Below are 57671 nucleotides of genomic sequence, written 5' to 3' on the forward strand. Positions count from 1 at the left end.
TGCGACTATATCCTTACAAGTAATGGTACACGTAAGTTAACCAAGGCAGATCAAGACAATATTCTCGCCTTATCGCATAAGATGTCTGATCAAGCATTAAGAGTCTTAGGTTTTGCCAGCAAAAACATGCTAAACCTACCTCAAGAAGATGAAAATATTGAAGAACATTTAGTCTTCTTAGGTGCAGTTGGCATGATTGACCCCGCTCGAGACGAAGTTAAGGCATCAATTAAGATGGCCCGTGAAGCGGGAATTAAGACCATTATGATCACAGGTGACCACAAAAACACAGCAGTTGCAATTGCAAAAAACTTAGGCATTTATACTAATGGAAACACTGTTATTTCAGGTACTGAATTAAACGAAATGACAGATAATGAACTAGATCAAGCAGTTAAATCTGCTACTGTTTTTGCTCGTGTTTCACCTAACGATAAATTAAGAATCATTCAAAGCCTAAAACGAAATGATGAAGTAGTAGCCATGACAGGAGATGGCGTCAATGACTCACCTGCCCTAAAGGCTGCTGATATCGGTGTTGCTATGGGTATTGGAGGTACAGATGTTGCTAAAGATGTTTCAGATATGATTTTACTAAATGACAGCTTTACAACAATTACGGCGGCAATTAGAGAAGGTCGAAAGGTTTACCGTAATATCCAAAAAGTAATTCAGTTTTTACTAGTTGGTAATATTGCCGAAATTACTACTTTGTTTGTAGCTACAATCTTCAACTGGGATGCACCGCTACTTGCTGTACATATTCTCTGGGTTAACTTAGCTACAGCTAGTTTGCCTGCTTTAGCCTTAGGAGTCGATCCAGCAAGTAAAAATATCATGAAACATAAGCCAGTAAAGACTGGAACTTTATTCGAAAAAGACCTTATCTGGCGTGTTATCAGTCAAGGAATTTTCGTAGCTTTAATGACTTTAATTGCTTACTGGATTGGAGAGTCGTTTGATAATCCAATTGCTGGTCAAACAATGGCATTCTGTGTTTTAGCCTTATCTCAAATGCTTCGCGCGTTTAACCAGCATTCTAATACCGATCCAATTTGGGTTAGGGGCAGTAAAATAAATGTCTGGTTGATTATCTCCTTTATTGTTTCAGCAATCTTAATGGGAATTATTCTTTTCACTCCCAATTTACAAACTCTCTTCCATTTGACTAGTCTTACTTCAAGACAATGGTTAGTAGTAATTATTCTTTCGCTTTTCTCTATTCTACAAGTTGAGATCAGCAAGTGGATTAAGAAGTTAATTAAAGCTAAACAAAAAGAAAACAAGTTACAAACAGTCAGTGACTAACACAATATAATAATTTAATTATTGTGAGCATATTTTTCGACTTATGATGATTTAATTTATATAATATAAGTATAAATTTAACACTTACAACTGGCATAAAGACTTAAACAACCTTTATGCCTTCCACTTTTTGGTAATCAAAATAATCGGTATCGTAGATACCAAAACAGCCAAATTACTTAATCAAAGTAGTTTGGCTGTTTTTTTAGTGATTTTTGATGACAACTTTAGTGCCAGCAGGAACAGTTGCGGCAAGCCATTTTGAATCGGGGATGCTTAAGCGAATACATCCATGAGAACCTGGAATCTTACCAAGTTTTTTAGCTTCTTTTTTATCGATAGAACCATCTGACTTAGTTGGAACCGAGTGAAATAGATATACTCCATGATCCTTCCAGCTAACATAATATTTAGCTCCCTCATTTAATTTATGATTATAAAAAGCAGCTCCACGCTCATGCTGGATATGATATGTTCCTGTTGGCGTATCAGACTTATTTTTATGATATACTCCTCCAGTTGAAAGCATAGTATAAATCGGCTTCTTGCCACTCATAATATAAGTCCGATTCTCTTTAAGAGAAACTCTAATCCAAAGGTCTTTAACTTTTGTCAAATCGGGTTGCTCTTTATTTTCACTCTTTTTATTCCAGGTACCAGCTTTCACCAAGTCTTTAGGATCTTGATAAGGTCGAAATTTTTTTACTTTTTGAGCTGTAGTTACACTCGAATTTGCCTTTTCATGTGAATTTTGTTGCTGGTTAAAAAGTCTATTCCATATTCTTACCAAAAAATTAGCTTGTTTAACATCCTGGTGAACTGTCGCTTTAATCGCAACATCTTTATTACTATTAAGTACTGGTGTATTAATTAAATAAAATCTTCCAACTGTTTTACCGCTAATTTGAGGCGCATGAATTGCATTTTTTGAAAATTTAACTTTTAAATTAGATAATTGTTGCTTTTTAGGAAGCCAAACCACAGTGGGTTCTTTTACATAAACTGGAGCAGATTTTTCTTTACCATTAATGACTTTAACCCTTCTTACTGAGGCAAAGCTAAATCCTTGTTTAATCTTCTTACTACTATAATTGTCAAAAATATATTTCAATAATTTTTTAGTTTGGATAAATCTTGATGGATCTTCTCCATTAGCATGCTGCGCTCCCATTACTACAGTAACTAAACGTCTACCATTCTTTTTCATTGTAGACGCAAAACAAGCTCCGGCCGCATCAGTAGTTCCTGTTTTTAATCCATCTACTGGATAATTAGGATCATATTGAGATAATCCTTTTAACATCCAGTTCCAATTTTGCATTGGAGTAATAGTTTTACCATCAACAAAAGAACTTTTGGCAACTTTTGTTGTATTTAATACTTGAGGATATTTTTTTAATAAATGAGAAATTATAATTGCCCTATCAGATGCTGACAAAGTATTTTCTGCATCTTTAGACTTATTCTTAAACCTTTCTTCTCCTAGAGTGTAATTAGGCAATCCACTGTCTGTAAGAAGCTGGGTTGCCCCCCCCCAATATTCCACGAAACTAGTTGATTCCGCATCTTTTTAACAAAGGCTTGCTGCGATCCACTAATTGCTTGTCCTAAAAGCATCGCTGGACCATTCGCAGACTGAATTAAAGTTGCTTCATATAATTGCTTAATTGTATAAGCATGATTTAACTTTAACGGAACCCCAGAATATTCTGGATTATTACTAATTTTTACAATTTGCTTTGTTGGTTTTACTTTTTGATTCCACGATAATTTTTTATTATTAATTGCATCTAATGTTAAATAAATGGTAATTAACTTTGACATTGACGCAACTGGTAATTTTTTATCTGCATTCTTTGCATATAAAACTTGCCCACTCTTTAAATCAATTGCAATTGCAGACTTTGCTTGTAATTCTACTTGCTCTTGATGGTAATTATTAATACTACTTGCTTTAACAGTTATTGGTTTTATCCAAAAAATCAAAATACATACCAGCAACGATATGATTGAAAACCATTTTACTTTATATTTTCTCATTCTTTTCTCTCCTCGTATCAGATAAATATAGTAAAAAACTAGGCACATTATAACATCTTTTTTATTTACCAAGGAGTCAAAAAAACGTCAAATACATTGTATGTATTTGACGACTTTCTACATTTAAATAGACTTTTTTATAACAGCAGCTAAAGCATGCTCTTTAATTTTATCCACATCAACCTTGTTAAGCTTTTCATATTCTCTAGCCAAAACATCGCACAAATATAATTGTGAAACTTGTCCTGCTACACTACCAATATTCATAAACTCACTAACTGACGTTTGTAAACTTACATCCCCTAATTGAGCAATTGGAGAAGCAAGATCATTAGTGATTGCCAAGATTTTTGCTCCATAGTCTTTAGCAACTTTTAATGAATCATATGTATCTTTAGTATGACCTGAAAGAGATAAGCCAACTACTACATCGTCCTTATTCAGCAAAGTTGCAACTTGAACTTGAATATGAGGGTCTGATTCTGCATTAGCAATTAGCCCGATCCTCAACCATGTTCTTTCATAGTCTCTGGCAGACTCGCCAGAATGTCCTAATCCAAAAATATGAATTCGTTGCGCCTTAGCTAATAGACTCACTGCTTTCTTTAGAGCAGTTGGATTAATTAATTCTTCTGTTTTTTCTATTGAAGAAATTAAAACTTTACTACTTCGTTGTGAACTTGTCTGAGCCCCATCATGGTTCTTTGCTGTGGTCATCATTGAATCTTGCGCTAAGGCAATTTTTAAATCGGAAAAACCCGCATAGCCTAATTTTTTACATAATCTAACTATCGTTGCATCTCCCGTATTGGTCGCTTTTCCTAGTGACTTAATAGTATCGTAAATCACATGCTCGGTATGAGCAGCAATATAGTTAGCTAACTTATTTTCTGACTTAGTCAGTTTATCTTTATTTTGATTGTAGAGCTGTATAAATTTCATTTTCTCACATCCTCGTCCTAATAACTATATCATGATTTTACTAGAAAACGCTTGCATAATATTTGAATTCATTATATTATCTTCTTAGGAGGAAAACTCCAAAATGTAATTAATTTGGAGTATATTTACAAATGAACAAGGAAGAATTTATCAACAAAATCCATGGTGGTTTAATTATTTCATGTCAGGCTTTACCTGGCGAACCACTCTATACCGAAGAAGGCGGCATTATGCCACTAATGGCAAAAGCTGCTCAAGAAGCTGGTGCAACAGGTTTAAGAGCAAATTCCGTCAGAGATATTAAACAAATTAAAAAAGTCGTCGATCTACCAATGATCGGAATTATTAAACGAGACTATCCACCAGAAAAGCCATACATTACTCCAACTATGAAAGAAGTAGATGAATTAATGGAAACAGGCGTTGAAGTAATTGCCCTTGACTGTACCTTACGGCCAAGACATGATGGCAAGACAGTAGCTGAATTTATTAAAGAAATTAAAGCTAAATATCCAAACCAACTTTTAATGGCAGATACTTCAAACTTTGAAGAAGCTAAAAATGCCTATGAAGCAGGCGTAGATTTTGTTGGTACTACTCTTTCTGGCTACACCGAAGAAAGTCCTAAGACTGACCATCCAGATTTTGATTTAATTAAAGCTTTAGTCGATGATGGTCTACCTGTGATTGCTGAAGGAAAAATTCATACTCCAGAACAATTAAAGCAAGTAATTGACATCAACCCAGCAGGAATTGTAGTTGGCGGTGCAATTACTCGCCCACTTCAGATTGCTAAAACATTCACTTCTGTTTTTGAAAAATAATAAATCATAACGAAAGAGGCTTAATCATGTCTAAGAAATTTTCACATGTTGGGCAGGCCTTTTCACAACTAGGTCAAGCCTTCATGCTTCCAATCGCCATTTTACCGGTAGCTGGTTTACTGCTAGGTTTAGGTGGTGCTTTAACAAATAAAGCAGCTGTTGGTGCTTATCCTTGGCTTAACCAAGAATGGCTTCAAACTATCTTAAAAGTAATGAACTTCGCTGGTAGCGCAGTTTTTAATAATTTAGCGCTTATCTTCTCAATTGGACTAGCTGTTGGTCTTGCTAAAGGAGATAAGGGTACAGCTGGCCTTGCTGGTGGTGTGGCTTACCTAGTTTATACCGCAACAATTTCAGGCTTGCTACAAATGTTTTCACCTAAAAACACCATTGATACTGGTGTTTTAGGAGCTATCGTTATTGGATGCGTAGTAGCTTATCTTCACAACCACTACCGTAAAGTTGAATTACCACAATTTTTAGGATTCTTTGGCGGATCAAGATTTATCCCGATTATTTCATCCCTCGCAGCTATTGTAATTGGTGCCATCTTCTTTATCATTTGGCCACCAATTCAAAGTGGCTTAACTAGTGCTGGTTATGCAATTGCTAAAATGGGAAGCTTTGGTAGTTTCTTATATGGATTTTTACTCCGTTTAACTGGAGCAGTTGGTCTTCACCACACTATCTATCCAATGTTTTGGTACACAGCTCTAGGTGGAACTGCAGATGTTGCAGGTAAAACTGTTGTTGGTGCACAAAATATTTTCTTTGCTCAATTGGCCGACCCTAACCATCACGGTCTATTTACCTATGGCACAAGATTCTTTGCTGGTCGTTTTGCCACAATGATGTTTGGTCTTCCAGGTGCAGCTTTAGCAATGTATCTTTGCTTGCCTAAGAGAAACCGTAAAACTAGTGGTGGTTTATACCTTTCAGGTGGTTTAACCTCTTTCTTAACTGGTATTACTGAACCTATTGAATATACTTTCCTATTCGTAGCGCCTTGGCTATATGTTATTCACGCCTTTCTTGATGGCTGTTCATTCTATGTAGCTGATATCATGAATATCAGAATTGGTAATTCATTCTCTGGTGGTTTAATTGACTATTTACTCTTTGGTGTTTTACAAGGAAGAGATAAAACCAATTGGCCAAATGTCTTAATTATGGGTGTTATCTGGTTCTTCCTCTACTTCTTCGTCTTTACTTTTTGTATTAAGAAGTTCCATGTGGGCATTCCTGGAATGGTTGTTGAAGACAATCAAGCTGCCGATCAAATTATGGCAGCTGGTCCTAAGACTGATGACAAACTCTACAATGAATCATGCGAAATTATTTCAGCATTAGGTGGTTTAGATAATATCGAAACCGTTTCAGCTTGTGCAACAAGATTAAGAGTCTCATTAAAAGATAATAACTTAGTTAACGATGATGTCTTCAAGATGCTAGGTGCTCCAGGTGTCTTGAAAGTAGCTGGCGGAGTTCAAGCAATCTTTGGTGGAAAAGCCGATCTTTATAGTCAAGAAATTAATGACATTATCACTCACCCTGACATGCAACCAGTAAGTAATCCACAAGTGGATAAAATTAACAAATCTACTTCTACTAAAATAGAAACTGTTCATAAGTCAGAAAAAGTTATTTTCAAAGCTCCCGTAAAAGGTAAGTTTGAAGATATCACTCAAGTCAAAGATGAAGTATTCTCACAAAAGATGATGGGTGAAGGTTTCGCAATTGAACCAGAAAATGGAAAAATCTACAGTCCAGTTGATGCTACTGTCATTTCAATCTTCAAGACCAAGCATGCTATTGGCCTTAAAACAAAATCTGGTCTAGAAGTAATGCTTCACCTTGGAATAGATACAGTTGAACTTCAAGGTAAACCATTCACGATGAAAGTTAATGAAGGTGATCAAGTTACACCTGAAACACAATTAATTGAAATGGACCTTGAACAAGTTAAGGATGCTGGCAAAGATCCAGTTGTGATGACTTTAATTACTAACAGTAATGACAGAGTTTCACAAGTTGAAGATATCGTAACAAGTGGTCAATTAGTTGAAGCTCATGACGATGTCTACTCTGCATTAACTAAATAATGCCGAATCAAAAATGCACTTCGTACAACTACGAAGTGCATTTTTTCTTTATCTATTAAAACTATTTTCTTGTTTCAATGTCTAAATCTAATTCAATTGGGCAATGATCTGATCCCATAATGTTGTTTAAAATCTGGGCATTGATCATCTTGTCTTCTAAGTTATTTGATACTAAGAAGTAATCTAATCTCCAGCCAATATTCTTTGCTCGAGCATCTTCGCGATAGCTCCAGTAAGTATACTTTGCTTCATCTGGGTGGAAGTAGCGGAAAGTATCAATAAAGCCGGCATTCAATAATTCAGAGAATTCTTTTCTTTCAATCCCAGTAAATCCTGCATGGCGGTGATTATCATCAGGTTCTGCTAAATCAATCTTATCGTGAGCCACACTCATATCCCCACCAATGATTACTGGCTTATATTGCATTAGCTTAGTAACATAATTTCTAAAAGTTTGTGCCCATAATTCTCTGAAGTCTAATCTTTGCAATTTTTCCCCAGAAAATGGAACTTGGACATCAATGAAATAGAAGTTTGAAAACTCTAAAGTAATACTTCTACCTTCGCCATCAACTTCTGGAACGCCAAAGCCATTTGCGACAGTAATTGGTTTTTCTTTAGTAAAGACAGCAGTTCCAGCGTAGCCTTTTCTTTTGGCATAATTCCAGTATTGATAATAACCTGGTAAGTCAATTTGTACTTCATTCGGCTCTACGCGAGTATCTTGTATGGCAAAGATATCTGCATCTAAGTCTGTAAAGGTATTAACAAAGCCATGACGTAATGCAGCACGCAGACCATTTACATTCCAAGACATAAATTTCATAATAATTCTTCTTTCTATGAGCTCACTAGTCAGCTCTCTCACCTTTTATTGTACATAGTTGGTTCAAGCAAATGAAATATTCCGATTTCTTTCATCTAATCTTTAAATGCCATACAAAGAAGCCAATTCCAATAATCAAGGCTAGAATTCCAGTCCAAATCAAACCAGCATATGTTCCGCCTAAAAAGCCTAAAATTCCAGCAACAATCATCATAACAAAACCAGCGATATCACCGCCTAAACCGTCACTATTTTCAGTTGAAATATAGACAATTCCGCTTGCCATAAACAAACCACACAGGAGAATGCCCAAAATCCCTGCTAGCATACTTTTGTCAGCAATTATTCCTAAAAATCCACCTAATAAACCTTGAATAAATAACCAAACGGAATATACAATCATCAAAATTCCGATTACTAATTTTGTAACTCTCATAAAAATTTCTCTTCTTTCAACTATTAAGTTAGTCTACTTAGCCTTAATATTCAAAATTTTTGATACAATATTTTTATCACAAGGAAAGATGCGAATCACAATGCGAATATTTGAACTAATTGGCCTACTTATTTATCTAGTTTTAATTGCAATTCTTGTAGCTCAACAAATTAAAGTAAGCAGTGATTTTAGAAATAAAAAAATTACTGAGGAAAAACATCAAAAATTAACTAAAAGAAATACTATTCTTTTAATTATAGTAGGAATTCTGTTGATTTTATTTTTGTATACACCCTTTAAGATTTTGATTTTCTAGGTTTGATATAATCAAAGTAAGTAATTCAAGGAGATTTTTAACATGAAAAGAATCTATATCGTCCGTCATGGTCAAACTTATATCAACCGCTATGACAAAATGCAAGGCTGGTGTGATACCCCTCTAACTGATGAGGGAATAAAAGGTGCCAAAGATGCTGGTAAAGCTTTAAGTAATATTCCTTTTGATATCGCTATTTCAAGCGATTTAAAGAGAGCCAGTGATACTTGTGACTACATTATCAATGAAAACTGTAACCGCGATGAATTACAGCATATTGCAACACCATTTTTTAGAGAGCAATTCTATGGCTTTTTTGAAGGAATGAATTCTGATGAAGCTTGGCGCATGATTGGTGGGCCTCATGGCTATCCAAGAAGAGATGAACTCCTTAAGGAAGTTGATATCAATACTATTAAAGACTACATGAAAGAAGCAGACCCATATCATGAAGCAGAAAATGCGGAGGAATATTGGGACCGAGTTAACAAAGGCTTTGATTTAATCAGTCAATTAGATGGTGCTGAAAATATTTTACTTGTTACTCATGGCTTTACCATTAGAAGTATTGTTTCTCGCTTTGCGCGTGGCGAATACAACTTGGCTCACGGTCCAAGAAACGCATCAATTACAATTATGAATATGACTGATAAAGATATGAAAATTACTTCTTATAATAAAATGTCAGTTTAACGCAAAAAAGACTTCACCAATTTTTGGTGAAGTCTTTTTCTTAATCTTCTTTTTGTAAAACAATGTGTTGGTATAAAGCCACTGTTAATAGGTAGTAAATTGCGTAAAGCACGCCGAAAATTGTAAATGGAATCCAAAGTTTATCGTATGTATTCATTCCTAAGATAGATTTAAATAATTGGAGTCCAAATAAAACATCCACCACACCTAAAACCGCTGGTAAAACAAATAGAATTCCAATTTCTTTAGCAATTGATGCTTTCAATAAGCTCTTTCTTGTACCAACTTTCCAAAGCATTTGGTATCTTGGCTTGTCGCTGTTTGCACCAGATAAAACTTTAAACATCAAGGTTGAAGCAAGCATTGCTAGGAAGGCAAGTCCTAAGAAGAAGCCCATAAATTCAAAACCAGAAGTCATACTTGAAACTAAACGATATTGAGCAGATTTTGAATTAGAAAGGTTTACATTAATTGCTCCCTTTTCAGCTTCTGGTGAACTGATCATTTGATTTACCGATAACTTTTGTAACTTTTCAATATTGTTGAAATTACTTCTAAAGTTATTAACTCTTAAAAGCTCAATCTTATTTACCTTGGCCTTAATTTGATCATATTTAGCTTGCGATACAACCTCAGCTTGAGCGTCAACATACGGAGTAAGAGACACTAATTGATATTCGCCTTCTGCTGCGGCATCTGATTTCTTATTTTTAAAATCATTGACAGTAAGACGTTTAGTATCATAGTGGTTCACGTCATTCTTACGTGAATAGTGCTGATACATAATCTTATTATTCTTGATTTGATTTTCAGAAATATAGAGGACGCGATTCTTTTCTTTTCCCTTACCCTCTACGACCATCTTATAGTCAAAATGAGTCGTAGATTTTACAGAAACTTTCTTTAGTTGATTATCAACCTTGGGATTACGGTTGTATAAAACTACATCATAATACGTACTTTGCATTGCCTGCTCAGTCATATTGTTGAAGTTCAAACCAACAGTAATTGCTCCCAAAGCAAGCGCAAATAGTAATGAAACGGTTGATAAAATTCTAGTATAGTCACTTAATCTAAACTTAAGTTGACCTAAAGTAAAGGAATGAAGTTTTCTGTATTTGAAAGACAAGTTCTTACGAAGCAAATCAATAATTGCTGTAAAGAAGGAATCAAAAGTAAAGTAAGAACCAAAAACGATTGTAAAGAAAGCAATTGGAATAGTTTTAGTGCCTAATTTTGCTGCATGCATCATTGCCCAATAACCTACAGCAAGTAATGCAATACCTAAAAGTGCCTCAACAAACTTCCATAATTTATTTCTATGTAATTTAACTGGTTTTTGATCTTCATGAAGCAAGTTAATTACGTTTGATTTAACTAACTTGTGACGATTCCAAAAAGCAGCTAAGAAGAATAAAATTGCAAAAAATGCGATTGTCCAAAGTAATGCTGGCAAATAGAATCCTACAAACTTATGAATTTGCAAGCCCAATTGTGAGATCAAAATGCTAGAAACACCTTGCGTTAAAGCAACCCCTAGAACTGTTCCTAATAAAGTAGCTAATAAGCCAACAACAAGTGTTTCAGTAAAAATTAATCTTCCTATTTTGCTAGTTCTAGCACCTAGCATCATGTACATTCCATAGTCTTTCTGCCGCATACTTAGCAAAAAGCTATTAGCATATACAATATAAACAAAAGTGATGATTGATAGGAGCGCAATTCCAAAGCCGAAAACAACCTGAGTTATTTGAAAAGCAATACTCAATGAACCCTTTAAGAAAGCAGGATTAGTTGCTAAGGTCATAAACATGTAGAAGATTGCACTAGCAAAAGTTAAGCCAGAAAAAAGAACTAAATAGTCTTTGAACCGGCTTTTTATTCCGGTTAATGATAATTTCCAAAGCATAATTATTTCCTTTCTAGTATTAACGTCTACCTAATTCTGCAATAATGTCCTGATAAAATTCTTCGCGGCTCTTATCATTCTTTTTAATTTCTTTACCAATCTTACCGTCCTTAATGAAAAGAATGCGACTAGCGTATGAAGCGGAATATGGATCGTGAGTTACCATCAGGATTGATACTTTATCTTTTTCGTTTAAGCCCTTCATTGTTTCAAGAAGTTCGGTTGCACTTTTTGAATCAAGTGCTCCAGTTGGCTCATCCCCGTAAAGAATAGCCGGTTCATGAACTAATGCCCGTGCTGCTGCGACACGTTGCTTTTGACCGCCAGAAATTTCTGCTGGGTATTTATTTAAAATATGATCAATTCCTAATCTCTTTGCAATCTTATCAACTTTAGGATTAATGGCACTTGTCTTCACATTTTGAAGTGATAGTGGAAGTGCAATATTTTCACGATTAGTTAAGTTCTCTAGTAAGTTAAAGTCTTGGAAAATAAAACCAATTTCTTGACCACGAAAATCTGCCATTTGATTTCTATTTAAACCGGTAATATCACGACCATTGATATAAACGTTTCCTGTAGTTGGTTGGTCTAAAGTTGACAAAATATTTAATAAAGTGGTCTTACCTGAACCAGATGCACCCATGATTCCAACAAATTCACCACGTGCTACATCAAAGCTAATACCTTTTAAAGCTTGGTATTGTTTCTCACCTTTCTTACCATAAGTCTTGGTAATATCTTGAACTTGAACTACTTCACTCATGATTACTCCTCTTTTCGTTATAGTGTATTACGTACCTGTTACACTATATGATACAGACACAAGCATAAAAAGTAAAGCCTGTTTTTTATTTTTTAAACTTTTCTTCTTGTATAATAGAAAACGGTATTGTAATTAAAACAGGAAAAGAGGTTTAGTATGCAGGGTCGCTACTTCTTCAATCCCCCTCCTAAATTTAAATAAATAAAATAGTATAGGATTTTTAGGAGGAAATATGGACACTTTTGATGAAGCTCAAAAACGTAAAAAACTGACCTGGCCGGTAATTGCACTGATGGACTTTGTTACAGTTATTGGTTTTGATGATATTATTTACAACTTTCAAAACCAAGGACTAGCAGTTGTCAGTGACTGGATTTTATTATTAATTTTATTTGTCGTTCCTTATGAATTAATCGTTGGCCAATTAGGCGCAACTTTTTCCGATGATGGCGGTGGTTTATCATCTTGGCTAAGGCATACCTCCGGAGACAAAATGGGTTATATCACTGCTTGGTGCTACTGGGTAGTGTCTCTGCCTTACTTAGTCGATGTAGCCAACTCAACTGTTGTCTCCTTTGCATGGCTATTTAAAGGACATGCTTTAAGTGACAAAGAAATGAGCAACTGGGCTTTTGCCTTATTTACTGCAATTATTTTCGTCATCTTTATCTTCTTCCAGCACCGATTTGCTAATTCATTGCAATGGTTATCCATTATCGGTGGCGGAGCAATGTTTATCATGACGATTCTTTTCGTAATCATGACTATTGTCTACCTCGGCGAAGGACGCACGATTGCTACGCAGCCGTTCCACTTTAAGAATTTCTTGCCAACCTTTGATATGAAATTCTTAATGTCATTAGGTCTGCTAATCTTTGCTATGAACGGAGCCGAGTTCGTTGCACCATATGTTACTGAAATGAAAGATGGACCTAGAAACTTTCCTAAAGCAATGTACATGCTTGCAATTATGACTGGATTTCTAACAATCTTTGGTTCCTTTGCATTAGGCGTATTCTTTAATGCACACCACTTACCAGATGATTTAAAGATGAATGGTTCTTACTACGCCTTCCAAGCAATGGGTGAGAAATTTGGAATGGGTAAGTTTTTCTTATATACCTTTATTATTACTCAAGCCCTTTATATGCTTGCTCAACTAGCCGTTTTAGTAGATGGCGGGGCTAGAATCTTCTTATCGGATACAGCTAAAAAGTATCTGCCTAAGCAATTAACCAAGACTGATAAGAACGGATTACCGATCAATGGTTACTGGCTAACAACTGGAATTTGCTCAGTTTTACTATTTCTAAGTGCTACTCTTCCGTCAGTTAATGACATTTTTAATCAATTACTGAACTTAAACGGAATCGTTTCGCCTTATGTTACTGGGCTAGTCTTCTGGGCCTTTATTAAAATCAGACTTCACCCAGAAAAATTTCCATCACAATATGTCTTCATTAAAAACAAGACTTTTGCAGTTATTGTTGGTTGGTGGTGCTTGATTATCACAGTTACTGGTGCAACTTTTGGTATCGTTCCAATCGATGCAAAAGCCGGTTCAGCTACTTGGTGGCATATGCTGATCTTAAATATTGTCGAACCACTTTTAATGATTGGACTGGGAATTGTTTTACCATTAATTGCTAAGTGGCAAAGATCAAAGGAAAATTAAATTAGTTCGCTTGCAAAAAGCCAAATCAATTAATGATTTGGCTTTTATTATACTTCAATAACATAACAATTTATGAAAGCTCTTTTATTTGCTATTATTTTCTTCACGTCTTATATTGATAAGTGAAGGCAGTCTTCATAGAGAAGCAATAAATAACGATATATTTATTACTGTTACTTTATATAAATATCTAGTAAATATATTAAGAAGAAATTTTTGATATTCTGAATCATAGTAATAATTCACTATTTTCACTACTTTTTCCCGTCTATAGTTCAATAAAATGAAAATAGCAAAATTAATTGTTAGTAAAATACGTTTAATTAAATTCTTCAGGAAGCTGAAACGTATTTCAATATATGGCTTCAGTTTAAACTATGTATTACAAAGATAATGAATTTGTCACCCTATATACCCTTAAGTCGTGAGCTTTCCTATTCCCCCATAATTATGTATGGCTTAAGTGATTTTCTTAATTAACTACCTTTGATACAGTCAATTTAATTTCATTGATAAGTGTAAAATTTATTATGATGTCAGAATAACAATTATATACTCCACTCATATTTATGTGCACGGTTAATTAAAGTAATTATCTCTATTCGGATATTACCGTGTTCAAATATCCTAAGGTCACTTCGAGATCGAAGTGGCCTTTTTGTCTTTAAAATTGATTTTTATTTAAAAAGAAATTATAATTTTCATACTATAGAATAAAGGAATGGTTATGATGATTTTTTAAGCTATTACTCTAATATATAAACTTAATTTGTGAAAGCAGGTGAATTATTTGATCGACAATCAACCAAAAAAGACTAAAGCCTTTATTGCTGGCGTAAACTTAAACGATCCTAATTTCGACTACTATATGACAGAACTAAGAGAATTAGCTCTTGCTAACAACTTAGACGTTGTCGGACAAGCAGGCCAAAAGGCTGAAAATATTGTTGCAGGTACGTATTTTGGTGTGGGAAAGCTTAACCAGATTAAAAACATGGCCCGTGAGTTGCATGCAAAAATCTTAGTTATCAATGATGAATTGTCCCCAACTCAAATTAGAAATATTGAGGGCATGACAAAACTTAAAGTTTTAGACAGAACAGAATTAATCTTAGAAATTTTCTCTAACCGTGCACGTAGTCGACAAGCCAAATTACAAGTTCAACTTGCAAGATTACAATATGAATTACCTCGACTCCACCCTTCTGAAAATAATCTAGACCAGCAACGTGGTTCTGGTGGAGCAAGCGGCGGTTTCGCCAACCGTGGTTCCGGAGAAACTAAACTTGAATTAAACAGACGTACTATTGGTAAACAAATTAGCGCAATCAAGAAAGAACTAAAAGACATCAGTAAACAAGAAGAAATTAAATCTGCTAGAAGAAATAATTCTCGTTTGCCTCAAGTAGCCTTAGTTGGCTATACTAATGCGGGAAAATCAACAACAATGAATGAATTGTTAAATGTCTTTAGTGACGAAGCAAATAAAAAGCAGGTTTTCGAAAAGAACATGCTTTTTGCGACTTTAGATACTAGCGTCAGACGAATTGATTTAAAAGATGACTTAAGTTTCATTCTTTCAGACACCGTTGGTTTTATCTCTAAGCTACCTCATAATCTAGTTGAGTCATTTAAAGCTACCTTGCAGGAAGCAAAAGACGCCGACTTACTGATTAACGTAGTAGACGCCTCGGATCATAATATGGTTCAAATGATTAAAACCACGCAAAAAGTTCTAAATGAATTAAATATTACTGACGTTCCAATGATTACTGCTTATAACAAGGCTGACTTAACAGAACGTAATTATCCTCAAATTGAAGGAAATGATATCTTATATTCTGCTAAAGATCCCGAATCAATTAAGCAGCTAGCCAATTTAATTGTCAAAAGAGTATTTGATAATTACGAAAAGATAAACTTAGTATTGCCACTTTCAGATGGCAAGAGCTTAGCTTACCTACATGAATATGGTCAAATTTTAAGTGAAGACTTTAAAGATGACGGCGTTCACGTTACCGTAAGGCTATCTCCAAAAGACCTAGAGAAATTCAAAGCAAATGCCGTATAGCAAGCAAAAAGAGTAGATTTTAAATCTACTCTTTTTTCGTATTATTTATAAATGATTACTGCTTCATTCTTTTCTATATTATTCCAAACTTTCGGTGCGTCACTAGGTTTTAAGTTTACACAACCATAAGAACCATCATTTAGGTAAGCCGTCTTAGACCAATTCTTTCGCCAGCTATTATCATGGAAGCCACAACCAGTTAAAGTAAATGGCATCCAATACTTAACATCAACCGAGTATTTAGAACCATCATCATTTATTCCCTTTAAAACGCTTGGAGATTCTTTATACTGGATATACCAAACTCCGGTCGGTGTTTCTAAATTCTTATGAGCAATTTTAGTTTCAACTGTACCAGTAACAATTGTATCCAAAGTAACCACGCACTTGCCATTCTTATATATCCACAGCTTTTGATCAGTTAAAGAAACAACAATGTAGTTATTTCCAATTCCATTATTGCTCAAACCATAACCAGTTCCATACGTACTGAAACCTTCACCGTAAATATAGTTTTTACCATTTAATTCTTGCGTATTATTGACAAAAGCATTTTCAACAGCAGCAACTAGCTTTTTCTCATTGATAGCCCAACCATAACTTTCATTTTTTACTTTTGTAACTTGACCATTTGGCAATTGGAAGTCATAAGATTTATGAAGTGTAGACACTTCTTTATTAATATTGCTAATCTTATTCGCCAAAATCTTTGTATCTGAAAAAACATACTTATCACTTTCATAAGTTACCGTCGGAAAAACTTCTGACCGTTTAAATACAAAGGATTTACCATTAACCGTATATTTTACTTGACGATCTTTAATTTCATTTAACTTTTCTTTTGCCTTCAAGAGCTCAGTATTCTGAAAGTTCCACTTTTTACGACTAGGATAGCGAGTATGTTGCTCTTCAAAGTAAGACTGGACTTTTTTGTTTGTAATTACTTTATCGCTATTCTTCTTTAAAATAACTTCGTCATCGTTTAAAACTGCACTATTTTTAGCTTTTTCATTTATTTTAGCAGTAGCTTTCTTAACAGTTAGTTTTCCAACTGGAACATCATAAATTGCAACATGTGAATTAAAGTGACTGGCATTAAATTTTTCAGCTTCAGCATTTCTTTTTGACTGGATATGTCCAACTACCAACCAAGCTATTAAAACAATTACTAAGCAAATTAAAATACCTATTAGCCACTTACGATAGTTATTTGTGGGATGGGTATTTTTTTCTACATTTTTATTATTCATTAAAAATACCTGTTTCCTAAAAAATTTCTTTTCATTATAACACAAAAAAGAAGGTTAATCTTTTAATTAACCTTCTAAAATAACTATGTTTATTTCATTTAATTATCTTACACGGATTGCGTAATCTGGCATGAAGTAACTTGAGATAGTAGCTTGAGTTACGTTTTGACCTGGTTGTGGTGCGTGTACGTATTGGTTGTTACCTACGTAGATAGCATCGTGGTAGTCACCCCACATTAAGATGTCACCAGCTTGTGCTTGACTTACAGAAACATGTTGGCCAGCACCAGCTTGTTGGTAAGTAGTACGTCCAATGTTCTTGCCTGCTTGGCTGTATGCGTATTGTACTAAACCTGAGCAGTCGTATGCGTTAGGACCAGTTGCGCCCCATACATAAGGCTTACCGATTTGTGATTTTGCTGCATTAACTACAGTTTGAGCAGTGCTACTTGATTGAGTAGAAGCTTGTTGCTTAGCTGGTTGAGCGGCTTGGCTTGAAGCTTGTTGAGTTTGTTGTTGTGCAGGCTTAGCAGCAGTAGTAGTATTTTGTGCAGGTGCACTGTAAGTTGCTGCTTGTTGAGTCTTAACTGTAGTGTTAGCTTGTGCGTAGTAGTTAGTCTTTGCTGGAGCAACATAAGTATTGTTAGTTGAAGCAGTGTATGTGCTTTGTTGTGCAGCAGTTTGTGCTACTGGAGCTTGTGCAGTTGCTGAAGTTTGTTGTGCGTTAGCTGCAGTATTAGTTTGTACAGATGCAGTTGCAACTGATGCTTGTTGTGCGTTGTTAACGCTAGCTACAGCAGTTTGTGCAGTAGCAGTAGTGTTAGCTGCAACGTTAGCTGCAGGAACTTGACTTACAGCTGCCTTAACTGCAGATAAATCAGCAGTAAGTGCGATTGGAGCTTCTTCTTGTACATCATCGCCTGAGATCCATTGGTCTCCACCTAAGTTATACCAAGTTTCACCCTTGACGGTCTTAACCTTCTTGTATGTCTTCCAGCTTGATTCATGTGGTAAGTACTTACCAGTTTGTTGCTTGCCATCTTCGTAGCTGTTCCAAACTGCGACACTTTCACCAGTCTTAGAATTTACTTTTACAACACCAATTTGCTTTGCAGGAGCTTGGACAGTTGAAGCTTGTGCAGTACTGTTAAATGATAATGAGTTTAATTTAGCTGCACTTAAAGTTGCGATACCTGCAACAGCGAATGAAGCAGCAGTGGTAAGTTTGATTACTTTAGATTTGATAGTCAAAGGTATTTCCTCCATAAAATTCTTTTTTCTTAATATTATCAACATAGCCGTCATTAATTAACTTAAAAGTTATGCTATGTGTCTCTTTTTTTAATTGACAATGGTTATTGTAGGGCATTAATATTACAGCCCTGTTACAAAGCTAAATCATTGTCATTACATTTCGCATATTCTCAATCTTTTTGCATTATGCAAAGCCTACTCATTATCAAGTTTTGCGATGATTTCATCTATCTTTTTAGCTGTTTCTTTCCAGTTATCATTATTCAATACATGCGCTTCTTTTGCTAATTCATCTGATAAATGTAAGTCGCGCTTAAATTCATAGCTGTTTAATCGTTTATCAATCTCACTCGCTTGATCTCCACGTGCTAGTAGTCTTTTTTTCAAAACAGAAAAATCAGAAACGGTTAAATAAATAAAATATACCTGCTTTCCTAATTTTTCCAAATATGATTTAACCCCATCTGTTTCTACTATTAAAGAAACTAGATCGTTCTTCTTCCAAGCTTTTTCTAAAGCTTCTTTACTTGAACCATATTGATATTCACCATATTTTACATGTTCAAAAAAATGAAGCTTTTTAAAGCTCTTATCATTTTCAAAATAATATGATTTTCCAGGGATTTCACCTTTTCGGATTGGTCTTGTAGTATGCGTTACTACACGAGGAATATGATATTTTTCTGTTAAGTATTTTGAAACTGTGGTCTTTCCTACCCCACTTGGTCCAGCAATTATGATAATTCTTTGCAAAATATTACTCTCCCGCTTGAAATCGACTATTATATATAATAGTATTTCACTATTGTAAAACATTTCTGTACAGAAAAGGGAGTTTTTTAAATGAAAAAAGCTGACGTAAAGATTGGACAAATTTTAGCTGCTACTTCTGAAGAGGAACTTAAGCATCCTTTTCAAGGAAAAGTAGAAAAAATTTACGAAAATTCTGCTTTGCTAGCTATTACTTCATACGATCCAGAAGATGAATCTTCGGTTAACGAACTAAACAACAAAATGGTTATTAACTTTAAGAACTTAAAGAAAGTTAAATCACCTGCACGTGGAAAAACAGCTGCAACTAATGATGTAAAGATTTCTAAGGTTCAACCAGATAAAACTAAAAAATCAAAATAAAAATTAAGCCTAAACAAGTTTTATTTTATATAAAAAGGTATCGATAATCATATGAAAAAAAGGCTACAAACATTCTTATTTTGGTTTATCTTAATCCAACCATTTCTAGATATTTATTGGTTATCAAGACCACCACTTCTAAAATTCTCAATTCCATCGATTTTGAGAGTTTTAGGAGTTTTTATTGCCATTATTTTATTTTTTAGCATCAAAAATAATTGGCAAAGATTAAAAAAGCAATGGTGGATTATTACTTATATTGCAACTTTAATCCTCTATTCGATTTGCCATTTATTCTCTGTTAAAAACTTTACTGGGGTAGATCCAACAAGCTTTGGCTATTCAGCAAAAGTTGAAATCTTCTACTTAATTCGAGCTTGTCTACCCTTGATAGTTATTTACATCACTTCATACAGTGATTTTAAAACTAAATACTTTTTCAGAGTAATTCAAGCAATTTCGGGTTTATATTCCTTAACGATTGTCATTTCAAATCTCTTCGTTTTTTCGCTAACTTCATATCATACTACAGAAGCTAAACGAATCAGTGCCAATATTTTTTCTTGGTTTACTCAAACGAATTATCCTTTTAACGCTTTAGCATCTAAGGGAATTTTTTTTCAAGCTAATACTTTATCAGCTATTTTATTCATGATTATGCCGATCATGCTCTATATTCTTTACAAAGAGTTTAACCTCTTAAATATAGTGCTAGTTAGTGTACAAGCCTTAGCAATGTTAATGCTAGGAACAAAGGTAGGAAACTTTGGCTTAATTATTAGCTTAGTAATTTTCTTAATCACTTTCTTATTCCATAGTTTGATTTTGAAAAATACCAAATTTTCAGCCAAATTTCTAATTACGTTGATCTGCATCTTAGCTGCCTCCAGTGCTATTTTTCCTTATAGTCCAACACTTAGAAGGTCTTCGCTTGAAAATGGAGTAGCTCAAAAAAGAAGTAATCTTGGCGATAAAAATAGACTCGATCAAGAGCTCGACTCTGGATTAAAAAGATATAAAGGGCAAAAACAAGCAGAATATCTAAAAGATTTTATTAAGAAAAATTATTGGGTTTACTCTTTAAAACATGATTTAGTTTTAGATCATTATTCCTATCAAAATGATCCCTATTATTGGCTGGACGTCATGAAAAGGCCAGCTGCTGAACGATTAAATTATCGACATCTTGAACAAGATATTCTTAGTCGCGTCATGAATAATGATAAAAATAAACTCAATAAACTTTTTGGTATTTCCTTTAGCCGTGAAAATAACATTGCTCCGCTAGAGCGTGACTTTTTAGCGCAGTATTATTCAATGGGATTACTGGGAACAATCTTGTTAACAATAATTTATATATTCGTTCTGGGCTATGGAATCTTTTACTGGCTAGTCAATAAAAATTCAAAAACTTTATTAATCTCTTCCCTACTTTTATCCGGTGGCTTCATTCTATTCGCTGCCTTTTATGCAGGCAATGTTCTTGAATACTTATCAGCAACATTAGTAATGGCATTTATTTTGGGATTTTTATTACAAAATATTCGATATAGCAAAACATCAAAATATCTAGTAAAGAAATAAACAAAAGACCTTACTCCGAATTTTCAATCTTCGGGGTAAGGTCTTTTTCTACATAAATTCTTCTACTTCAGTTCTCTCACAAAAGTACGGTCAGGCACTCTAATCAAGTAATATCGAGCTGCAGTCTTACCGGCATGCATTCTAAGACCGTTATACCAATTCTTCTTGTAAGTAGCAGTGTACGTTGCCACATAGGCACTTTGATATCGTTCATCTGCTTGAACTAATTGTTTAGCAGAATATGGAATAGCAGATGCTTGAACCGACATTGGATTCTTACCATCAGAAATGGTAGCGTAATTGCTTTTAACAGTTACTCTGTTTCCATTGCTATAGAAAGTATATGTTTGAACAGGTGCTTTCTTATTATCAGATCTAGCAGTAACATAGTATGAACGTTTATTACCAGCTGTCAAAATTAAAGGCTGATATTCAATTTTGCTAGATAAAACTTTTTTATTTTTCAAATCAGGGTTGTAAAATAAGGTGATGCTAAACATATAGATCGCACCACATAGAAGAACTAAAACTTCTAAGATGTCTAGCAGAGTTGTCTTCCATTCAAACCGCTTACGATCTTTTACAATCATCATTAAGTGACGTTTACGAATATTTTGTACGATAAAAATCAAATACAAAACAAGTATTAACCAGGCCAAAATACCTAAAATATTCCATCCAAGTGTCATAAAGGATCCTCCATTTTCTTTAAGTTAAGTATACGGTACTTATGGATGTTTTTAAAACTTTTTTTAATTTGACTTTATTAGAAAAAGTCGCGACAATTGAATACGTAGAAGGTAGTTTTGGTGTATAGCGTTAGGCAAAACTATGGTAAAAATAGCTTTTTATACAATTACAGGACAAACGCAACGATTCATAAATAAAACGGGCCTTGATGCACATCGGATTGAGGATGCTCATCCTCAATATCAAATGAATGATAAATATATTTTGATCTTACCGTCGTATCAAGATTTTATGATGGATTCTGTTGTTGATTTTTTAACATATAAAGATAATAAAGAGAACCTTTTAGGTTTAATAGGATGTGGCAATCGTAACTTTAATGATCTCTTTGCCCAAACAGCAAAAAAGATCTCTGTTACACTGCACGTTCCGATTCTCTATTTACTTGAACTAAGTGGCAATTCGACTGATGTCAAAAACGTTCGTCAAATTGTCAAAGAAGCTCGTAAAAAAGAACGGGGTGCTCAAAAAGATTTGCCAGTTCAAAATCCATCTCTTAGCAATATTAGTTTCTTAAGTGACTTCAGGCAGAAAAATGAATAAAAAATCTTATTATAAAACAAGTAACTGGAATGCTGTCGAAGATCAAGTAGATCGTTCTGCTTGGGCAAGATTAAATGATATTGTCTACGAACCTCGTCGTGTTCCAATTCATGAAGATCGAGATGAATTTTCCCATCTCCCTAAAACTGAACAAACTATGCTCTTACATAGTTTTGGTTCTTTAGCTCTTTCATCTACTCTCCAGATGAAAGTTTCACTCTCAAAAATAAAACAAGATGCAGAAAATTCTGAAGAAGCTGCTGTCTATAATGCATTGCAATATTTGGAATCAATTAACAATAAAGCTTATGGTCATGCTCTAACTGAATTTTCTACTTCTAATGAGCAACGAGATGAAGCTTTTAATTGGGCAAATCAAAATCCATATTTGCAAAAGAAGATGAGGCTTTTAAATACAGTCTATCAATCCGATAATGCAATTCAGAAAAAGGCAGCACATGTTTTCATCTCAACCGGCTTGTATCATTCGTCATTCTTTGGACCCTTATATTTATTTGGGCAGCATAAATTACCACGTACAGCGGAATTAATTAAATATGCACTTAGAATAACGACTTTAAATGGCATTTATACAGGAATTAAATTTAGACGTGACTTTTTCAACCTCTCTAAAGAAGAGCAAAAGAATATTCATAAATGGGTATATGATTTATGCGATAGATTATATGCTAATGAACTTAACCACATTCATCTTCTATATGAAGACACTGGTTTAGAAGATAAAGTTGAACATTATATTCATTACACCTTAAACAAGGCACTTATGAACCTAGGACAAGAGCCAAAGTATCCTGAGAATGTTGAAACTTTAGATCCCACTTTAACAACAGGTTTGATGGAAAGTGCAATGATTGAAGATTTCTTCTTCTATACAAATGCCCATCCAATTCTCAAAATGCATGAAATAAAAAAATAAGGAGTTAGCCCTCAAGGTTAACTCCTTATTTTGTCTTTTTAGCTTTCGTTTTTGATTCTGGTTTTTGATAATTACGAATGACTTCAATTTTCTCTTCAATTGCTTTAAATAGTAAGTCGCTATACTTATCTGGATCAGCTGCTATTTCGTCACTTGAACCCAAAATATCGATTCTAAAGTGTGATACATTTACATATTCTGAAATAGTTTCAAAATAAACATTTACTTCATATTCATCTTCGTTATTGCAAAAATTGCTAATCTTTTTGTAATTAGTAAAAGGAAGATTAATGATATTACTCTCTAATGCAAAAGTCATTGGTCTTCTTCCACTAATTGCAAGCTGCGTTTGAATAAGTGAATTATGCTTAAACGCTTGAACCACTTCACTAATCATCTTAGTTGCAATTTTCTTTAACTTAGTTTTTGTTATTTCGCTATACTTGATTGTTTCAAGATCTTGAAGATAATCTTGTTCTTCAATTTTTTTAGTTAATTCTTCTTGTTTAATTTTCACGATAAAAATTCCTTCATGTATCCTTTTTTCATTACTAAGATACTCAATAAATCTTATTCATGCAACCGAAAAAAGTTAGCTTTGTCTAATCAAACTGTAAAGCAAAGCTAAGTAGTTCCATTACCTTAAGCATATCTTCCGGTCTAAGATGATCTGCTGGTTTTTCATCTAATAAACGCATTCTTGAAAAAGTTTGAATTTGTGCTGCATTTACTCGGCCATGAACATGATAGCCTAGCAAGTCTAGATATGTCGGGAAGTGATTACCATGTGAAGTAATGGGACACAACATTAAATAATTAGTTTTCTCATTATATGAATTAGAAGACACTACAACTGCTGGATGTTTTCCTTTCATTTCTTGTCCAACTGAAGGTGAAAAATCTGCCCATACAATATCTCCTTGTTTAAATTTAATCTTCGGCATGACGTAATTCCTCCATCGCCAAATTTTCCCAAGCTTCCCTTTCTGGTCCTGGTACATCTTCAAATTTAGCATCGGAGGTATAAGGATTCGAAATTTTCGGTATTAAGATCAAACTACCATCAGATTTTTGATGAATTGTGTACTCAGTTCCTACCTCTACCTTAAACGAAGCAGGAAGTGAAAAGCCCACTGAGTTACCAACCTTTTGAGTTACAATATGATGAATAGATATTTTCATAAGTTTTTACCTCATTAATTACTTTCAAAAGTATTGTAGTACTAAAAAAGACTAACTTTCAAAAGAAAGTTAGTCTTTTTGGCGAGAAACATACAAAAGTATGTCAGGGTCTTTGTTTCACAGCCAAAGTAGCCCATCATCAGCACTTCCCGTGCTTTGACTTCTAGAGTCCAGATGATCTCTGTCAAAGAACGCATCTCGCGTTTTCCTCGACTCGTCGCAATTATAATTATACTAAATTTTTCTTATTTTTTCTATTATTGCGCGTCTTAAAAAAGATCTCTCCCATTAGTTGAGCTAGCATAAAACCCATCGCAATCGCAATTGTGACAATCGCCACACGTAAAATTAGGTCTTCTGCATCAGACAGCTGTCCTTCTACCATCGCACGTACTGCTTGATAAGCTGGTACACCTGGCACAAGGGGCACAACTCCAGGAATATTAAAGACAGTTACGGGACATTTTTTAATCCGAGCAAATACTAAACCTAAAATTCCAACGCACAGTGCTCCTAAAAGATTAGATCCTAATCGGCCAATCCCAATTCGATTAGCCAACCAATATAAGATCCAACCCGCACTCCCGCTGACACCACATAACACAAGAGCACGGTGAGGGACATTAATAATCAGCCCAAAGCCTACAGAAGCAAGCCAGGCAAACACTAAATTAACAATTATTTCTAACCAAAAAGGCATTACATTACACCCCATAATAACTTAATTGCAATACCGATGCCGCCACCAAGAGCAATAGCAGTTAAAACTGCCTCTGTTGTTCGGGCCATCCCTGATAACAAATCACCGCCAAATAGATCTCGCAGAGCATTAGTTATCGCTACTCCTGGTACCAATGTCATTAAGGATCCGATTAAAATATTATCGACAATAAGCTTCGGAAACAACTTGCAGGCAAAAATGGTAATTACTCCCATAAAAATTGCCGTCACCATTTCAGCTAAAAAACGAATATTAGTATAGCGTTTAATAGCCAAATAAACAGCATATGATACGCCACCAATAACAGCAGCTGCTGGAAAATCAATCCAGTCATAATCATCCATAAATAAGACCATTAAAGTCGGACTCAAAATTGCAGCCCCGATAATTTGAAGCCAGATTGGAAAATCTGGAATTGAAATTGAAATTTGTTGAAGTCTTTCCTGCAATTCCTTCAAAGTGATTTTCTTAGCAGCAAATTCACGTGATAATTCATTAACTCGGTCTACCAGCTCTAAGTTAATGTTTCTTTTCTTAACTTGTGTAACTTGAGTATAAGAATGCTCACCTAAACTCATAAATATTCCAGTCGGAGTTGTAAAACATCTAGCACCCGCAATACCAGCATTGCGGGCTATTCTCATCATCGTATCTTCAACTCGATAAGTTTCACTGCCACCTTCGATCATTAACCTACCCGCTTTTAAGCAGGTATCGAGCACTTCAGCGGCATAGTCTTGACTCACATGCTCTTTATTCATTTTTACCCTCTAAAATGCTTATCTATTCATTATTCATTTTTTCAATATCAATTGTTTTGTCGACCCAGTCTCCTCTAAAGAAGTCTCTTTCGTGACTCACAATGATTACTCCGCCTTTAAATTCAACAATTGCTTTTCTCAAAGAATCTTTAGTAGCAATATCTAAGTGGTTAGTAGGTTCATCTAAAAATAGTAAATTAGCTGGTTCAAATTGCATCTTAGCTAGCTTAACTTTTTCTTGTTCTCCACCAGATAATTCCTTTAAGGGGCTCATTGCTTGCTGAGCAGTCAAACCCATCCTAGCTAAAGCTTGACGTAATTCTCTTGGACGCAAACGTGGAAATTCTTCTTGTAAATATTGCAAAGGCGTCATATTTTTATTGGGCCAAACAAGATCTTGCTGAAAATATGCCAGTTTAGCAGTTGAAGATAATTCAAAATTACCGTAAATTGGTTTCAATTTTCCTAGCAAAGTCTTCAATAAAGTAGTCTTTCCAATTCCATTAAAACCAGTTACCGCTACCTTTTCACCATTTCCAACAGAAAAATTAAAAGCTGACTTAACGAGCGCTTGATCGTACCCAATTACCAAGTCCTGAGTTTGCAGCAACAAATTTGAAGCTGTATCAACGTAAGGGAAAATGACATGTGCTTTTTTATTGTTTTGTGGCGGCGTTAAAATATCCATCTTTGCTAATTGCTTTTCTCGTGATTTAGCACTTTTAGACCTTGAACCAGCTTTATTCTTTCTAATATATGCTTCAGTCTTTTTGATTTTTCGCTGCTGGTTGGCATAAGCTTTTAAATAGCTCTCTCGGTCAGCTTCTTTTTGTCGTAAGGCATGTTTTAAATCCCCGCTATAGCGAGTAATGGTGCCAAAATCAATATCAATAATGCAATTGGTAATTCTCCCTAAGAAATCATAATCATGTGATACTACAATAAAAGCTCCTTCAAAATCATTTAAATAATCAGCTAACCAATCAATATGGTTAACATCTAAATAGTTCGTTGGTTCATCTAAAACTAAAACATCAGGATTTTGTAAAAGAAGTTTAGCCAAAATCAATTTAGACCGCTGTCCACCAGAAAGCTTAGCTACATCTCGCTCATAACCTAAATCAGCTAAGCCCAGTCCTGTTGCTACTCGGTCAATCTTAGTATCAATATCGTAAAATTCCTTTTCTTCAAGGAGAGTTTGAATCTTACCGGCTTTTTCTAAGAGAGAGTCATCCCCATTTTCACCATATTTCACATAAAGGTCATTCAATTCTTTTTCTTTTTGAAAAAGATCGCTAAATGCTGTTTGTAAAAACTCTTTAATTCCTATACCTGCTTTAAGTTTGGCATACTGGTCTAAATAACCGACATGGAGTTTATTTTGCCACTTAACCTCGCCCTCATCTTGGGTAATTTCACCAGTTAAAATCTTAATTAAAGTCGATTTACCAACTCCATTTTGCCCAGTTACACCCATATGGTCTTCTTTATTTAAAACAAAATTTGCATCTTCATATAACGTTTTATCAATAAAAGTTTGGCTTAAATTTTTAACCGTTAATAAACTCATTATTTCCTCTAGTCTAGATTGTTTCCTTAATCTTTTAATTTGTTTTGATGCTTAGCATCATACTCTTGCAGAGCATTTAATACTCTGGGCCATTGTCTTTTAGGAATAATTAATTGAAGTTTATTGTGATAAATTGGAAAATCACTTGCTTTCATTCCTGTTATTCTAGCTAGTTCTTCATCTGTTAAATGATACTTGGCTACAATGGCTTTAATTTCATAAGAGGCATGTCCTCTAAAATATGAAAGAACATAAAAGAATGCCGCAAAAATACCTGCGTTTAAAACAGCCATTGGCAGAGAGAAGTGAAATGTTCGCCGCGCAATAAAAAACACTGCGATAAATGCAATCAGTGCAGAAATTACCCCGTAAATGACTGGAAAATACTTACTTTGCTTCATTTTTTATCATCCTTTTTATTACACTAGTTTTTCAAATATTACATTCAATTTACGCAAGTGACTTTTTTGTAAAAAAATGTAAATTGTGTTTTATTTTACTGCAATAATCCTCTTATATAATACAGTTTGTTAAGTAAATTAAAAATGACTTTTTAAATATCATTAGTGTAACACGATTATCATTCAATTATTATTAAATTTAAACTTAAAAGGAGTAAACGCTTTGACACACAAGAAGGGAATTTCAGTAGTACTTATTGCCCTACTAGGTTGCGGTTTTCTTACAAATTCAGTTACTTCTAAAGCGGCTGACCAAGATACTAATTTTAATATTTCTAAAAGCCTAGTTGAAAACACAATTAAACCAACTCTTCTCAGTAAAAAATTTAAAGAAGAACAACTTAAAGCATTTAAAGAGAATAAACTAGTAGAGATCAAGTTTGAAGAAAAAAGAATCAATCATGAAAATTCTAATTCTCAATTAGATAATTAAAACTTTGCCAACAAGAGTTGCAGTCATTAGCCAAAATTACTAAGATAGAATCATCAACAGATATCTTAAAAAAAGCAGTTAGCATTTTGCTAGCTGCTTTTTTCTTAATTTCCATCCCATGGAATTGTATCAGAATCTTTGTCATAAATAATATAATTTCTAAAGTCTTCTGGATCATTCCAATCTAGTCCTTGCTGTAGACTATTTTGTCTCGTTTCTTGATTACGTAATTTTTCTTTCTTTAAGCCTAAGCTAGACCGAACTAAATCTGAAACGCGCTGTAATTCTTTAGTAGAAGCTACTTGCATTGCAGCAGAACCAATCCAAACGTTATGTCCATGAATATAACCACTCTTGATATCCTGTGTACAACCACGATAGTTCATTGCAATTGAAAGCATATCATCAAAAGTTAGGTTAGTTTTAACATATTTGGCAAAGACTTTGAGAATTTTACGATAATTTGTAATTGAGTTAACCGACATCCCTTTACGTACAATGTCATTAATAACCTGTCTTTGTCGCATTTGCCGGCCGTAATCGCCTTTAGGATCCTCTTTGCGCATTCGAACGTAGTCTAAAGCCTCTTTACCATTCAAATGCTGCTTACCCTTCTTAAAATGCGTGTGATAAGTAAAAGTAAACGGAACATTAACATCTACTCCGCCTAGGGCCTCTACCATGCTCTCTAAGGCCTTCATATTAACTTCCATGTAATAATTAACTGGTGTGTTTAATAGCGCTCTAACCGTTCGTGTGGCTCCTTTACTGCCACCAACTTGATAAGCTGAATTGACTCGGAACATATAGTATCGTCCTTCGCCCTTACCATCTCCCTTAATATCAGCAAGCAAGTCCCTAGGAATTGATGTCATCGTTGCCTCTTTTTTCTGTGGATTCATAGTTGCTAAGATCATCGTATCTGAATTTCCGCGATCGTGCCTACCCTCAATTCCTTGATCAACCCCAAGAATTAAAATAGAGATTGGTTTCTTCTGAGAAATTAACTGTGAAGTTTTTCCAGTCCCGCGATAAGCCTGCTGCACTGAACTCATAGCTGAGAAATAGGCATGAGCAAAATATGCAACACTTCCGCAAACAAGTAGAATTGTTAAGAGCCCCACCAGGCGAGCAAAGTTATTTCCATTCTTAATGTCTTTTTTGTTCGCCGCAAAAACATTATTTCTTTCTAGTTTTTTATTTGGTTTATTAGGTTCATCTGGTCTCATTAATTTTCGGCTCCTCTGGCTATTAGCTTACCCTTTCATATTACAAAAATCACTGGCTAAGCACATTAGTTTCATTATTAAAAAATTTTTATTTTTTAGCAAGCAAAATAATGTTCTATAATGGTGATTAATAAAATTTGTATCACAGAAAGAAGGAAAAAATATGGCTCTTCCAACAAGAAATGAAGTATCTGATGAGCTTAAGTGGGACTTAAGTCGTGTTTTTAAAAACGATCAAGAATGGGAACAAGAATATAAGCAGGTTGCGCAAGAAATCAAGAACTTAAGCAAATTCAAGGGAACACTTGCCAAATCTGGTAAAGAGCTCTACGAAGGAATTACAGAAATTTTAGCTGTAAATCGACGCTTAGAAAAAGTATATGTTTATGCCACGATGTCAAGCGACGTTGACACGAGCAATACTCATTACCTTGGCTTTGTTGCCAAAGCTCAAAGCTTAGCTAATCAAATGAGTGCTGCGATTGCTTTTGTCGATCCAGAAATCTTGTCTATTCCAGCAAAAAAACTTACTAAGTTTATGCAAGATGAACCACGTTTAGAAAATTACCGGCATCGCCTTGAACAAATTACCCAAAAGCGTCCGCATACTCTACCAGCAAATGAAGAAAAAATCATTGCTGACGCTGGAGACGCAATGGGAACGTCTGCTAACACTTTTAATGTCTTAACCAATTCTGATATGGAATATGGCTACGTCCAAGATGAAGACGGTGAAATGGTTCAATTATCTGACGGCTTATATTCGCTTTTAATTCAATCTCAAGACCGCAAGGTTCGCAAAAACGCCTTTGACGTAATGTACGCAAGCTACGGTCAGTTTGAAAATAGTCTTGCTTCAACTTTATCAGGCGAAGTAAAGGCTCACAATTTTAATGCTCGAGTACATAAATATAATTCAGCTAGAGAAGCTGCTTTAAGTGAAAATAGTGTTCCAACAGCTGTTTACGATACCTTAATCAAGGAAGTAAATAGCCACCTCGACTTACTTCACCGCTACGTTTCATTAAGAAAGAAAATTTTAGGCTTAAAAGACCTTCAAATGTACGATATGTACGTGCCATTAACTGGGAAGCCCGTTCTTTCTTATAACTTTAACGAAGCAAAAGAAGAAGCTAGAAAGGCTTTAGCACCATTAGGAGAGGACTATTTAAAGCACGTTGATTACATTTTTAATAACCGTGTAATTGACGTAGTTGAAAGTCAAAATAAAGTAACTGGTGCATATTCAGGTGGGGCTTACGATACTGATCCATACGAACTACTTAACTGGGAAGATAACCTTGATTCACTCTATACTCTAGTTCATGAGACTGGTCACTCTGTCCACTCTTGGTACACAAGAAATACTCAGCCTTACGTCTATGGTGATTATCCAATTTTCGTTGCTGAAATTGCTTCAACTACCAACGAAAATATTTTAACCGAGTATTTCTTAGATAAAATTACTGATCCAAAGACCCGTGCATTTATCTTAAACCATTATCTTGACTCCTTTAAAGGCACACTTTTCCGTCAAACTCAATTTGCGGAATTTGAGCAGTTTATTCATGAAGCTGATGCTAATGGTCAACCGTTAACAGCCGATGTCCTTGATGAATTTTATGGTAATTTGAATCAAAGATATTATGGTAATAGCGTTGAGCCAGGCGGAGAGATTGCTAAAGAATGGGCGCGTATTCCCCACTTCTACTACAACTTCTACGTTTACCAATACGCAACAGGTTTTGCGGCTGCAACTGCTCTTGCCAATAAAGTTGTTCACGGCACTGACAAAGAACGTGAGGCTTATATTAATTTCTTAAAGGCTGGCTCTTCCGATTACCCAACAGAAATTATGAAACATGCTGGCGTTGATATGACTAAGGCTGATTACTTGAGGGATGCTTTTGATACTTTTGAAAAGCGTCTTAATGAATTTGAAAAAATTGTTGATGAATTAAACGCTGAAAAGTAAGATTCACATTTAAATAAAATAAGCTGGTAGATTTTATTTATACCAGCTTTTTTATTAGCTATTTTATTTATACATAGCAACTATTCTTTCTAACTCTTTATCAGAAATCAGTTTCAAATTTCTAACAAATTCCGTAGCTTGTTCCAAAGTTCTGCCATTATTCAATTGATTTTCGAGAATAATTTTAGCAGAATCCACTTTTCCTTCTGCCCTACCTTGTTTTATACCGCGTTGCATTCCTTGTTCATATCCAGCTTTTCCTGCAGCTTGTTCACGTTCTAGCATTCTTGTTTCGTAAAGCATGATCTTTTCCCTCGTTTCTGGATCTTCATTAATTTCTTTGATTCTTCTCTGCGCGTAATCGAAATGTTTATTTAAATTTACATCTGACCCTCAACTGAAACTTGTGAATTAATAATAATCTTTGTCATGCCATCCCGCAATTGTTAAAGTACTATTTTTATATACCTTTTTTATTTCAAAGTGCAACAAAAAAGCCCAATGCTATGCATCAGACTTTATATCCAATCAAATCAATTTTAAATAAGGAGTATTTACTACTCGAAATTAAAAAGATTACTTTTGGCTATCACACCAAAAGTATGGTTAATTATACCTATATTTATAATTACTATCAACAAATACAATTAATAATTTTTATTACACCAACTTAGCCAAGAAACCAACTAAATAAAGAAATACACAAGTAATCAACAAGTATAAGCTTCCCCACTTAACAGTTTCTTTCAAAATTTTTCCTTCTAAGCCTTCTTTATTAATCGCACCAGTAGCTACTGCAATATTCTGCGGTGACAGCATCCCTGCTGTAGCTCCTGTCATGTTCGATGCTACAATCCAGTATTTGCTTACCCCCAAAGATTGAGCAGCCGAGTACTGTAAATTACCAAACAAGACATTAGCCGAAGTAGCAGATCCTGTTAAAAATGTACCCAGTGCTCCAATTAACGGTGCAAATAATGGGTAAGCTGGCCCAAGCAAACTTACTAAGGCTAAAGCCAAGGCATTTGTCATGCCTGCATAAACCATTACCTTAGCTAGACCAACAATTGCACACACAGTAATAGTCGTCATGCCAATTGTCTTTAAAACACTAACCAGAATTTTAAACATCTTATTGAAGCTTAAACCCTGAATTTTTCCACCAATTAAGCCAGCTAATAAAATTAATGTTCCTGGAGAAGAAAGCCAGTTAATTGGTAAATCATTAGAATTCTTTCCTAAGTAAACATGTAAATGTGTAGTTACACTAGTTAAGAAGTTATTCACAGGTGGACAAAGTGAAGAAGCCAGTAATACAAATACAAATACTAAGATAAATGGCGAACATGCCTTTATAATCTCACTAATACTCTCATTTTCTACTTCTTCTATTGCACCAGTCTTTCGCTTCGTGAGCCACACTGTAATTAAAATCGAGAACAATGATCCAACTAAAGCTGGAAGCTCTGCACCAGTAACTTTAGCAATGATAACTTGCGGAATCGCCATTCCTATTCCAGACATCAAAGTGATAAAGAAGATTCCCTTAAGGGCTTTAATACTTTTACCAGTAAGAATTACCAAGATAAACGGTACTAAAATCACTAAAATAACTAATTGCAAAGTTACAATAAATCCTAATTGCACTTCGTTAAGATTAGTTACTTCAGCTAATGTCAGAACTGGCAAGCCAATTGCGCCGAATGCTGTTGCCGTACTATTAGCAACTAAGCAAATCACAGACGCTTGAATTGGCTCTAAGCCTAATGAAATTAAAATTCCAGCACAAATTGCCACTGCTGTTCCAAAGCCAGCAATCGACTCAAGAAAGCCGCCAAAGCCCCAAGCAATTATTAACACTAAAATTCTCTTATCAGTTGTAATAGACGATAGTAACGTTTCAATCGTCTGCATACTCCCTGATTTTGTTGTGATCTGGTAGACAAAAAGAGCCGCCAAAATCACATACATAATTGGCCAAATTCCCATTATAATACCCTCTAAAGCTCCAGAAAGAGTATTAATTAGGGGTTGCTTAAAAAGTAACACAGCATCAGCAATTGTAATAATTAATCCAATTGTACACGCTTTTGAAGCAGGCATCCCAATAATTCCCAGCGAGATTATTAACCATAAAATTGGTATTAATGCCCATAAGAAATTTATCCACATAGTTTTCCTCATTAAAAAAAGTAATACTATTTAATTTTATCCTTTTTCCACATTTTAAGGAAATTTAAAAAACAAAAAACCTACAAAAACCGCTTTTGCTTTTGTAGGTTTCATAAGATTTACTTTTTAATAGCATGTACGCCATAAACGAATAAATAAATGCCAACTTCAATAATTGAAATAAAGAAAGTCACTGGTAAATTAGTCACATATCCTAAAACTAATCCTGCCCAAACTCCAACTAAGGCAATCCCAACAGACCAACATAACATAGCCGGGATTGTTCTACCTAAATAGCGGGCGCTTGAAGATGGCAAGGTTAATAAGATAAAGACCAATAATGATCCAACAACTTGCGCACCAATTGAAACGGCTAAAGCCAAGGCAATTAAAAATACTACTGAAACTAAACCTGTATTAATATGATGGCTAACTGCCCCAACATGATCAAACGAGTCATAATTCAACTTTCTTAAAAATAAGAAAATGATTGCTAAAACAAAGATAGATAGGATAACTAGTTGAATAACCCCTTCTCTATCAACGCCAATAATTGAACCAAACAAGATATTAGTAGCATAGCGACTATTACCACCAGCAATAGCTAGAAATAGCACACCAAGGCCAATAAATAAGGCTGAGATTGCACTAATTGCGGACTCCTTTTGGTCACTTCTCATTGATAATTCACCAACGCTAATTGAACCAAGCAAGGTGAAGAGAACCATGCCCCATAAGGGAACCCAACCAATCCAGACTGCAAAAGCAGCCCCAGCAAAACCAATTTCCGAAAGAGTATGGGCTAAAAATGAAAATCCTCTAGCTACAACATATACACCGACTATTCCACAAGTAATAGCAATAAAAGTACTAGCTAGAAATGCATAACGCATAAAATCATACGCAAACATTATTCTTCCCCCACCTCCTCAGTTAAGTCTTTAATTTTACCAGCTACTAGACCCTTGTCTTTAAACAAAAGATAGTCCTTCATATATTTCTTTGCTAAAGGAATATCATGAGTTGTGAATAATACAGTCATTGCATGCTTTTCATTCAAGTGCTTAATCAAAGACATCAACTCTTCTTTAGCAACAGGATCTAAACTAGCGGTTGCCTCATCTAAGATAATAAAATCTGGCTTATCTAATAAGGCTTGAGCTAAATATGCGCGTTGCTTCTGACCACCAGAGGCCTCACCCATTCTGGTATTTTGAATATCTAACAGGTGAGTTTCTTTTAAAATTTGGTTTACTCTTGTCTTTACTTGGGCATTTTTAAACAAAGGAGTATTGAGTTCCACAAAGGCCCTAATTGAAAGTGGGTAATCAGCATCCAAATTTCTAAACTGAGGCACATAACCTACTTTAGTGTCAGTTGCGAATTTAAACGAGCCTGTTGTTGGTTGCAGCATCCCCATCAAAATTCTAATTAGGGTTGTTTTACCTGTACCATTTGCACCAAGCAAAGCCGTCATTGACCCTTTAGTTAAGGCAAAATTTAAGTTCTTAAAAATTACCTTATCTTCAAATTTCATTCCCAGGTCTTTAACAGTTAATATCTTAGTCATCTCACCCTTCCTCTCTTCATCCTTTAAACTGATCCTATTTATTTTCGATATTAGCTAGATTTTGATAATTTTCCTTCATCCAAGTTAAGTAAGTAGTGTGATTTGGAATGGTTTCACGAACGTTTAAAACCGGAACATCATTCTTTTTAGCTAACTTAACAAAAGATTTAACAGTTGAGCTACTTGCCTGCGTATTGTTAACGAAAAAGGCTATCTTCTTTTCTTTAATATCAGTATTCATCTTGTTAATCATCTTAGGACTTGGATCTGTGCCATTCTCAATGGCTTCTTCAAATTCCTTGTCGCCTACCTTATACCCTGCTTCTTTTAAAGCATAGTCAAAAACAGGTTCACTAACAAAGACTGGCTTTTTATTGTTTTTATCAGTCTTAACTAGCTTCTTAATCTTATCAACCTTAGCTAAATACTTTTCACCATTAGCCTTAAAGTAAGCCGCATGTTTCTTATCTAGCTTAGATAAACGTTTAACTAAATAGTTGACATACTTAGTTGGCATATTTAAATTGTACCAAATGTGAGGATTATCGCCGTTTTTTAGTCCCATTAAGTCTTCACCAACTAAAACCGGCTTTTTATTAACAGACTTAGCTAACTTATTCATCCATGAGTCATACCCTAAGCCGTTAGCCACAATAATATTTGCCTTAGTTAATTTCTTAGCATCAGCAGTAGTGGGATCAAAGTCATGCGGGTCTGTGCTACTCTTATCAATAATCGCCGTAGCAGTCCCGTATTTTCCAACGATGTTTTTAGCAATATCTGCATAAACATTAGTTGTTGTAACGATCGAAATCTTATCTGATTGGCTAGACGATTCTTTTTTATTAGCACATGCCGTAGTCACAAGCGCTAAAAGTCCCACTAGCCCAATAATAGAAATAAATTTTGTAATTTTAGATTTAAAATTTTGCATATGTTTATATCCTCCTGTGCAAAACAAAAAAGCATTAAGTTAGAAAATTCAGCATAAATTCTAACTTAAAGTTAGACTAAGCTACTTTTTTTATTATGTCAATAATTTTTAGATAGACAAATAGCACCAAGACGTCTCAGACTTGATGCTATCAATAAGTGTAAATAATAAAAACTTTGCTGAATTTTTAATTTAATGCTTTTCTCTAAAATTACATCTTTATATAAACATATTTTTATATCTTTGTCAAAGCTGATCATAAAAAAGATGTCCCAAACTCAGAAATTATTCAAGGGCTTTAAACTAAAAATCCTCCTTAACATGTTGCCTTAAGACGTCTAAGATCTTAATCACATGTTTATCTTCTAAACTATAGTAACGCTCTTGCTTAACTTGTTCACTTTTAACAAGTTTAGCTTCTTCTAATATCCTTAAGTGCCTAGAAATAGCTGGCTGGCTTACATCAAATTGCTTAACTAAGTTATTTACACTGCTTTTTTGATGATCATTCAAATAATACAAAATTTGTATTCGAATGGGATGATTTAAAGCTCTGGTAACTCGAATAATTTGTTCGTTCAACTCGTTCACCTATCTCAATTTATTTAATTATGAGAGTAATTCAAGAATTTTCTTTTGCACACTTGAATCTTCACTTGATCCAATAATTTGATTTGCTGCCTTTTTAGCTTCAGGTAAAGCCGTTGCTGTCGCAAAACTAGTTCCTACGTATTTAAGCATTGCTTCATCGTTTCCACTATCGCCAAAAGCAATCATCTCGCTAGACTTTATACCTAATTTTTTACCAAGATATTCAAGCCCAACTGCCTTATTCATACCCTTAGTCTGCATATCAATTGAAGTACTTGCTCCTGCTACAAAATCGATTTGTGAATAAAGTGAACGCAACTCAGCTAGAATTATTGGCATGATTTCAGCTGGAACATTTAAGCTAACTTTGAAAATACGATCATCAATTTCTTTAAAGTTATCAACAACTTGAATTTTATTAAAGAATTTAGTCATTTCTTGAGCAAATTTTTCACCATCACTTTTTCTCACGTAAGCACTAGTTACTCCCGCAACAACTGCTTGATACGGTAAGCTTGAAACAATTTTCAACATTAAAGCGTAATCTTCATCAGATAGATCCGCAATTTTAAGAATCTCTTGCCCATGAGCAACTAAAGCACCGTTTTCTGCAATGAAGTACATCTTCCGATTATAATTTGGAAAACGTGAAAAAATATTCTCATATTGATTACCACTCGCAACCACAAATTTAATATCGCGATCTTGCATAATTTGAAATTCTTTTTCGAAGAGTTCCTTATCATAAGTCTTATTTTCTTTTAACCAAGTACCATCCATATCAGTTGCAATAAGCTTAATCATTTTTAATCTCACTTTCCACTTTTATTATCCACACTCCACTATACTAAAAAACGCCACCCGGAGGTAGCGTTTTTCACAAAACTATTTTTATGCAACTAGCTTAGTTCTAATTCTTTTTACGTTTTCTAGTGCCAGCTAAGCCTAAAATTGACGCAATTGTTGCTAAGCCTAGTCCAATAATTCCTACATTAGAATGTTTATGTCCTGTTTGAGGTAATGAAACCTCATTAGTCGTTGCTGCTTCTACTTTTCCAGTTTCTTTATGTTCTACAGTTGAGACATTCTTAGCTGTAGTATCAATAGAAATATTATCTGGAAGAGTGCCAGCGTCAGATTTATCTGATTCTGTTGCTTCAGTTGGTTTATTTTCTGAAGCTTCTGGTTTTAGCGGTTCAACTGGTTGGTCTGACTCTTCTGGAGTTTCAGATTCAGTTGGCTTCTCTGGTTCTTCTGGAGCTTCAGGCGCCTCAGGTTTCTCAGGTTCTACTGGAACTTCAGGTTCAGTTGGTTCTTCTGGCTTATTCGGTTCAACCGGCTTTTCAGGATTCTTACTGTAAACTACGGTTTCAGTAATATTCTCAGTATCACTATCTACATTTTCAACACTGCCAATTTCTTTCTTATCGGCTGTGTAGCCAGCAATTTCTGGAGAAATAACCTGTACAAATGTTGTGCCATCAAGTGCAGCCCATTTAATTCCATCAGAAACTTTTCTACCATTTTCATCTAAAATAATGATCTCACCAGTCACTTTATCAATTACCGCTGTACCACGGAATCTCAAAGTTTGAACCACGTCATCTTTTGCCTTAGTTCCATCAGCGTAAACGTACTTAATTGTACGAGTAATGGTCTTATCTAAAGCAATTGAATCGAATGGATATTTTGGTCCCTCAGGATTGTCTGGATTAATTGGATCATCTTCTGTGAACTTGTCATCAGGAGTAACAGTAATTGTACCATGCTTGAGCGTTACATAGTATCTGCTTGTTTCTAATCCAAATTTACCATCTTGTTCATAACCATCCTTAACTAACTCATAGCCTAAGCTTTCGTAGTACTTAATCTTGTCAGCTGTGCTGTAGTTGATTTCTTCATTGTATTTACCATCTACTGTGACTGTTTCCAGCTCTTTACCAGTAGTTTCATCAATGTAGATAATTTCAGCTTTAGCAGCATTTGCTGTGTAGACAACTTTAGTTTCAAGATGATTGCTATCTTGATTGATTCCCTCAATTGCATTCACAACAGTCTTATCTGCAGTGTAGCCTGCGATTGTTGGAGAAATTACTTCGACAAAAGTTGTACCATCTTCGGCTACCCAAGTTAACTTACCTGGAACTGGCTTACCGTTTGCATCTAACTTAATGTTGCCATTTTCATCGACTTCTACGTATTGGCCAGTTACCTTATCAATCACACCAGAACCTGTGAAAGTTAAAGTTTGTGTATGACTTGGTTTAGCTGTTGTACCATCAGCGTAAACATAGTGAATAGTATGTGTTACATCTTTATTTAAGTTAGCTGAATCAGTTGGATATTTTGGCCCTTCTGGATCGTTTGGATTAATTGGTTCATCTGGTTTTCCAGGATTTTCTGGATTTACAACTACAGTTCCATGTTTGAATGTTACATAGAATTTCTTAGTTGTTTCACCGAATTCGCCACCATTATAACCATCCTTAACTAACTCATAGCCTAAGCTTTCATAGTACTTAATCTTGTCAGCTGTGCTGTAGTTGATTTCTTCATTGTACTTGCCGTCTACTGTAGCTACTTCTAGCTCTTTTCCAGTAGTTTCGTCAACGTAGACAATTTCAGCTTTAGCGGCATTTGCTGTGTAAGTTACAGTATGAACATAGTTTTCACTATCATGTGCCACATTTTCAACGCCGTCGATTTGCACGTGACTAGGTGTATGACCTGTAATTTGTGGAGATGTAACAGCTAAGAAACTATTTCCAAGCATAGCCATCCAGTTCAATTTACCAGGAACTGGCTTACCATCTGTATCTAGTTTAATGTTGCCATCTTCATCAACTTCTACATATTCACCAGTTACCTTATTAATGTGACCAGATCCTGTAAATGTAATTGTCTGAGTATGGCTTGGATTTGCTATTGTGCCATCGGCATAAACATAATGAACAGTATGTGTTACATCTTTATTTAAAACACCAGAATCAGTTGGATATTTAACATCCCCACCTGGATTAATGTTTTCACCAGGTTTTCCAGGGTTTTCTGGATGAACGTGAACTACACCATGTTTAAATGTCACATAGAAAGTCTTAGTTGTCTCACCAAATTTACCGCCATTATAGCCATCATCAACTAATTCATAGCCCAAGTTTTCGTAGTATTTAATTTTGTCGGCTGTACTGTAATTGATAACATCGCCGTATTTTCCGTTTAGGGTTACTGCTTCTAATTCTTTACCAGTTGTCTTATCTACAAAAATAACTTTAGCATCGGCATCATTTGCAGTATAAGTAACTACGATTACCTTACTTGGCAGATCATGGGTCACTTTAGTTCCAGAAACACTAGCTTTGTCTGGAGTATAACCAGTTATAATCGGTGAGCTTACTTCAGTAAACTTAGGATCAGCAACTTCTGCAGTCCATGCAAGTTTGCCTTCAATCGGTTCTCCATCATCGCCAATAATGACTTTGCCGTTTTCATCAAGAACTACATATTTTCCAGTTGTCTTATCTACAACTCCATAAGCAGTAAACTTAATGGTTTGCTTGTTACTTTCAGCTGCTGCATTGCCATTTGCATAAACATATTTGATCTCTTGAGTTACTTCTTTGTTGTAATCTTCTGATTCATAGACTGGACTATCTGGATCTTCAGGATCAATAATGATCAAATCTCTAGTTAAGTGAACCTTAAAACTGTTTTTGGCATCTTCTGCAGAATAGTAGTAATCTTTACCGAATTCGTAATCACTACTTACAAGTTTGTAGCCATTATTTTCAAACATTTTAAGTGTAGCTTCAGGATTTAAATTCCAGCTAATAATGTGATCAATTTTACCATTAACAGTATCACTACCGATAATTTTACCAGTTACATCATCAATATATTGAATCTGAGCAGTTTGCTGGTTTGCATAGTAAAGAACTTCTTCAGTGATATTATTTGAATTACCACTGACTAAAACTGATTCTACTTGCAACCTATTTGCACCGTATCCTGAAATCTTTGGTGAATTTACTTGAGCAAAAGTATAGTTAGCATTGCCATCTTCTGCAGTCCAAACAATATCGCTAACCCAAACTTTATCTACAAAGTCATATTGACCTTTTCCAATAAAGTTAACTTTTTGAATAACAGAATTGGCAGCTGTTTGACCTTTATTAGGGCCATCAGCATAGACATATGTAATGACACGATTTACTTCTTTAGTTTGTGAATTTTCAGCTATTTTATGTTTTAACGTAACTACATAGTCATTGCAGCCTGGGTTATAGTCTGCATCTCCAAAGACTGTCGTATATCCTAGAGGATTATTCACTAAAATGTAGCCATTATTTTCGTAATCCTTGATGCTACCTAAAACCTTATCAATAACCTGGTAATTTATAACTTCACCATAATTTCCAGTAATATTGACAGTAGTACCAAGTTGTTTTTGAGATGTTTCATCCCAGAAAATAATTGTACCTACCTGAGCTTTTTTATCGTAAATGATATTTTCTATCTTTAACTTTTCATTCTGCTCTACTTTATCTGCTGTACTCCACTTTTGATTAGTAGTGTAACCAATGATATCTGGAGATTTAAGAGATTCAAAAGTTGTCTTATCCGCAGTCCATTTTAGACTAGCATTTTTATCAGTAATCTCAGTAGCAATTAAGTCATTACCTACTTGTTGAGTACCAGCAACTAAGACAATATTTCCAGTTACCTTATCGCGATAACCAGTAGCAGTGAAAGTTGCTGTCTGAGTAGTTGAAGGACGTAGTTCATTTCCCACTGTATCTACATAGTGAATATCTTTTTGAACTGTTTGTGATTCATTAACTGCTTCAAGGACATGCTTTAATTGAATTTCAAAGTTTAAATCATGAACACCAAATTGAGTACCAGGTTTAAAGCTATTACTAATAATTACATAGCCACTATCAAGCAAATTGGAAAGAGTAGTGTCTAAATCCACAAAGTTAATTTGAGAATATACTTTTCCAGTAGCGTTTAATTGAGCAAGACTATTACGGTTATTGTCCATATCAATAATCGTAATTGTAGCTTTTACATCTTCACGTAAGCGATAAATTACTTTGATATCTTCACCTGGATTTTCAGGAATTACATATTCAATATCAGCAATGTATCCTGCAATAATTGGTGCATCAGTTCTACCAGCCTTTATTGGGTCAGTTAAGTTATTATTAAACTTCACAGCATCCCCAATTTGATTACCATTTTCATCAACTGGAATAATCGAACCCAAGTCCTTGTAAATAAACTGTACTTCATGAGCTGAGTCAGTTACGAATGGATTTCTTGCAGTAAAGTTATTATGAGTAAATTTAACTGATTTACCAGCCTCTACAGTATGACTTTCAATCACACGATCCATATTACTGCCGTCATACATAAGAACTTCCATCTTACCTGTAGCATCAATTTGACGGTAAACTACAGTGAAGTCAACTGTTAATTGGTTAACAGTACCTTCTGTTCTATTGCCAGAACTGTAGTAAACCTTCTTGTAGTAACTACCATCACCAAATTGAGAGATAGTTCCAGTAAATGATCCACTAGGGATATTTGAGCCATCTAAATAAAAACCATCAATTAGTTGTTTGTATTGGTCAACATTATCAATAACGAATTCTTGTCCTGTCCAACCAGAAACACTAACATTAGGATATTTATCAGTACCTGGAATCTCAACTAAATTACCATCTTTATTGTGGTAGTAGTACTTAATTACAGATTCCTCAGTATGAACTGGAATAATTTCACCTACTGAGCTCGCATCTAAATTAGTGATATTTCCTAGGCCATAGATAATTTTAGTGCTACCAACAACCGTTGTAGCATTACCAACAGGCATTGAACTACCGCCGACTGTGATATTAGATTTACCACTATTTACAATTAAAAAGTCTCTATTGTTTACTTCAATTTTCTTGAAATATCCTGCTTTAATGATATGTTCAGCTACCATATTTTTATAATCAGCATCAGTCACGTAAGCATAGAGATTTTCATCAGTTAAATCATTACGATTTACAGATAGAATAAGTTTTTTATTGCTACTATTCCAAAAGGCAGTATTATTTAAATCTAAAATTTGATATATATACTTATCGTCACCAATTAAAGCACCTGCTTCTTTTGGATATTTATCTGTATCTGTTGCAGGAATAGTCACAGAAGCCTTACTTTGAACTTCTTTAACATCTGTTTGAACGGTAGTTTGATTGTTTTCTTCTACTACAGTTTCTTCAATTGGAGAAACTACATTTTCAACTTTCGTTTCAGTTTCAACAGGAGTAGTTTCTGTAACTGGAGTAGATTCTTCAACAGTGGTAGTAGCATTATTCTCAACTACAGGTGTTGCTATGCTTTCAGTAGATTGAAGACTATTGTTTTCAACATTTTGAGTATTATTTACTACTGTTTCGTCTTTAGTTGATTCAGCGTCATAAGTGGTTGCTTCGTTAGCTGCTTTTTCTTCTACAGCACTTGTTTCTGCTGAAGAAACAAATTCATTATTTCCAGCTACTTCACTACTTATTTCATTAGTAGTTTCATTATTTTCAACGTCATTGTTTGTTTCTATTGAAGCTGTTTTTGCTTGTTCTACATGCTGAACTGCACTTTGCTCTTCAACACTTACCGTATTTTCAACGTTTTCTTTTAAGTTATTAGCTACATCATTTGTTACATTTATACTTTCTTCTTGAGTAACTGTAGTATCAGCTTTAACTGTTCGACCATTAACTCCCATGAAGGTTAACCCGATCAATACAGAGGCAGCACCTACAGTAAACTTACGAATAGAGAAGCGTTGCTTTTGCGGTCTAATTTTCCGCATTTTTTCACTATAATTGTTCTTGGAAACCATAATTTTACCCTCATACTTCTAGTATTAGGTGAGTATTAAGTTATAGCTCTCATGCTAGCGATTAACCTATATAGTAATCGCTTACTTCACCTTTTATAATATTTATTTTTTACAATAAGTAAGTATACTGGGGATCTATGATCCAATTGTGTACAATTTATGATTTTTGTGTGAATTTATAGTCTTTGATTGTTATATATTATCTGCATTATATCAATATATAATGCGGTATCATAAATACTATAATTTTAATCCTATACAAATTAAAATTTTCATATGTTATTTAATACACAAAAAAAGCAAGATCCCGTTAAAATTGGAATCTTGCTTTTTAAAATTTAATTGTTTTTATTCATCTGGGTATTTAGAAACAGGTTTCTTCCAGAAACTCATGATTAATCCAGCTACAATAGAACCAATAATTGTAGCAACAAAGTAAAGTAGAATGTGATTAGATAATGGAGATACCCATAATCCGCCATGAGGAGCTGGCACTTGAATATGCCATAATCCAACAAGTAAACCACCTACTGCAGAACCAATTACACAGGAAGGAATGACACGACCTGGGTCAGCTGCAGCAAATGGAATAGCGCCCTCAGTAATAAATGAGAATCCTAGAATCCAGTTTGAAACACCTGCACGACGTTCTTCTTTAGTGTAACGGTTTTTAAAGAAAGTAGTACCAATTGCAGTAGCAAATGGAGGAACCATACCACCTACCATAACAGCAGCCATCATAACAGCTGCAGTTGCAGAATGCGGATCATTAGCAAAAGCACCTGAAGCAAAGACGTAAGCAGCCTTGTTGAAAGGACCACCCATATCGATAGCCATCATTCCTGCTAGGATTAAAGTTAAAATTACTAGGTTTCCAGTACCCATACTATTCAAGAAGTGGGTAATAGCAAAGTTAATTGAACTAAAGATTGGGTTGATGATGTAGAACATAATCAAAGCAATGAAGAGTAAGCCCAAGATTGGGTAAATCAACATTGGTTTCATACCTTCTACAGATTTAGGAAGCTTAGCAAACAACTTCTTCAAGCCAATCATCATATAACCAGCGATGAAACCAGCAGCAATACCACCTAAGAAGCCTGCTGGAGATACGGCATGAGCTTGAACATTAACTTGTAAGCCGTTAGTTCCATTAACAATGGCTGCCATGTAACCACCAACAAAACCTGGCATCAAAGCAGGTAAGTCGCCGATTGATTCAGCAATATAAGCAGCTAAAACTGGAACCATGAAGGCAAAGGCTAAATTACCTGCACTGTTCAAGAAAATAAATGCAGGGTTCTTAGCACCACCAGCCATATAGTTTTCAACGATAAAGGAGATGGCCATTAAGATACCACCACCAATAACGAATGGAAGCATGTGGCTAATACCACTCATTAAGTTCTTATAGATAGAAGCCCATAATCCTTGTTTTTCTTTAGCGCTATCATCGTTAGCACTAGCACTACTATCAGCGTGATATATTGGAGCCTTATTTTCTAAGATGTCTTCAATTAATTCTTGTGGATGGTTAATACCATCAACAACAGGCTTCATCACCAGTTCTTTACCATCAAAACGTGGCATTTCAACTTTTTTATCAGAAGCGATAACAACACCCTTAGCACGCTTGATTTCTTCAGGAGTAAGTCTGTCTTTCACACCTTCGGAACCATTAGTTTCAATTCGAACATCAACGCCTAATTTCTTACCAGCCTTAATTAAAGCTTCTTGAGCCATGTAAGTGTGAGCAATACCATTAATACATGCAGTAACACCAACAATTAAAGGCTTTTGTTCACTAGCAGGCTTAGCTGCTTCTTTTGCAGCTTCTGCTTTTCTCTTTTCAGCATCAGCCTTATCCTGAGCATCTTTTTTAGCTTCAGCCTTTTTAAAGATGTCAATTACTTCTTCTGGCTTAGTTGCTGCCTTCAAAGCACTCACAACATCTGGATTAATTAACAAACTAGATAATTTAGCTAATGCTTGTAAGTGCGTATTATCAGCACCAGCTGGTGCTGTAATCATAAAGAACAAGTGAACTGGTTGACCATCAAGAGAATTATAATCAATTCCTTTAGGACTTTTTGCAAATAAAACAGCAGCACGATTAATGTATTTGTTTCTTGCATGTGGCATAGCAATTCCATCGCCAATACCAGTTGTTGATTCTTTTTCACGAGCCCAGATTGATTTAATGAATTCGTCTTCGTTATTCACAACGTCTTGCTTTACTTCAAGATCAGCCATTTCTTTAATTGCTTCTTCCTGAGTAGTAGCCTTAAGATCCATAATCATTAAATCAGGACTTAAAAGATCTTCAATTTTCATGAAAGTAACTCCTTATCCTAATTTTCTTTTTTAGTTTTAACTACTTTACTTCTTCAACTGTGATTTGTGGCAAAACAGTATCGATTTGACTCTTAACTGCAATGTCTTCAGTAAATGCAGTGGCTCCGCCGCAAGCAGATCCTACTTTTAATGCTTCAACAACATCATGAGTCTTGTAGTAAGTACCTACAAAACCAGCAATCATTGAATCTCCAGCACCAACAGAGTTAACTGCAGTACCAACAGCAGCGCTTGCATGGTAAATATGATCCTTAGTTACTAGGTAAGCACCATCACCAGCCATAGAAATCATGACATTCTGTGCTCCCATATCTAAAAGCTTCTTAGCTGCTTCAAGCATCTCTTTATCATCAGCAAAACTAGTATTAAACAAAGCTGCTAATTCATGGTGATTTGGCTTAATAACCAATGGATGATACTTCAAAGTTGCAAGTAAAGCTTCACCAGTTGTATCAATTGCAAATTCGGCACCGGCTTCTCTAATAGTTGGTAACAATTGTTCATAGAAGTCTGTTGGTAAACTTGGTGCTAAACTACCGCTCAATACAACAATATCGCCTTCATTAAGATCATCCAAGCGCGCCTTAAATGCAGTAATTTCTTGTTCATCGATCTTTGGACCAGCCGCATTAATTTCAGTTTCTTTTTGAGCATGAACTTTTACATTAACACGGGTATCATCAGAAATAGTTACAAAATCACTTTCGATTTTTTTAACGTTTAATTGACGAACCAATTCCTTGCCAGTAAAACCACCGACAAAGCCCCAAGCGGTATTATCAACATCAAGTTGGTTTAAGATTTGCGAAACATTAATTCCCTTGCCACCAGCTAAAAATTGACAATCATTTGAACGGTTAACGCTACCAGCATCAACCTTTTTTAATTGCATAACATAATCTAATGCTGGATTAACTGTAACAGTATAAATCATGACCGAGCCTCCTCAACTCTGATTTGTTTAGGAAGAAGATTCTTCTTACCTATTGTTAAATGGTTAGTGATGAGTATTGCCTCATTGATATGTGCAAAACTTGCAAAATTTGCCGCTCCAATTTTACTACTATCCATTAAGACAAAAGCTTCTTTTGCTTGTTCAATAGCAGTCTTTTTTATCCCTGCTTCCGCTGGATCTGGAGTAGTAAATTGCCCCTCTGCTGTTAAACCGTTGGCACCAATAAATGAAACAGATAAATTCATTTCCTGTAGTTGTTTCATTGCAGTGTTACCTACCACAGCATGTGTTTCAATCTTCGCCTCGCCCCCTAACAAGCGAGTCTGAATACCATTCTCTAAACATGCTAATGCAATATCAACACCATTGGTTAACACATGTAAATCCTTAATTTCTCGCAAAAATGACACCATTTCATATGTTGTCGTTCCAGCATCAAGGAAAATATGATCTCCCCTAGTAATATGGTTGATTACGGCAAAACGAGCAATTTCACGCTTCTTATCAACATTAAGATTAAATCTAACCTGCTGTTCAACATCGCGTGAATAATCTTGCAGCGAACGTGCACCACCATGTACACGTACAATTACACCACGTTTTTCTAATTCAATGAGGTCACGGCGAATTGTTGACTCTGACGACTTAGTTAACTTACATAATTCATTAACACGACAGATACTATGATTATTAATATAACTTGCTATCGCTTGTTGACGTTCTTCAGTCAGCATCGTTCATCATCACCTCGTTTAATATGATAAACGCTTCCAATTATAAAATCAATCATTTTTCTTCAAAATCAGTCATATTCATTCATTATTAGTCATAGCTAACTTCATGAAAAGCTAAGCCTAAATAAAAAAGCTAGCGATTTATTCGCTAACTTTTAATTTATTATCAAATTTGCAGATACTTTTGATCCTTGAAAATAAAGTCTATTTTCTTGTCTATAGTTCTAAGCTCAATTCTTTGATAAACCGGTTCATAGCCATGCTTTTTCAAATTAATACTTGCTCTATTTCCATCAACATTTATCTCATACAAATTATATTCACCATGTTTATAAGCAAAGTCTGTACCATTATCTTGATAATGCAGATAGTTACCATATTCGCCAAAAACTCTAAAAATCATCTTTTCATCTGGTTGAGATGAAATATGATCCTTCACTTCTCCCCAAGGTAAAATCGTATCTTTTTTAATAAATAAAGGTAACTTATCAAGCGGAGCATTAACTAAAACCGTGTTGTTTCCGCTATACGTAACATTATTCCAAAAATCAATCCATTTACCTTGCGGTAAATAAACAGCTCTAAAGTCTTTTCCTTCTTCAACTACTGGCGCCACTAAAATTTTCGTACCAACCATATATTCATCATTCATATTTTTAACCTTTGGATCATTGGGATAGTTCAATACTAAAGGCCGCATAATTGGTAACCCGTTTTTACTTTCTTTGACAAACAGGTCATAAAGATAAGGAATAAAGTGATAACGTAGCTGCAAATATTTACGATACATTGATAAAGTTGGTTCGCCAAATACCCATGGTTCCTGCGAACGTGTTCCTAAAGCTGCATGATTTCGAAGAAGTGGACTAAAAATTGCCGCTTCAATCCATCTGGTTAATAATTCAGGTGTGGTATCAGCACCAAAACCGCCAATATCAGTTCCTGCAAATGCAAAACCGCTCATCCCTAAATTACATAATTGCGGAATCATCATTTGTAAATGAACCCATAAGCTCTGATTATCACCAGTCCAAACAGTAGAATACTTTTGTGTTCCTGCGTAAGCGGCACGAGTAATCACAAATGGCCGCTTGCCACTTGCTTTCTTTAAACCATCATAAGTTGCTTTAGCCATATTATGGCCATACACATTGTGCATTTTACCATGCGTTGATTTTTTATCTTCATCACTAAAAATGATATTTTCAGGAATTTCTCCATTAAAGGAAGCTGGTTCATTCATATCATCCCAAATACCATCAACGCCTAAATCAACTAGAAACTTGCAGTTTTCTGCCCACCATTTTCTAACTGCGTTACGACCAAAATCAGGATAAACCGCATCCCCCGGCCAAACTTTATTAACATAAACTTGCCCATTTAGTGCTTTGACGAAATAACCTTTTTGAAGCCCCTCTTGATAGATTTGATAAGCTTCATCTTTTTTCACTCCCGGGTCAATAATTGTAATAATGTGTAAACCTAATTTATGCAATTTATTGATAAATTTCTTGGGATCGTCATAGGTATCCGTCCGCCAAGTAAAAACACGATAACCATCCATATAATCAATATCTAAATGAATTGCATCACATGGAAGATGATATTTACGCATTTTATCAACAATTTCTTCCACTTTTTCAGCACTAATGCTGTATCCCCACCGAGATTGTTGATAACCTAAAGTCCATTTTTGCGGCAATGGTGTCCTACCAGTTAAATAAGTATAGTTTTCAACAACTTTTTTCAAACTAGTACCACCAATAATGTAATAGTCAATATTTCCATCATCAGCTGCATAGTAGTAATACTTATTGCTTTCTTTTCCTAAGTCAAAATAGCTATGATACGTATTATCGAAAAAAATCCCATAGGGATGATTATTTTTTAAGCCAATTAAAAATGGAACAGATTTATAAAGTCGTGTAAAGCTTTCCAAATGGGGTTCTGGATTATCTGTATTCCAATTCTCATACGCATAGTGCCGCTTATTTAAAAATCCAGTCTTATCTCCCAAGCCGTAAAATTGTTCATCCGCTGCTAATTTCTTAACTAGTTCATAATAATGACTATTCTTTTCTGTACTAGTTGCTACATCATGTCCTTCAGATTCGGCTAATTTTTGATGGCTAGCGTCTACTTGCCGATCAAGTGGAATCCGGTTACCACGATAATCAATAATTAATGGATTTTCTTGTTCATCATAAACATCAACTTTTTCATCATCATAAATTTTAATAATTAATTTTGAAGTCTTCAGTTCAAGATGATCATCTATTTTTTTAACTTCAAAACTCGTTTCCTCGGTCTTATTTTCTTCAATTGCATAAGAATTATTATTGCAACCACGGTCTTGAAATACGCGAATTATTTCAGAAGTTAAAACAGATAAAGTAAGAATTGAATTAGTAAACATTATTTTAACTTGATTACGATCAATTATGTATTTTTCTAAATTATTTCTATTCATATTCAGCCTCATCATCCTGTATTCGCTTCCAATTTTATCATAAAAAAGACCGCTCTCCTTTTGAACAAAGAGCAATCATCAAGATAAATTTTCTATTCTTTTATTCCTTGCAATGCACGCTTCATATTCTTCCACATGCCATTATCATCAGTTTGTAAAATCAAACTCGGGTAAATTTTTCTAATCCACCAAATCGATCCCACTAAAAATATTACTAAGATTAACATTGAAATCTCAGCTTCTAAGTTTGTTGCATTTCCTTTAATTAGTCGAAGTGGCATTAAGAAAGAGGATAAAAACGGTACATAAGACATAATTATTACAAAAATACTATCAGGATTATTAGACAAACTCATGCTGCTAAATAAACCAAGTAAAGTCAAATAAACTAGAGGTTGAACAGCTTTGTTAGTATCCTCTGCCTTAGTTACAATCGCACCACAAACAGCAGCATAGACAATATATAAGATCAACCCTAAAACAATGAATACTAATCCCCAAGAGATTATTTGTCCTAAGACTTGATCAATAGCTGGTTTTACTTGAGCAAAAGTTTCTTTAACTCCAGTAATTTGTGGAGCCAAATAATAAAATCCAGAAAACATTAACGCATAAATTAATAATTGCGTAAGAATTTCCATGAAAATTCCTAAAACTTTACCATCAAAATAATTTCCACCTGGCATACTTGAAAAGATCATTTCCATGATCTTAGTTCCTTTTTCACTGGCAATATCTTGCGCCATAATAGTGCTGTAAGTCTGAACCAAAAAGTACAAAACAAAAATCAAAATCCAAAAAGTGGCCGTTTTCAAATTTTTCTCGTCGCTTGCACCTAGCTTCTTACTATTAGTTTTTTCAGTAAACTTAACCTTTTGAGAAAGTGATTTCAGCTGCTGATTATTAAGTTTGGCATTCTTTAAATTAAGTACCTGCTGTTGAGTATTTAAAACTCGCATCAATTCATCTTTAAGATCACCGTCGAGTCCTTCTGAACCATAGTAAGTTGCCCCTAATTGAGTAGAATTATTTTTAACAACAATATAGCCGTTAATATCTCCAGCTTGATATGCTTTTTCAGCTTTTACTTTATCCTTATACATATCAAAATCTTTTGTTTTCTTTAAAGGTTGAAGCAAATTTTCGTTTTGGCTCACAATGCCAACTTTTGTATTATCATCAAAAGCAGAAGACGAACTCATTCCAAAGAAAAATGAAATAACTAACACAATAAATGGCGCAAAAATCATCAATAAAAATGACCAATTTTTAACTTCTCTACGGTAGGTTTCTTTTGCAACTAACCAAGTCTTATTCATTATTTTCACCGGCTTTCAGTTTAAAGATTTCATCTAAAGTTGGTGGTTCTTGATCAAAGGTTTGCAAATATTCTCCATGAGATAAAGTCTTAAAAATATCTCGGCCATAATTAGCTGACATTAGCCAAAGCTTATAAATGCCATTGTTTTGCAAAATAGCTTTTTCTACTCCGGGTAGTTTCTTAACCTCATCGAGCCCTAAATCTGTCCTAATAAATAAGCGCGTTAGGCCAAAATTATTTCGTACTTCATTTACCGCACCATTTAAAACAAGATGACCATTATTAATCATCACTACATCATCACATAATTCTTCAACATTAGACATATCGTGATCAGAAAAAATAATTGTCGCCCCACGCCGTTTTTCTTGGAGAATTACATCTTTAATTATTTCAACATTTACGGGATCCAAGCCACTAAAAGGTTCATCTAAAATAATTAAATTTGGTTGGTGAATAAGTGTCGCAATTAATTGAATTTTTTGTTGGTTTCCTTTAGATAAGCTCTTAATCTTATCAGTAATCTTGCCTTTAACTTCTAATTTCTGCATCCAATCTTGCAAGTCATGCTTTACTACATCTTTCTTCATACCTTTTAAACTAGCTAAAAAACTTACTTGTTCTAAAACTGTCAACTTAGGCATTAGACTACGCTCTTCTGGCAAGTAGCCCACAGAGTTGTAGTCACGACTTGAAAAAGAATGATTATTAATCGTAATCTTGCCCTGATACTTAACAAACTTCAGAATACTATGAAAAAGAGTAGTTTTTCCTGAACCATTCTTACCGATTAAGCCTAGTATTTTCCCATTATCTGCTTTGAAATTAATATCAAATAAAACTTGTTTACTTCCAAAGCTTTTATTTAAATTTTTTACTTGTAACATAGCTTTTTCTTTCTAGGTAAATTTTAGTAAAGTTAAATCTAATTATATCAATCTTTAATATTAATATCTTTTTTATACCAAAAAAGCCTCTCAGCTGTCTAAAACTGAGAGGCTTGATCCTATTTATACATATATTTTGCAGTTGCTTCTTTAGGATCCATTCCATTACGAATCTTCAAAGCAAGTTCAATTGAAACATCAGCGATAATTGATTGTGGATCAATTACATTATAAGGATGATCTGGTGCCTTTTCTTGAGCAAGAGACAATTCTGTACATCCTAATAAAATTACATTGCAACCATATTTATCATGCATTGTCTTCAAGATCTTATGATACAAGTCATGATCAACGATTCCCTTTTCCTTAATATCGCTGTAAATTAATTCATTAACCATTGGCTGAATTTCGGGACCACCTAATTCTACTTTCTTGCCAACACGTTCTAATTCGTCCACATACAAATGGTCATAAATAGAACCTTCAGTTGCAATTAAGCCAATTTTTTCTTCCTTAGGAAAATTATCTACAAATGTATGCACTGCAATTCGCATCATATGTAAAAATGGTACATCAGTTAATGCAGCTAGATCATCATAAAAATAATGTGCGGTATTACATGGCATTACAAAGAAATCAGGATTGAGCTTGGCTTGGCTTAAAACATCATCTTTTAAATCATAGAAAAAGTTAGGCTTACTATGATCCATGATATAAGCCGTTCGATCGGGAATTTGAGCATCATTTACTAAAATATAATTCAAATAATCTTGATCTTTAGCGATTTTAACTCGGTGATTAATTAAGCGAACATAGCTTTCAGTTGCAATTGTTCCCATCCCGCCAATAATTGAGAAAAAGTGTTTCATAGTTATTCCTTATCGTCTTTTTCTAATTCATTAATTACACTTTCAGCAACTTTAATATCAGTTGGATATGGCGTATCTACCCCGCGAATCTTTTGGAATGGATCTGCACCCTTCCCGCAAATTAAAACAATATCATCTTTATTAGACATTGCAATTGCATCATGGATTGCCTTTTCACGATCTAATTCAATTGTGACATCAACTTTTTCATGATCAATGCCCGCATCAATTTCTTGAGCAATATCCATTGGATCTTCAAAGCCAGGATCATCAGTAGTTAAGAATGCCTTATTTGCATAAGCGGTCAAACTTTCGCTAAATCCAGGACGACGTGATACTCCCTTATCTCCAGGAGCTCCAACAACTACAATAATCTTTGGATTATTAAACTCGCGTTGCATAAAGCTCATTAAAGCTATCATTGAAGCTTTATTATGTGCGTAGTCAACGATAACAGTACCATGATTCTTTGATGGTAAAGTTTCCATTCTGCCCGGGATTGTTACGTGACGGATTCCTTTAGCACATTCTGCATAGCTTTCACCAGCAAGACCAGCACCAATAATTGCAGCAGTACCATTCATCTCGTTGAAGTCACCAATCATTTGAAGAGTGTAATCTCCAGCAATTGGTAATTTCTTAGCTTTTTCAGAAGCACAGAACAACTTAAATTCAGTTTCCTTCATGTCTGTTTCAACTGATTGGAAGCGGAAATCAATTGGTTGTTTTAAGTTAGGATTTTCGAAATCATTTCTAGCAAACAGATAGATACTATCTGGATTAGTAGTTGTAGTTGCTGCTGCATAAATTTCATCAAAGTGGTCTGACATTGCGTTAATAATACATTTACGCGAGTTAACCATTAATTGTAATTTACAATGTAAGTAATCTGCAAAGTTAGGGTGTTCATTTGGACCGATATGATCTGGAGTAATATTTAAGAAAAATCCTAGATCATAGGTTAAACCAAAGACACGGTTCTTTTTATAAGCTTGACTAGAAACTTCCATTACCAAATGAGTCATACCATTATCAACAGCTGTTCTCATGTCACGGAACAAGTCTAAACTTTCAGGTGTAGTCAAACTAGACTTGAACTTATCTTCAGGTTTTGGCCCTACGATATCATCTACTGATGAAAACAAAGCTGTTCGACCACCGTTAATTTGGTCAAGCATCCCCTTCAAGAAATAAGCAGATGTAGTTTTACCCTTTGTACCAGTAAAGGCTACAACGTATAAATCATCTTGCGGGAATCTGTAAAAGGCAGCTGATAAAAGAGCCATGGCTTTAGTTACATCTCTAACAACTAAAGCATGCATTCCTTTACCTTCTGGATATGGTTGTTCTGCTACATAACAAGTAGCTCCACTGTCTTTAGCCATTGATAAATAAGTAGGTCTAAAGCCTTTACCCTTACAGAAAAACAAGGTATTTGTTTTTATATCACGTGAATCATATGAAATATAATTCATTTTAGTTGGAACCGCATCTTGCACTGCACTTGATTTAAGCAAGTGGTGTTCCTTCAAGATTAAGATGCAAGTGTTTAAAGAAATGCTAGAATCGCTCATTTTTTCTCCCCAATTTTTTAATCAATTCAGCCTAAATTATAGCACACCATCATTTTGCTTTGGGGCTATTGAGTGGTAGTTGAATAATAAAACTAGTTAATTCTGATGTTGACTGACACTTAATTGTCCCGCCATGTAAGTCAACAATACTTTTCGTAATCGCTAAACCTAAGCCAGTACCGCCGGTTTTTAAATTTCTTGAACTTTCTACTCGATAGAAGCGATCAAAAATTTTTTGCAAAGACTTCTTAGGTATCTGCTCCCCATTATTTTCAACTCTAAGTTCTACAAACTTATTATTCACCTTATTGGCAATTAAATTAATTTCAGTTGCGCCATGGCCATATTTCAAGGCATTCGAAATTAAATTATTTAACATTCGCACAATCATTTTAGCATCAGCATCAATTACTAAATCTCTTGGTCGTGTCACTACATTAAAAGCAATATTTTTCTTTTCTGCTTCGAGTTCAAAACCAGCTGCTACTTGTTCAAGCATTGAATTGACATGTAACGGTGCTAAGACTAATTTATTATTCGTTGACGAACGAAGCGTAGTGTATTCAAATAAGTCTTCAGCTAAAGCTTTCATTTGTAGAGCTTTGTCATAGGCGATTTTAATATATTTAGCTTGATCTTCATTTAGTTCACTACTCTTTAATAAACCCAAGTAGCCAATAATTGAAGTTAACGGCGTTCTAATATCATGAGATACGTTAGTAATCAGATCATCCTTTGATTGTTCAATTTGGCGTTCTTCTTCCATTGAAGCTACAGTACTATCAACTAAAGCGTTAATTGAATCAATTACTTTCTGTAAATCTGTCTTTACTACAAAAGGAATTCGATGATCAAAGTGACCGTCAGCTATATAATGCAGTTCTTCTATGACATGCCGCAATTGCATTTGACGATATCTTCTAATTAATCGCCAGTAAACAACAATAGCATCGCCCACTAACATCACACCAACAAAAAGCCGTTGCCAAGACCATAAATGCATCCCGTTAGCAAAAGTAATTGTCTTTTTAAGAAAGAATATACCATTTTCTAAACGTGGATCATTCAATACTGCCAAATTAAGCAAAATAATAATCGAAAGATTCAACAGCAAAAGCAGAATAACAGTTATAACGCCTTCACCAAATAATTCACTTTTTTCTTTCGTGGTTAGGATTACTTTTTGTTTTTTCATCCTTGTTAAGCCTCTACTTTATAGCCTACTCCCCAAACTGTTTGGATAACTTCTTCTCCATCAGTTGCCTTTTGAATTTTATCACGCAAGTGAGAAACGTGAACCATAACCGTTTTGGCTGAAACAACCGATTCTTGTTGCCATACTCTTTCAAAAATTTCATCTGCACTAAAAACACGATTAGGATGACTAGCAAGCATATATAAAATTCCAAACTCTAAAGCGGTTAATTGAATAACTTTCCCAGTTAAAGTCTTAACTTCATGTGAGTCCTTATTAATTACTAAAGGTCCTACTTCTAATACATCAGGCTTGTCATCTTTAACTTCTTTTTGACTGCGGCGAAGCAATGATCTTACTCGTGCCATTACTTCTAATGGATTAAACGGCTTAACGACATAATCATCTGCTCCAGTGATTAATCCTTGAATCTTATCCATATCGCTAGTTTTAGCTGAAACAACTAAGATTGGAATTTCTGAATCTTTTCTAACTTCTTTGATAACTTCAATCCCCGACATTTGTGGCATCATAATATCAAGAATCATCAATGCAATTTCTGGATTCGTAGAAAGTTTAGTCAAGGCTTCTTTACCACTATAAGCAGCAATTGGCTCATAGCCTTCATTTTTTAAATATATGCTTAATAATTCAACGATTTCTTTATCATCATCAACAACTAAGATCTTCATGAGGAATGTCTCCTTATTCTATATTTATCACGTAAAAAATCTATTATTAACATTTTACCTGTTTTACATCTATTTACTTAAATTAAACCACGTTTTTAAAGAATCATAAAAAATGAACCCTAGAAAAAATATCTAGAGTTCATTTTCTGATTAATCTAATTCTTTTTTACCAGTGTACAACTCGTAGTAATAACCCTTTTGCTTCAAAAGCTCTTCATGATTACCACGCTCAATAATATGACCATGATCAAGAACTAAAATGAGGTCCGAGTTAACAATGGTTGATAAACGGTGTGCGATCACAAAACTGGTTCTCCCAGCAAGCAAGTTATCCATCCCTGCTTGAACCATTCGTTCAGTCCTAGTATCAATACTTGATGTTGCTTCATCTAAGATCATTACTGGTTCATCAGCAATCATGGCTCTAGCAATACTCAATAACTGCATTTGACCTTGTGACAAGTCACCGCCGTCGCCATCAATCACAGTTTCATATCCATCATCTAGCTCATGAATAAATTCATCAGCATGCGCTAAGCGAGCAGCTTGATAAACCTCGTCATCACTCGCATCTGGCTTTCCAAACCGAATGTTGTCCATGATTGTACCAGTAAAGAGGTGCGTTTCTTGTAAAACAATCGATAAAGAATGTCGTAAATCATTTTTCCTAATTTGAGAAATTGGAACGCCATCATACGTAATCTTTCCAGACTGAATCTCATAGAAACGATTAAGCATATTAGAAATAGTCGTCTTACCAGCACCGGT

The 57671-nt window shown here is 34.7% G+C and carries 49 protein-coding genes and 2 pseudogenes (2 of these 51 running past the window's edge); 13 read left to right on the forward strand and 38 right to left on the reverse strand.

The genetic code is table 11. The features are described from left to right. Positions 1 to 1308, forward strand: a pseudogene (locus LGAS_RS09775) (cation-translocating P-type ATPase); it begins 1349 nt to the left of the window's first position. 205 nt (positions 1309 to 1513) lie between these two features. Here the strand turns inward: LGAS_RS09775 and LGAS_RS08285 are convergent. The 3 genes from LGAS_RS08285 to LGAS_RS08295 form a co-directional block, all read right to left on the reverse strand. Beyond that, positions 1514 to 2854: a L,D-transpeptidase family protein gene (locus LGAS_RS08285; RefSeq protein WP_011678974.1), complete on the reverse strand. Its 1341-nt coding sequence runs from the start codon at positions 2852 to 2854 to the stop codon at positions 1514 to 1516. Further along, on the reverse strand, positions 2791 to 3348 hold the full coding sequence (locus LGAS_RS08290) for a D-alanyl-D-alanine carboxypeptidase family protein (RefSeq protein ID WP_157859592.1): 558 nt from the start codon (positions 3346 to 3348) through the stop codon (positions 2791 to 2793). Before LGAS_RS08290 ends, LGAS_RS08285 begins: the two co-directional genes overlap by 64 nt. A gap of 123 nt (positions 3349 to 3471) precedes the next feature. Further along, the gene (locus LGAS_RS08295; RefSeq protein ID WP_003646753.1) at positions 3472 to 4290 is read right to left on the reverse strand and encodes a MurR/RpiR family transcriptional regulator; all 819 of its coding nucleotides are present in this window, start codon (positions 4288 to 4290) and stop codon (positions 3472 to 3474) included. Positions 4291 to 4421: 131 nt separating this feature from the next. Between LGAS_RS08295 and LGAS_RS08300 the strand changes: the two genes are divergently transcribed. Together LGAS_RS08300 and LGAS_RS08305 are read left to right on the forward strand one after the other, a co-directional pair. Continuing rightward, on the forward strand, positions 4422 to 5114 hold the full coding sequence (locus LGAS_RS08300) for an N-acetylmannosamine-6-phosphate 2-epimerase (protein ID WP_003657024.1): 693 nt from the start codon (positions 4422 to 4424) through the stop codon (positions 5112 to 5114). A gap of 26 nt (positions 5115 to 5140) precedes the next feature. Beyond that, the gene (locus LGAS_RS08305; protein WP_011678975.1) at positions 5141 to 7216 is read left to right on the forward strand and encodes a PTS sugar transporter subunit IIABC; all 2076 of its coding nucleotides are present in this window, start codon (positions 5141 to 5143) and stop codon (positions 7214 to 7216) included. Positions 7217 to 7277: 61 nt separating this feature from the next. Here LGAS_RS08305 and LGAS_RS08310 read toward each other — a convergent pair whose 3' ends face one another. Together LGAS_RS08310 and LGAS_RS08315 are read right to left on the reverse strand one after the other, a co-directional pair. Next, positions 7278 to 8042, reverse strand: coding sequence for an exodeoxyribonuclease III (locus LGAS_RS08310; protein WP_003656113.1), 765 nt, complete (start codon positions 8040 to 8042; stop codon positions 7278 to 7280). 91 nt (positions 8043 to 8133) lie between these two features. After that, positions 8134 to 8478, reverse strand: a complete 345-nt coding sequence (locus LGAS_RS08315) for a hypothetical protein (RefSeq protein WP_003646751.1) — start codon at positions 8476 to 8478, stop codon at positions 8134 to 8136. A 100-nt stretch (positions 8479 to 8578) separates the two neighbouring features. On the opposite strand from LGAS_RS08315, the gene LGAS_RS09805 reads away from it, so the two are divergent. Both LGAS_RS09805 and LGAS_RS08325 read left to right on the forward strand, forming a co-directional pair. Further along, a complete protein-coding gene (locus LGAS_RS09805; RefSeq protein WP_025012239.1) occupies positions 8579 to 8794 on the forward strand; it encodes a hypothetical protein in 216 nt (71 codons plus the stop codon). A 42-nt stretch (positions 8795 to 8836) separates the two neighbouring features. Then, positions 8837 to 9487, forward strand: coding sequence for a histidine phosphatase family protein (locus LGAS_RS08325; protein WP_003646749.1), 651 nt, complete (start codon positions 8837 to 8839; stop codon positions 9485 to 9487). A 40-nt stretch (positions 9488 to 9527) separates the two neighbouring features. On the opposite strand, the gene LGAS_RS08330 is transcribed toward LGAS_RS08325, so the two are convergent. Together LGAS_RS08330 and LGAS_RS08335 are read right to left on the reverse strand one after the other, a co-directional pair. Beyond that, positions 9528 to 11396 carry an ABC transporter permease gene (locus LGAS_RS08330; RefSeq protein ID WP_003646748.1) on the reverse strand — a complete coding sequence of 623 codons (1869 nt, stop codon included), beginning with the start codon at positions 11394 to 11396 and terminating at the stop codon, positions 9528 to 9530. Positions 11397 to 11415: 19 nt separating this feature from the next. Next, positions 11416 to 12162: an ABC transporter ATP-binding protein gene (locus tag LGAS_RS08335; RefSeq protein ID WP_003646747.1), complete on the reverse strand. Its 747-nt coding sequence runs from the start codon at positions 12160 to 12162 to the stop codon at positions 11416 to 11418. A 232-nt stretch (positions 12163 to 12394) separates the two neighbouring features. On the opposite strand from LGAS_RS08335, the gene LGAS_RS08340 reads away from it, so the two are divergent. Both LGAS_RS08340 and hflX read left to right on the forward strand, forming a co-directional pair. Then, positions 12395 to 13837 (forward strand): APC family permease, encoded by a 1443-nt coding sequence (locus LGAS_RS08340; RefSeq protein ID WP_003646746.1) that lies wholly within the window; start codon positions 12395 to 12397, stop codon positions 13835 to 13837. Between the two features lie 790 nt (positions 13838 to 14627). Continuing rightward, positions 14628 to 15908 carry a GTPase HflX gene (hflX, locus tag LGAS_RS08345; protein WP_003656122.1) on the forward strand — a complete coding sequence of 427 codons (1281 nt, stop codon included), beginning with the start codon at positions 14628 to 14630 and terminating at the stop codon, positions 15906 to 15908. 41 nt (positions 15909 to 15949) lie between these two features. On the opposite strand, the gene LGAS_RS08350 is transcribed toward hflX, so the two are convergent. From LGAS_RS08350 to LGAS_RS08360, 3 genes are all read right to left on the reverse strand, one after another. Beyond that, on the reverse strand, positions 15950 to 17158 hold the full coding sequence (locus tag LGAS_RS08350) for a L,D-transpeptidase family protein (RefSeq protein ID WP_003646745.1): 1209 nt from the start codon (positions 17156 to 17158) through the stop codon (positions 15950 to 15952). Between the two features lie 102 nt (positions 17159 to 17260). Then, positions 17261 to 18409 (reverse strand): C40 family peptidase, encoded by a 1149-nt coding sequence (locus LGAS_RS08355; protein WP_003646744.1) that lies wholly within the window; start codon positions 18407 to 18409, stop codon positions 17261 to 17263. 198 nt (positions 18410 to 18607) lie between these two features. Continuing rightward, positions 18608 to 19165 (reverse strand): guanylate kinase, encoded by a 558-nt coding sequence (locus tag LGAS_RS08360; protein WP_003656129.1) that lies wholly within the window; start codon positions 19163 to 19165, stop codon positions 18608 to 18610. A 90-nt stretch (positions 19166 to 19255) separates the two neighbouring features. Between LGAS_RS08360 and LGAS_RS08365 the strand changes: the two genes are divergently transcribed. Beyond that, positions 19256 to 19546: a DUF2187 domain-containing protein gene (locus tag LGAS_RS08365; RefSeq protein WP_003649982.1), complete on the forward strand. Its 291-nt coding sequence runs from the start codon at positions 19256 to 19258 to the stop codon at positions 19544 to 19546. 51 nt (positions 19547 to 19597) lie between these two features. Then, complete coding sequence (locus LGAS_RS08370; protein ID WP_003646740.1) at positions 19598 to 21130, forward strand: O-antigen ligase family protein; 1533 nt, start codon at positions 19598 to 19600, stop codon at positions 21128 to 21130. A gap of 62 nt (positions 21131 to 21192) precedes the next feature. Here the strand turns inward: LGAS_RS08370 and LGAS_RS08375 are convergent, their stop codons facing one another. Beyond that, positions 21193 to 21819 (reverse strand): LVIS_2131 family protein, encoded by a 627-nt coding sequence (locus tag LGAS_RS08375; RefSeq protein WP_003646739.1) that lies wholly within the window; start codon positions 21817 to 21819, stop codon positions 21193 to 21195. 142 nt (positions 21820 to 21961) lie between these two features. On the opposite strand from LGAS_RS08375, the gene nrdI reads away from it, so the two are divergent. Further along, positions 21962 to 22423 carry a class Ib ribonucleoside-diphosphate reductase assembly flavoprotein NrdI gene (nrdI, locus tag LGAS_RS08380; protein ID WP_003646738.1) on the forward strand — a complete coding sequence of 154 codons (462 nt, stop codon included), beginning with the start codon at positions 21962 to 21964 and terminating at the stop codon, positions 22421 to 22423. Next, positions 22416 to 23360 carry a ribonucleotide-diphosphate reductase subunit beta gene (locus tag LGAS_RS08385; RefSeq protein WP_025012240.1) on the forward strand — a complete coding sequence of 315 codons (945 nt, stop codon included), beginning with the start codon at positions 22416 to 22418 and terminating at the stop codon, positions 23358 to 23360. The genes nrdI and LGAS_RS08385 overlap by 8 nt, the downstream gene beginning before the upstream one ends. 25 nt (positions 23361 to 23385) lie before the next feature. On the opposite strand, the gene LGAS_RS08390 is transcribed toward LGAS_RS08385, so the two are convergent. From LGAS_RS08390 to LGAS_RS08420, 7 genes are all read right to left on the reverse strand, one after another. Continuing rightward, complete coding sequence (locus LGAS_RS08390) at positions 23386 to 23877, reverse strand: hypothetical protein (RefSeq protein ID WP_003646736.1); 492 nt, start codon at positions 23875 to 23877, stop codon at positions 23386 to 23388. An 85-nt stretch (positions 23878 to 23962) separates the two neighbouring features. Continuing rightward, the gene (locus LGAS_RS08395; protein ID WP_003646735.1) at positions 23963 to 24304 is read right to left on the reverse strand and encodes a type II toxin-antitoxin system PemK/MazF family toxin; all 342 of its coding nucleotides are present in this window, start codon (positions 24302 to 24304) and stop codon (positions 23963 to 23965) included. Continuing rightward, positions 24291 to 24542 carry a type II toxin-antitoxin system PemI/MazE family antitoxin gene (mazE, locus tag LGAS_RS08400; protein WP_003646734.1) on the reverse strand — a complete coding sequence of 84 codons (252 nt, stop codon included), beginning with the start codon at positions 24540 to 24542 and terminating at the stop codon, positions 24291 to 24293. Before mazE ends, LGAS_RS08395 begins: the two co-directional genes overlap by 14 nt. Before the next feature lie 229 nt (positions 24543 to 24771). Then, positions 24772 to 25242: a threonine/serine exporter family protein gene (locus LGAS_RS08405; RefSeq protein WP_003646733.1), complete on the reverse strand. Its 471-nt coding sequence runs from the start codon at positions 25240 to 25242 to the stop codon at positions 24772 to 24774. After that, positions 25242 to 26024: a threonine/serine exporter family protein gene (locus LGAS_RS08410; protein ID WP_003656143.1), complete on the reverse strand. Its 783-nt coding sequence runs from the start codon at positions 26022 to 26024 to the stop codon at positions 25242 to 25244. The genes LGAS_RS08405 and LGAS_RS08410 overlap by 1 nt, the downstream gene beginning before the upstream one ends. A gap of 22 nt (positions 26025 to 26046) precedes the next feature. After that, positions 26047 to 27594 (reverse strand): ABC-F family ATP-binding cassette domain-containing protein, encoded by a 1548-nt coding sequence (locus tag LGAS_RS08415; RefSeq protein ID WP_003656144.1) that lies wholly within the window; start codon positions 27592 to 27594, stop codon positions 26047 to 26049. A gap of 26 nt (positions 27595 to 27620) precedes the next feature. Then, complete coding sequence (locus LGAS_RS08420) at positions 27621 to 27995, reverse strand: hypothetical protein (protein ID WP_003646731.1); 375 nt, start codon at positions 27993 to 27995, stop codon at positions 27621 to 27623. Positions 27996 to 28218: 223 nt separating this feature from the next. Between LGAS_RS08420 and LGAS_RS08425 the strand changes: the two genes are divergently transcribed. Next, positions 28219 to 28488, forward strand: a complete 270-nt coding sequence (locus tag LGAS_RS08425) for a hypothetical protein (protein WP_003646730.1) — start codon at positions 28219 to 28221, stop codon at positions 28486 to 28488. A gap of 104 nt (positions 28489 to 28592) precedes the next feature. Here LGAS_RS08425 and LGAS_RS08430 read toward each other — a convergent pair whose 3' ends face one another. Beyond that, positions 28593 to 29717 (reverse strand): LCP family glycopolymer transferase, encoded by a 1125-nt coding sequence (locus tag LGAS_RS08430; protein WP_003657007.1) that lies wholly within the window; start codon positions 29715 to 29717, stop codon positions 28593 to 28595. 163 nt (positions 29718 to 29880) lie between these two features. On the opposite strand from LGAS_RS08430, the gene pepF reads away from it, so the two are divergent. Then, the gene (pepF, locus tag LGAS_RS08435; RefSeq protein ID WP_003646728.1) at positions 29881 to 31692 is read left to right on the forward strand and encodes an oligoendopeptidase F; all 1812 of its coding nucleotides are present in this window, start codon (positions 29881 to 29883) and stop codon (positions 31690 to 31692) included. A 63-nt stretch (positions 31693 to 31755) separates the two neighbouring features. Here the strand turns inward: pepF and LGAS_RS09525 are convergent. The 19 genes and pseudogenes from LGAS_RS09525 to LGAS_RS08530 all read right to left on the reverse strand — a co-directional run. Next, positions 31756 to 32135, reverse strand: a pseudogene (locus LGAS_RS09525) (hypothetical protein). A 217-nt stretch (positions 32136 to 32352) separates the two neighbouring features. Then, entirely contained in the window at positions 32353 to 33864 is a 1512-nt protein-coding gene (locus LGAS_RS08445; RefSeq protein ID WP_025012241.1) for an L-lactate permease, read from the reverse strand. Between the two features lie 119 nt (positions 33865 to 33983). Next, entirely contained in the window at positions 33984 to 34775 is a 792-nt protein-coding gene (locus LGAS_RS08450; protein ID WP_003646724.1) for a metal ABC transporter permease, read from the reverse strand. After that, a complete protein-coding gene (locus tag LGAS_RS08455; protein WP_003646723.1) occupies positions 34775 to 35434 on the reverse strand; it encodes a metal ABC transporter ATP-binding protein in 660 nt (219 codons plus the stop codon). Before LGAS_RS08455 ends, LGAS_RS08450 begins: the two co-directional genes overlap by 1 nt. Before the next feature lie 34 nt (positions 35435 to 35468). Further along, on the reverse strand, positions 35469 to 36368 hold the full coding sequence (locus LGAS_RS08460) for a metal ABC transporter solute-binding protein, Zn/Mn family (RefSeq protein ID WP_003656149.1): 900 nt from the start codon (positions 36366 to 36368) through the stop codon (positions 35469 to 35471). Between the two features lie 303 nt (positions 36369 to 36671). Beyond that, positions 36672 to 36950 carry an ArsR/SmtB family transcription factor gene (locus tag LGAS_RS08465; protein ID WP_020807075.1) on the reverse strand — a complete coding sequence of 93 codons (279 nt, stop codon included), beginning with the start codon at positions 36948 to 36950 and terminating at the stop codon, positions 36672 to 36674. 27 nt (positions 36951 to 36977) lie between these two features. Then, positions 36978 to 37763: a Cof-type HAD-IIB family hydrolase gene (locus tag LGAS_RS08470; RefSeq protein ID WP_003656151.1), complete on the reverse strand. Its 786-nt coding sequence runs from the start codon at positions 37761 to 37763 to the stop codon at positions 36978 to 36980. A 106-nt stretch (positions 37764 to 37869) separates the two neighbouring features. Then, positions 37870 to 43851 (reverse strand): mucin-binding protein, encoded by a 5982-nt coding sequence (locus tag LGAS_RS08475; RefSeq protein WP_011678979.1) that lies wholly within the window; start codon positions 43849 to 43851, stop codon positions 37870 to 37872. A gap of 348 nt (positions 43852 to 44199) precedes the next feature. Beyond that, a complete protein-coding gene (locus tag LGAS_RS08480; RefSeq protein ID WP_003656155.1) occupies positions 44200 to 46185 on the reverse strand; it encodes a PTS fructose transporter subunit IIABC in 1986 nt (661 codons plus the stop codon). 40 nt (positions 46186 to 46225) lie between these two features. Beyond that, a complete protein-coding gene (gene pfkB, locus LGAS_RS08485) occupies positions 46226 to 47140 on the reverse strand; it encodes a 1-phosphofructokinase (RefSeq protein WP_003656997.1) in 915 nt (304 codons plus the stop codon). Then, positions 47137 to 47895, reverse strand: a complete 759-nt coding sequence (locus LGAS_RS08490; protein ID WP_003656995.1) for a DeoR/GlpR family DNA-binding transcription regulator — start codon at positions 47893 to 47895, stop codon at positions 47137 to 47139. Before LGAS_RS08490 ends, pfkB begins: the two co-directional genes overlap by 4 nt. 166 nt (positions 47896 to 48061) lie before the next feature. Then, positions 48062 to 50365: a glycoside hydrolase family 31 protein gene (locus tag LGAS_RS08495; RefSeq protein ID WP_031266044.1), complete on the reverse strand. Its 2304-nt coding sequence runs from the start codon at positions 50363 to 50365 to the stop codon at positions 48062 to 48064. A 92-nt stretch (positions 50366 to 50457) separates the two neighbouring features. After that, entirely contained in the window at positions 50458 to 51684 is a 1227-nt protein-coding gene (locus tag LGAS_RS08500; RefSeq protein WP_003656992.1) for an ABC transporter permease, read from the reverse strand. After that, a complete protein-coding gene (locus LGAS_RS08505; RefSeq protein WP_011678981.1) occupies positions 51677 to 52573 on the reverse strand; it encodes an ABC transporter ATP-binding protein in 897 nt (298 codons plus the stop codon). Before LGAS_RS08505 ends, LGAS_RS08500 begins: the two co-directional genes overlap by 8 nt. A gap of 119 nt (positions 52574 to 52692) precedes the next feature. Beyond that, a complete protein-coding gene (locus LGAS_RS08510; RefSeq protein WP_003656163.1) occupies positions 52693 to 53442 on the reverse strand; it encodes an aspartate/glutamate racemase family protein in 750 nt (249 codons plus the stop codon). Positions 53443 to 53444: 2 nt separating this feature from the next. Next, complete coding sequence (locus tag LGAS_RS08515) at positions 53445 to 55016, reverse strand: UDP-N-acetylmuramoyl-L-alanyl-D-glutamate--2,6-diaminopimelate ligase (protein WP_003656164.1); 1572 nt, start codon at positions 55014 to 55016, stop codon at positions 53445 to 53447. 49 nt (positions 55017 to 55065) lie between these two features. After that, the gene (locus tag LGAS_RS08520; RefSeq protein ID WP_003646664.1) at positions 55066 to 56211 is read right to left on the reverse strand and encodes a sensor histidine kinase; all 1146 of its coding nucleotides are present in this window, start codon (positions 56209 to 56211) and stop codon (positions 55066 to 55068) included. 5 nt (positions 56212 to 56216) lie between these two features. Next, on the reverse strand, positions 56217 to 56903 hold the full coding sequence (gene croR, locus LGAS_RS08525; RefSeq protein WP_003649950.1) for a response regulator transcription factor CroR: 687 nt from the start codon (positions 56901 to 56903) through the stop codon (positions 56217 to 56219). 150 nt (positions 56904 to 57053) lie between these two features. Continuing rightward, positions 57054 to 57671: the end of an ABC transporter ATP-binding protein gene (locus tag LGAS_RS08530; protein WP_003646661.1), read on the reverse strand. Its footprint extends 1233 nt past the window's final position; 618 of the gene's 1851 nt are visible here — the last part of the coding sequence; its start codon lies off the right edge, out of view — the gene reads right to left on this strand; it ends in the stop codon at positions 57054 to 57056.

This window comes from Lactobacillus gasseri ATCC 33323 = JCM 1131 (genome assembly GCF_000014425.1).
In the GTDB taxonomy this organism is placed as follows: domain Bacteria; phylum Bacillota; class Bacilli; order Lactobacillales; family Lactobacillaceae; genus Lactobacillus; species Lactobacillus gasseri.

What these genes read in the sequence shown, in the direction of transcription:
- LGAS_RS08350 (WP_003646745.1), bottom strand. Translation starts at nt 17,158, where the DNA reads ATGAATAATAAAAATGTAGAAAAAAATACCCATCCCACAAATAACTAT.
- LGAS_RS08490 (WP_003656995.1), bottom strand. Translation starts at nt 47,895, where the DNA reads ATGCTGACTGAAGAACGTCAACAAGCGATAGCAAGTTATATTAATAAT.
- LGAS_RS08505 (WP_011678981.1), bottom strand. Translation starts at nt 52,573, where the DNA reads ATGTTACAAGTAAAAAATTTAAATAAAAGCTTTGGAAGTAAACAAGTT.
- LGAS_RS08375 (WP_003646739.1), bottom strand. Translation starts at nt 21,819, where the DNA reads ATGACACTTGGATGGAATATTTTAGGTATTTTGGCCTGGTTAATACTT.
- LGAS_RS08385 (WP_025012240.1), top strand. Translation starts at nt 22,416, where the DNA reads ATGAATAAAAAATCTTATTATAAAACAAGTAACTGGAATGCTGTCGAA.
- LGAS_RS08300 (WP_003657024.1), top strand. Translation starts at nt 4,422, where the DNA reads ATGAACAAGGAAGAATTTATCAACAAAATCCATGGTGGTTTAATTATT.
- LGAS_RS08475 (WP_011678979.1), bottom strand. Translation starts at nt 43,851, where the DNA reads ATGGTTTCCAAGAACAATTATAGTGAAAAAATGCGGAAAATTAGACCG.
- LGAS_RS08325 (WP_003646749.1), top strand. Translation starts at nt 8,837, where the DNA reads ATGAAAAGAATCTATATCGTCCGTCATGGTCAAACTTATATCAACCGC.
- pepF (WP_003646728.1), top strand. Translation starts at nt 29,881, where the DNA reads ATGGCTCTTCCAACAAGAAATGAAGTATCTGATGAGCTTAAGTGGGAC.
- LGAS_RS08335 (WP_003646747.1), bottom strand. Translation starts at nt 12,162, where the DNA reads ATGAGTGAAGTAGTTCAAGTTCAAGATATTACCAAGACTTATGGTAAG.
- LGAS_RS08370 (WP_003646740.1), top strand. Translation starts at nt 19,598, where the DNA reads ATGAAAAAAAGGCTACAAACATTCTTATTTTGGTTTATCTTAATCCAA.
- LGAS_RS08520 (WP_003646664.1), bottom strand. Translation starts at nt 56,211, where the DNA reads ATGAAAAAACAAAAAGTAATCCTAACCACGAAAGAAAAAAGTGAATTA.
- LGAS_RS08510 (WP_003656163.1), bottom strand. Translation starts at nt 53,442, where the DNA reads ATGAAACACTTTTTCTCAATTATTGGCGGGATGGGAACAATTGCAACT.
- LGAS_RS08290 (WP_157859592.1), bottom strand. Translation starts at nt 3,348, where the DNA reads ATGAGAAAATATAAAGTAAAATGGTTTTCAATCATATCGTTGCTGGTA.
- LGAS_RS08420 (WP_003646731.1), bottom strand. Translation starts at nt 27,995, where the DNA reads ATGAAGCAAAGTAAGTATTTTCCAGTCATTTACGGGGTAATTTCTGCA.
- LGAS_RS08445 (WP_025012241.1), bottom strand. Translation starts at nt 33,864, where the DNA reads ATGTGGATAAATTTCTTATGGGCATTAATACCAATTTTATGGTTAATA.
- LGAS_RS08340 (WP_003646746.1), top strand. Translation starts at nt 12,395, where the DNA reads ATGGACACTTTTGATGAAGCTCAAAAACGTAAAAAACTGACCTGGCCG.
- LGAS_RS08460 (WP_003656149.1), bottom strand. Translation starts at nt 36,368, where the DNA reads ATGCAAAATTTTAAATCTAAAATTACAAAATTTATTTCTATTATTGGG.
- LGAS_RS08500 (WP_003656992.1), bottom strand. Translation starts at nt 51,684, where the DNA reads ATGAATAAGACTTGGTTAGTTGCAAAAGAAACCTACCGTAGAGAAGTT.
- LGAS_RS08455 (WP_003646723.1), bottom strand. Translation starts at nt 35,434, where the DNA reads ATGACTAAGATATTAACTGTTAAAGACCTGGGAATGAAATTTGAAGAT.
- LGAS_RS08310 (WP_003656113.1), bottom strand. Translation starts at nt 8,042, where the DNA reads ATGAAATTTATGTCTTGGAATGTAAATGGTCTGCGTGCTGCATTACGT.
- LGAS_RS08450 (WP_003646724.1), bottom strand. Translation starts at nt 34,775, where the DNA reads ATGTTTGCGTATGATTTTATGCGTTATGCATTTCTAGCTAGTACTTTT.
- LGAS_RS08515 (WP_003656164.1), bottom strand. Translation starts at nt 55,016, where the DNA reads ATGAGCGATTCTAGCATTTCTTTAAACACTTGCATCTTAATCTTGAAG.
- LGAS_RS08470 (WP_003656151.1), bottom strand. Translation starts at nt 37,763, where the DNA reads ATGATTAAGCTTATTGCAACTGATATGGATGGTACTTGGTTAAAAGAA.
- LGAS_RS08495 (WP_031266044.1), bottom strand. Translation starts at nt 50,365, where the DNA reads ATGAATAGAAATAATTTAGAAAAATACATAATTGATCGTAATCAAGTT.
- LGAS_RS08395 (WP_003646735.1), bottom strand. Translation starts at nt 24,304, where the DNA reads ATGCCGAAGATTAAATTTAAACAAGGAGATATTGTATGGGCAGATTTT.
- LGAS_RS08315 (WP_003646751.1), bottom strand. Translation starts at nt 8,478, where the DNA reads ATGAGAGTTACAAAATTAGTAATCGGAATTTTGATGATTGTATATTCC.
- LGAS_RS09805 (WP_025012239.1), top strand. Translation starts at nt 8,579, where the DNA reads ATGCGAATATTTGAACTAATTGGCCTACTTATTTATCTAGTTTTAATT.
- nrdI (WP_003646738.1), top strand. Translation starts at nt 21,962, where the DNA reads ATGGTAAAAATAGCTTTTTATACAATTACAGGACAAACGCAACGATTC.
- mazE (WP_003646734.1), bottom strand. Translation starts at nt 24,542, where the DNA reads ATGAAAATATCTATTCATCATATTGTAACTCAAAAGGTTGGTAACTCA.
- LGAS_RS08430 (WP_003657007.1), bottom strand. Translation starts at nt 29,717, where the DNA reads ATGAGACCAGATGAACCTAATAAACCAAATAAAAAACTAGAAAGAAAT.
- LGAS_RS08295 (WP_003646753.1), bottom strand. Translation starts at nt 4,290, where the DNA reads ATGAAATTTATACAGCTCTACAATCAAAATAAAGATAAACTGACTAAG.
- LGAS_RS08330 (WP_003646748.1), bottom strand. Translation starts at nt 11,396, where the DNA reads ATGCTTTGGAAATTATCATTAACCGGAATAAAAAGCCGGTTCAAAGAC.
- LGAS_RS08365 (WP_003649982.1), top strand. Translation starts at nt 19,256, where the DNA reads ATGAAAAAAGCTGACGTAAAGATTGGACAAATTTTAGCTGCTACTTCT.
- LGAS_RS08480 (WP_003656155.1), bottom strand. Translation starts at nt 46,185, where the DNA reads ATGAAAATTGAAGATCTTTTAAGTCCTGATTTAATGATTATGGATCTT.
- LGAS_RS08405 (WP_003646733.1), bottom strand. Translation starts at nt 25,242, where the DNA reads ATGCCTTTTTGGTTAGAAATAATTGTTAATTTAGTGTTTGCCTGGCTT.
- LGAS_RS08410 (WP_003656143.1), bottom strand. Translation starts at nt 26,024, where the DNA reads ATGAATAAAGAGCATGTGAGTCAAGACTATGCCGCTGAAGTGCTCGAT.
- LGAS_RS08305 (WP_011678975.1), top strand. Translation starts at nt 5,141, where the DNA reads ATGTCTAAGAAATTTTCACATGTTGGGCAGGCCTTTTCACAACTAGGT.
- pfkB (WP_003656997.1), bottom strand. Translation starts at nt 47,140, where the DNA reads ATGATTTATACTGTTACAGTTAATCCAGCATTAGATTATGTTATGCAA.
- LGAS_RS08415 (WP_003656144.1), bottom strand. Translation starts at nt 27,594, where the DNA reads ATGAGTTTATTAACGGTTAAAAATTTAAGCCAAACTTTTATTGATAAA.
- croR (WP_003649950.1), bottom strand. Translation starts at nt 56,903, where the DNA reads ATGAAGATCTTAGTTGTTGATGATGATAAAGAAATCGTTGAATTATTA.